We start from the raw sequence: 50,892 nt of genomic DNA, 5'->3' as shown, positions 1-50,892 counted from the left end.
AGCAGGTACGGATACACGATCGTCCTGATCTTCGACCACAGGAACCCATGCGGCGTGCGGCGCAGCGAGCTGCAGACATGCAGGCCGGACAGGAAGAAGAACAACGGCATGTGGAACGTGTAGATCATGTAGTCGTTCCAGGCGAATGCCGTGTCGGCCGCGCCCGCCGGCACGAGGTCGGCGGAGACGGCACCGCGCAGCACGTGCCCGTATACGACAAGAATGATTCCCGCGCCGCGGGCGACATCGAGGCTGGTTTCGCGAGCAGTCATGATGAAGGGGCGGCCGGCCCGTCAGGTTCCGCACCGCCGAGATATCGGACAGTCGTTCACTGTATGGCGGGCCGATGCGCAGGACAGTGCGCTGGGCGACAGTGGGTCGTCGTGCCGCCCGACGGACGTCCTACAGCCGCTCGAATATCGCGTTCATCATCTCGGCGCTTCGGCTCCAGCGATACTTCTCCGCATGCAGGCTTCCCTTGCGTTTGAGCTCGGCCCTGAGTGCGTCGGAATCGAGGAGGCTCCGCAATTTCCGCGCGATGTCGTCCTGCGAATACGGATCGCAGTACAGCGCTGCATCGGCACAGACTTCCGGCAGGGCGGCCGATTTGCCGACCACCGCGGGGCAGCCGTAGCGCATCGCCTCGAGAGGCGGTATGCCGAAGCCTTCGTAGATCGACGGATAAAGGAAGCATGCGGCGTTCTGATACAGCGCCTTCAATTGTTCGTCGCTGATATAACCGACGTACTTGATGTTCGGTTCCGCTGCCGCCGTGGGGTCCTGCTTGCCGAACACGGTGGTGTTCCGCATCCCGACGATGACGAGATCGACCGACGGATCGTCGATCTGCCTGAACGCCGCGATCAGCCGGCCGAAGTTCTTGGTGGGATTCATGCTGCTGACCGCGAGCACGAACCGGTTCGGTGTCAGCGCATGCTTGTCGAGCACGCTGGCGTCCGGTTCGAGGGTGTCGAGATGATCCGCACCGAGCGGCACGACGCTGATCTTCTCCGCGGCAATTCCGCAGTGATGTGCGAGGCGATCCCGCGAGAAATAGGAGTTGGTCAGCACGCAGACGGAGGTGCGCGCCAGGATCCAGAACATGATCCGGTACCACATGCGAAACGGGCGCGAGAAATGCGCGGGCGTGTCGAACACCGCGGCATCGTGCATGTAGATGATCTGGTTGCCGATGAAAATGGATGCCGAATTGCTGAGATTGACGATGCGGCCGCGGCGCGCGAACAACGGGAGGACCAGTTGCTCCCAGACCACGCCCTTGTAAAAGCCGACTTTGACCGTCTTCGTTCCGCTTACCTCGATGCCGGGCTGCGGAGGCACCAGCACGGTGACCGGATCCTGCGGCTGAAACTTGACCAGTGCGGCGATCAGCTCACGTGCGACGCGTTGCACGCCGGTTGTCTTCTGCGTGGTGAATCGGCCGTTGTAGACGAGTGGCTTCGATTTCTTGAACGAGATCATGTCCATAAGGGGATATCGAAATCAGGCTTTGACGTGATCCGCTGCAACCGGCTTGAAGTCGCGCGTGTCGACGCGCGGCTCGTCGGTGCCGAGTCCGTAAAGCGCATGCCATTGCCGGAAGATCGCGCTCATCGAAAACCGCTGAATGGCGCGATTTCGTGCGGCCTCGCCCATCTGCTCGCGAAGCTGCCGATCGTCGCGGAGCGTGGTCACGTACTCGACCATCTCGTCGGCGGTCGACGCGACATAGCCCGTCACACCGTGAATCACCACGTCGCGATTGCCGACGACGTTCGTCACCACGGCCGGGATTCCGGCAACCTGCGCTTCGATCAGCGCGACCGGCATGCCTTCCCAGCGCGAGGTCTGGACATAGATGTCGAGTTCCGACGTCAGCGCCAGCGCTCGCTCGCGGGTCACCCAGCCGCTGCATGCGACGGCCTCGCGCGCGGCGGAATCCGGGATCTCGGCCGCGTTGCCGCCGATCCACAGAAACTCGACGCCGGCGCCGTGCAACGTGTCGGCGAGTCGCACGAATGCGTCATGATTCTTCTGGAACGACGCGCGACCGCTCATCCCGATCACGACCTTGTGGTCGTCGCGCGTACGGCGGGCCGGAATTTCCGCGACGTTCACGCCGTTTTCCACCAGGACCGCCGACCTCGGCCTGACTTTCCCGTTGATCTCGCCGAGCTCGCTGCCCGAGCACGCGACAATGGTGCCGCCGATGCGCGCCGCGATGCGCTCGAAGCTCAGATACGCGAACTGCTTGATGGGCGACACGTCACAGCGCAGGAATGACAGGCCGTGCGGCGAGTAGAGGACCGTTGCATTCGGGGCGGCGATCCGGGCGGCGATGCGGCCCAGCACGCCGGCCTTCGACGAGTGCAGATGAATCGCGGTCGGCTTGCAGTCGCGCAGGTTACGGACGAGCGCGTGCACGCTGCGCAGATCCTGCCGGACGTTGACCTCGCGCACCATGTCGACATGGACCAGCGTCACGTCGGGCCGGAACAGCGTCGGGAAATTGGCCGGCGTTTCGGGCCGGATCGAGTGCAGCACCGTCACGTCCACGCCGGCCGCGGCGGCATGATTGGCGAGATAGGTGAGCATCGACAGCACGCCGCCGCCGAATGCTTCGGCAATATGAACGATCTTTTCTCGGGTCATTTCTCGGTCTGTCGATTCGGTCGCGCTGTTCGTTGCCCTGTGCGACGATGGGGCGGCGTATCGTCAAGTCGTCAGCGAGTCACGCACACCGAACGTCAAATCCATTACGCATTCCTGATTGATTGATGCGGGATCGCCGCCGCCATTGCTTCCGGTTTGTCGTGCTTGGTCGAACGAACACGCGACGCGGCCGCGAATGTCTACTGTCACGCATGCATCAACTGGTCCGGACCATTGTGGATCGCATGCCGCGCGCACTCGGTGCGATGGCTAACCGAACGAGCGAATCGGCTGCCGCAATCGCGCCCGGAAGGTATTCATCGCGCGTCGGCGCGCTGGGCGGGTGGCTTGCGTACGCGAGCGAGCGGATTGGACAGATAGCGGATCGCGCGATTGCTCAGCGTCGACGACGGCAGCAAACACGCGAGCGACAACACGGTGACCGCCGCCTTCTTGGCCGGACGCCAGAACGGGTTGCGCAGCACGGTGTGCCAGTAACGTCCCGATTCGCACAGGAACCAGCGCCAGCGACGCGCCAACGGCGCGCGATACAGCGTGCTCGCGAAGCGTGCCTTCTCGATGGCGAAGTCGCGTGGGGCAACCGGCAGCGCTTCACGCAACCGCATGCCGGCGAGCGTGCGCAGGATCGACCAGCGACGTTCGGCCTTCAGTGCACCCGTTGCCGCGTCTTCCGAATTGGCGAGCGCGAGGGCCGGGCCGTCGGCCGCGCCTGCGTTCGACTGCTGGTGCATGCGGTAGCCGCCGAGTGTCGCATCGATCATGTGGACGGCACCGAGCAGCGCGATGCCGTAGATCGCGTAGAAATCGGCGCCATGCAAATTGTCGGCAGTGACCGGCACCGGAAAAATGCGTTTCAGCGCAGCGACCTGATACGCATTGCCCGATGCAGGCGGCGACGGGTACAGCCAGCCCGCGCGCAACAGGCGGCCGCAATCCGTATCGACCACCGACTGCGGCACGCTCGCGCCGGTTCGTACGCCATCGTGCGCGATCACGTCGAGACGGAAATGGACCTTCACGAAATCGCCGGATGCGAATGCGGCGAGCACGCGTGCCGCGGCGTCGGCATAGAGCAGGTCGTCCGCGTCGAGCAGGATGACGTAGCGCGACGTGACATGCTCCAGCGCGCGGTTGTACGCGGCAACCTGACCGCGATTCTCCTGGAACACCGCGGCAATGCGCTCGCCGTACGAGCGAATGATGTCGCGCGAATCGTCGGTCGACCCGTCGTCCACGATCAGAACGCGCACGCCGCGCGCGGTCTGCGCGAGCGCCGAGTCGATCGCGTCGCGCAGATACTTGCCGTGGTTGTAGTTGCAGATTGCGATGGTCAGGTCGGTCATGTGCGGAAGTCGGACGGGCGGCGCGCGGACGATCGGGGTCATGATACGGATCGCGCGCCTGCGCACAGTTCGCGAGCCTACCGTTCGGGCATTCGCGCACACGTGGAATATTGCGTCGTCGACGCGGTGCCCGAGCGCTTGGTCTGATGACGCACCGAAGCCGTTCGGAACCGCTGATCTAATCAAGGTTGGAGCGTCGCCGCTTTCGTCGGCTTCGCGCGCAGGCCACGCAGTCGGCCGTCGACACGTGCGGTTCGACGCGCACGAAGACTTGCCAGGGAAACGTACGATATGCATGAATTGCAACGCCTGTCGCGCATTGTGGTCGCCGGCATGTGCATGGCGGCCGCGCTATCGTGGCCGGAGCTCGCCGTGCCCGGGGCCTCCGCGACCAAACCGGCCGCGCTCGATGCGGCGGTACCGGACGCTTACGTGCGTCCGGACCCCGCGGCGGCCGATCAGGGCGACGCGCTGCAACGCGCGCTCGACGCGCTGCGGCCGGGGCAGCGGCTCGTATTCGCACCGGGGCGCTATGTCGTCAGCCGGTCGCTCGTCGTGCGGCAGGCGCGTGTGGTGCTGTCGGGATTCGGCGCGACGTTGATCGCGACAACGCCGAACGATCAGACGATCGAGCTGCGCGGCGACGGTACGACGCTCGTCGGGTTCCGGCTCACGGGAACCGGCGCGACGCGTCTCACGACGCCTGGGTCGACGAAGATCGAGGTAACGGGGCGCGACGTGCAGGTGCTCGACAACATCGTCGACGGCGGCGCAGGGGCGGGCATTTTCGTGTTCGGCGGCGCGGATGTCGCGATCGTCGGCAACGAGGTGCTGTCGACGCTGGCGGACGGCATTCACATGACGCACGGCTCGCACAACGTGCTGGTGCAGGGCAATGTCGTGCGCGGAACCGGCGACGACATGATCGCCGTGGTGAGCTACCAGGCGGAAGGCGTGCTGACCCGCAACGTGATGATTACCGGCAACTCGCTGGAGGGCAACCCGTGGGGCCGTGGCATCACCGTGGTCGGCGGCGCGGACGTTACGATTTCGGACAACATCGTGCGCAACGTGCAGGTCAGCGCCGGGATTCTCGTCGCGCAGGAAGACAGCAACCACACTGTCGGCTCGTCCGACGTCCGGATCGAGCGCAACGTGATTGCCGATATCCAGACTGCGACGGGCCGGACCGATGCGCGTCCGCTCACGCAGCAAGCGGCGATCGAGGTCAGCACGTGGTCCGGTTCGGTGTCGCGCGTGACCGTGATCGGCAATCGCGTTTCGAATGCGCGATTCGATGGCATTCGGTTGTGGGGCAACGTATCGGACATACGGCTGGCGGACAACCGGCTGTCGGGAATCGGCGGCATGCCGGTGCGGGTCGGACCTGAACCGGATTGCGCAACCGGCGCGCCCGCGGGCGCGTCTGCGAACAATCGGGCAAGAGGCGCTCCGTGCACGAGCGCGCGCCTGTCGCGGCCGGGTGCGCCTGATGCCGTCGGCGCCGATACGTCACTGCTGCCGCGCGTGCGCGAATCCGTCAGACGGGCGCGCTGGTCCCAACGCGTCGATTGATCGTGCGGTGCGCGGCCCACGCGCCGGCGCGATTCGCATGCAGCGGTCGAACGGCGTCGCGTTCCTCCGCCTTCTCGTCAGCCCGGTTCTCCGGCCGAGAGCGGTACGACCGGCGTGGGCTGCGCGGAAGTCGTCCTTGACGATGGTTGAGCCGTCCCGACGACTGTCCGCCCATACTGATCGTCGAACCGCACGATATCGTCCTCGCCGAGATAATTTCCCGATTGCACCTCGATGATTTCGAGCGGAATCCGGCCGGGATTCTCGAGTCGATGCACTTCACCGACGGCGATATACGTCGATTCGTTCTCGCACAGCAGGAACGTCTCGGCGCCGCGCGTCACCTTCGCGGTGCCGCGCACGACGATCCAGTGCTCCGCACGGTGATAATGCATCTGCAGCGACAGCTGCCTGCCGGGTTCGACGACGATCCGCTTCACCTGGAAGCGCTCGCCGAAATCGATCGAATCGTAATGGCCCCACGGCCGCTGCACCTTGCGGTGCTCGCTCGCCTGCGGGCGGCGGTCGGTCTTCAGGCGCTCGACGATGTTCTTCACGCGCTGCACGTCGTGCTTGTTCGCCACCAGCACCGCATCGGCCGTCTCGATCACGACGACGTCCTTCATCCCGACGCACGCGATGAGGCGGCCTTCCGAGCGCACGAGGCTGTCCTGCGTATCCTCGAACACGATCGGGCCGCGCGCGACGTTGCCGTGATCGTCCTTCGGCATGATTTCCCAGATCGCGTCCCACGTGCCGACGTCCGACCAGCCCGCCGCGAGCGGCACCACGATGCCTTCGATGCCGAGCTCGCCGTGTTCCGCGAGGCGCTCCATCACCGCATAGTCGATCGAATCCGACGGGCACGCGTCGAAGGCCGCCGCATCGATCCGGAAGAACGGATCGTCGGCGACACCCGCGCGCCACGCGTTTTCGCAAGCGGCGTGGATGTCCGGCGCGAGCGCGCCGATCGCCTTCAGCCAGACCGATGCGCGCGTGACGAAGATCCCGCTGTTCCACCAGTAATCGCCCGATTGCAGATAGCGTTCGGCGAGCGTCGCATCGGGTTTTTCGACGAAACGCCCGATCGCGTAGCCGCCCTGGCTGCCGTGGCGGCCCGAGCGCGGCTCGCCGACCTGGATGTAGCCGTAGCCCGTCTCCGCGCGGCGCGGCAGCACGCCGAGCGTGACGATCGCGCCCTCCTGCGCATAGCGCGCCGCGCGTGCGATCGCGTCCTGGAACGCGCCGACATCGACGATCACGTGATCGGCCGGCATCACGGCCAGCACGGGATCGTCGGCGAGCGCGCTCGCGTCGAGCGCCGCCAGCGTCAGCGCGGGTGCGGTGTTGCGCGCGGCCGGCTCCAGCAGGATGCGGGCGGGCGCCGAGCGGCCTTGCACTTGCTCGGCGCTCATGAAGCGATGCTGTTCGCCGCAGACGAGCAGCAGCGTGTCGCCGAGCGACGCGTTCGCGATGCCGTTCAGGCGGCGCGCCGTCGCCGACAGCGGCGACTCGTTCGAGACCAGCTCGATCAACTGCTTCGGATACTGCTCGCGCGACAGCGGCCATAGCCGCGTGCCGGAGCCGCCGGCGAGAATCACCGGCAGGATGCTCGGCAGATCGGGTTCGGGAACGGGGCGAAGGGTACGGGTCATCGGTTCGCTCCGGTATCGGCGGGCAGCCGGGTGCGCGCGCGGCCGTCGGCGCGCGTGTCGTCGTTGCGCGAGACTGAAACGGCCCGCGACAGCAGGTGACGCAGCGCGCCGGCCGCACGGTCGGCCGACCGTACCAGGCCGACGAACGGCGCACCCTGTTCGAGATACGGACCGTAGGCCTTGCGGAATCCGAACTGTTTGTAGAACGCCTGACGCGGCGCCGGGACGTGCGTGCGCACCGCGGTGTCCGGCCATGCGGCCTGCGCGGCGGTGAGCGCGCGCCCGATCAGGCGTTCGAGCGTATCGTCGTCGCGGCAGCTTTCGCTCGTCAGCACCTTGTCGATCACGACGTCCGGATCGATGTCGTCGCCGGGCAGGATGCGCGCGTACGCGGCGACTTCCGTGGTGTCGCCGTTGCGCACGCTCGCATAGACGTGCAGCGCGCCCGCGTCCTTGCCGTCGATGTCGAGATGCGTGTGCGCATCCTCGACCACCAGCACGGCGTTGCGCGCGCGCAGAATTGCATAGAGATCGACGGCGCTCAGATGTTCGAATTCACAACAATGCCATTCCATGATGCTGTCCTCGCGTGATGCCTTCGGCACGCCGCGCCGCACGGACGCGATCGTTCCGTGCGGCGCGGCGATCTTCATCATCCGGATGCGTGGCGTGGCGGTCTGTTCGAAAGCGTACTCACGCTCCGGATTCGCATGCACGGCGCGGGATACGAGGCGACGTGGGCGTCGCGGAGCGTCGCAATGTGCGGTAGCACACACCGTCGGGGCCGGTGCCTTTTCATAATGGATTGATCGTCGCGGCCTGCAATGAAGCGCGCCGGCCGACATCGGACGCAAACCAGCCGCCGGGACGCGGGACCGAGGATTGCGGTGTTTTCCGATGGGCCGGTCGCGCGGTTGCACCGCCATGGTGATCGGCCGGTGCGTCGGCTTCCGGTCGAGACCTGCGGGGCGGCCGATCGCCAGGAGGGCCGTCGCGCTGCACCGCGCGGCGCTGGTTCCGGGCGCCCGACGCCTGGAACCCACGGTTGTCGGCGAGAATTCGCCGAAAAGTGGCGGCGCGGCGCGATGCCGGTGATTACGACGTGTAACGGCTGGGCAGCCCGCGCGCCGGCGCCATGCGATGCCGCGACCCGGCTGCGCTCGCGATTATGCGGTCCGGGCGGACGGTCCCACGCACTTTTGGGAGATTTCGGTGAAAATCGCAGGTAATCGACAGTGTCAATCTTGCGGAAAAGTAGTATTTGCCACTGATTGACGGGAATGGTCGGAGATAATCAAATCTCAGTGGCCAAAAGTGCGCAGCGCCGGGTCACGGGCAGCGTAACCGACTGATTCAGGATTATCTTTTGGTAACAAGGTCATCTCGAAACGGGGTGTAAATTGAGGTGCGGATGAAATGGGGCGGCCAATCCGGGCGCGGTTTGGCGGCCTTCCGGTTCCGTATCGGGCGCGACCGTCGTCTACGACGCGACGCACATGCGGACGGATTGTCCGTTTGCCGGCGTGCCCCGCCTGACGGCGGGTCGCTTCAAAGCCGGAATGTCATGGCTCCCGCAGCCGCGCATTCCGTTCGAGTTCGATGACAACGAGGCCGGATGACATCCGGCTCGACCTCCGGGGGTTTTCGCCGTGTGCAGTTTCGATCTTCGCCAAAGCTACGGAAACGCAGCGCGGAAAGGCGGCCATGCGCCGCCGGCCGTAGCGCACGCGAACGGTTCGCGGAGTGCAGAGAGTGACGGTTCGTTATGAATATGCCAATAACGCGCGATAAGAGCGCCGGCGCGGGGAGCAGTAACGGGCAGCGTCCGCTGATTTACTGGACGCAGTCGCCGTCCGTGATGCTGCGAAAGGAATTGTCGCGCCGCGACTGGAAAGTGACGGTCGTCGCGCATGCGAACGAGCTGCGCGACACGTCGGGCGAAATTACCTGCGGCATTCTCGACTTGAGCGGCGGCCATGCCGATGCGATCGGCAGCATCGCGTCGACCTGCGCGTCGATGCGCGACGTCGTCTGGGTGGCGCTCGTGGACGTCGGCCAGACGGCCTCGCCGAACGTGCGCGCGCTGTTGCGCGACTACTGCTTCGACTACGTCACGCTGCCGGCGTCGCACCAGCGAATCGCCGATACGGTCGGCCATGCGTACGGCATGGAGTGCCTGTTCGCGCGCGATCGCGAACAGCTCGAATCGGAGGAAAAGGGCATCGTCGGCACCTGCAGCGCGATGCTGCGGCTGTTCGATACGGTGCGGCGTTTCGCGCGCACCGACGCACCGGTGTTCGTGTTCGGCGAGACGGGAACCGGCAAGGAACTCACGGCCGTCGCGATCCACCGTCATTCTGAGCGGCGCAACGGCCCGTTCGTCGCGGTCAATTGCGGCGCGATTCCACCGCATCTGCTGCAATCCGAACTGTTCGGCTACGAGCGCGGTGCGTTTACCGGCGCGAACGCGCGCAAGATCGGCTACGTCGAGGCCGCGAACGGCGGCACGCTGCTGCTCGACGAGATCGGCGACCTGCCGCATGAAAGCCAGGCGAGCCTGCTGCGGTTTCTGCAGGAGCGTTCGATTCACCGTCTTGGCGGTAGCGATCCGGTGCCGGTCGATGTCAGGATCGTGTCGGCGACGCACGTCGACCTGCGCGATGCGATGGAGGAAGGGCGTTTCCGCGCCGACCTGTTCCACCGGCTGTGCGTGATGCGCATCGACCAGCCGCCGCTGCGCGCGCGCGGCAAGGACATCGAACTGCTCGCGCACCACATGCTCGAACGTTTTCGCGGCGATGCGCGCCATCGCGTGCGCGGGTTCTCGACGGATGCGATCACGGCGCTCTACAAGCACGACTGGCCCGGCAATGTCCGCGAACTGATCAACCGGGTGCGCCGTGCGGTCGTGATGACGGAGGGGCGTCTGATCACCGCGCAGGATCTCGAGCTCGAATATTGTCTGGATGCGGCGTCGCCGTCGGTCGCCGACATCCGCAAGTCGATCGAGCGCGAGGCGATCGAAACCGCGTTGCTGCGGACGCGCGGGCGCGTCGCCGCTTCGGCGCGCGAACTCGGCGTGTCGCGCGCGACGCTGTATCGCTGGATGGAGGCGTACGGCATCGAGCGACCGCGCGGGACGGGCTCGTCCGATTGATGCGCGGCGGCACGATGCGCGCGGCTGCCGCGCGCGTCGTGTCAGCCGGCCTGCGTCGCGCGCACCGCGCGCGCGGCGTTCACGGCGCGGACGTCCACCGTGGGCGCGACGTTGTCGTTCGCTCCCGCCGGCTTCCCGTCAAGCCGTATCGGCACGAGCGCGATGCGCGCCGGCGTGCCGGGCGCGAGATGGAACCAGTCGTCGCTCGGCATGAAGCCCGGCGCGTCGATCTGCACGTGGCGGGCGACGTGCCGCGTGTCGATGTCGACGTGCCAGGTTGCGCCGGTGCGGGACACGCATGCTTCGATCCCGGGTTCGCGACGCGCCAGCACGGCCGGATGCGTGCGGGACGGGAAATGGAACGCCTGCGACAGCAGCGTGCCGTCGTCGGCGCGCAGCGTCGCGACGACCGTATCGTGTTCGCACGGGCCGAAGCGGTACGCGTAGGTCCAGTCGAAGAAGCGGCCGAGCAGCTCGGCCGAGCCGAGCCGTACCGTGTCGTGCGCGGCGATCCGCACCGGGCAGCCGGCCCGCGCGACCGGCGTGCGGCCGTCGCGTAGCGCGACCAGCTCGATCGAGGCCGACAGCGGCGCCGGGCGTTCGTTGACCACATGCACGTCGAGCCCGTTCAGGCCTTCGTCGACGAGCAGCACCTGGATCGGTTGCAGCACCTGGCGCAGCGCATACCACGCCGATTTCGGCCGGTGCGCGGCGTCGATCATGCCCCATCCGGCGCCCGGCATCACGTCCTGGAACTGCCACACGAGCGCGCCCGCGCAACGCGAACCGGTGCGCCGCCATTCGGAAAACGTCTCGCGCATCACGTCCGCGACCACCGCACGCGACAGCTCGACATAGCGGGCCGGGTCCTCGCGCCGCAGCCGGTCGGGCGCGACGTCGTACAGCGTCTGCAGATAATGGTCGCGGATATCGTCGAAATCCCACGACGTGCCGGGGTCGCGCGGCACGGCCGCCTTCCAGCGCGGTTCGTGCACGCCCGGCCAGCCGAGTTCCGCGAGCGTCGCATCGCACGGCACGTTCGCGAACGCGAGGCATTCGCTGGCAAAGCGCACGTCCGCGCGGCGCGCGTCGTCGAGCGGGCGCAGGTATGCGCCGACGCCGTAGTAGTGCGACACGCGTTCGCGCGGCGTAAACGGCAGCACGCCGCCGTCCGGCGAATCGGGCACGTAGGGGACATCGGGGCGGTGCGCGGCCGCGTGGCCGGCCAGCCTGTCGGCCGTCAGCTCGAGGAAACGCTGCTTCGGCCCGAGCCCCGACATCGCGGCCTGCTGCGCGATCTCGCTGCCGCCGCACAGCACCGCGAGCGACGGCGAAGCGCCGTGACGCGACAGGAACTGGATCGCTTCGCGATCGACGTTGGCCGCGAACGCGGGATCGTCGAGCGCGTAGTCGAAGTTCGCGAAACCGAAGTCCTGCCAGACCAGCAGCCCGAGCCGGTCGCACCATGCGTGGAACGCGTCGGCCTCGTAGGCCATCGTGCCGCCGACGCGGATCATGTTGAAGCCGGCGTCGCGCGCGAGCCCGAGCAGGCGGCCGTAGGTCGCATCGTCAGTGTGCAGCGCGAGCGGCGCGGCGCTGCTCCAGCATGCGCCGCGCGCGAATACGGGCACGCCGTTGATGCGTAGCCCGAAGCCTTTGCCGTCGTCGCCGGAGTCGACGTCGATCGTGCGAAAACCCGTCGAGCCCAGCGACCGGCGCGCATCGCCGATATGCAGCGCGATCTCGTAGAGCGCCGGTTCGCCGTGCGTATGCGGCCACCAGCGGCGCACGTTCGGTATCGCGACGCTCGTGCGCAGCCGGTCGGCGCCGGCCCGTTCGAGCGTCGCGTGATGTTCGCCGCACGACAGCCGCGCCGCGAACATGTCGGGCAGCGGCGCGGCGAACGTCAGTTCCGCCTCGAGCCAGCCCGTGTCGCCTTCGACGCGTGCATGCAGTGTGCAATCGGCGAGAACGGGCCCGTCGGCCGGATCGAGCACGTCGATGGGCCGCCACGGGCCGGTGGGCACATACGGCGGAAACCAGCCCGGCATATGCCCGAACAGCGACGTGCGGATCGTGCGCAGCGCGGCCGGTTCGGCGAGCCGCGTGCGCCAGCGCGCCCGCCGCGGCGCCCGCGCGTCGCGCCGGTGCGGCGCGAGCGCGCGGAAACAGACGGTCAGCCGGTGCGTGCCGTCGAGCGCCACGGGCACGTCGTGCGCAACGAACATGCTGTCCGAGCTGTGGATCGGCGTGTCGTCGAGCCAGGCCTGCGCGAGCGTCGCGAGGCCGTGAAAACGGAGGATGCGCGGCCCGCGCCCGCGCAGCTCGAGTCGATACCAATGGTCGCGCTCGTCGAGCGATGCGGCTTCGTCGAGCCGGCCGGCCAGCGCGAGCGCCTGCGCGACCGTGCCGGGCACCGGCGCCGCGATCCAGCCGTCATGGTTGGCGGGGAGGTCGCGCGGCGTTTGCACGGCGCCCGCGGCCGTCGCCCGCATCGACCACGCGGGCAGGGGGCGCGCGCGCGTCACCGCATGGCCGGCACGGGCACCGCGTCGGCGCGCACGGGCGTCACGTGCCGCAGCGGCGCGCCGATCTGCCGCGCGCACGCGATGAGGTCGACGTACGCGGCCTCGATCGCTTCGAGCGTCGAATCGCCGCGCTCTTCCTTGCCGCGCGCGCACGCGCGCGCGAGCCGGAATTCGAGCACCATCGCTTCGGACGCGATCCGATCGCACGCGGCGCGGATCTCGGCGAACGGCCCGGTGCAGCCGCTCGCCTGCAGCCAGCGCGCATAGTGGCCGAACAGTTCGAAATTCGCGCCGAGCTGCCGCACCGAATTGAACGAGTACGCATGGAAGCGTTCGAGCGGCGCTTCCGCGAGGATCTGCGCATCGGTCTGCAACTGCCGGCGGAACGCCGCGATCGGATCGACGACCGGCAGGCGCCGCAGGTGGCGCTGCAACGCGGCGAGCGAGGCTTCGCACAGCGCGCGTTCGTCGAGCGGCGCAAAGCGTCGCTTCGCGCATTCGACGTACGGCGGCAGCGCCATCGGCGAACTGCCGCCGATGAGCCCGTCGTAGTCGAAATCCTCGGCGACGTAATAGCCGCTGTTGTGGAAGTAGCCGATCTGGCGCTTCTCGCGGTCGATCGCGTCGATGCCGATCGTCGTCTTCGTGTGCTGTGCGCGGTAGCTGGCGCCGCGCGTATCGGGCAGGAACCACGCGTCGACCTCGACGATCATCAGGCGGCCGCGCGCCACCTGCGTCTCGATGTGCTGGTCGAGCGGCTCGTAGATCGAATGCTCCTGCACGACGATCCCGTAGAGTCGCTCCAGCTCGTCGTGCGGAAACTTGAAGAACGTGAACTGGTCGCCCTCGAAATCGAGCGCGATCGTAAACGGCAGCGCCGCATACGGATTGAGGCCCCACCACCGCAGCACCTCGAGCCACATGTCGACGTAGCAGTTGGTCTGCTTCCAGACCATCTCCTGACTGTGCAGCGGGTGCGGCCGGTAGTGGCGTGCGCGGTGGCGCACGTCCTCGAACGACGCGTCTTCGCCGTCGCGGGAAACGAACCTCATCGCGCGCCCCACAGCACGTCGCGCACCTCGCTCGGCCATGCGTCGATGTCGAAGCCGTGGTGGCGGAACAGCGCGAGCGTGAGCCGCTCGAGACCGAAGCCGACGCAGCCCGTGTGCGCGACGTCGCCCGTCGCGGTGCGGATGTCCCACAGCAGACCGAAGTGGTCCATGTGGTAGTTGAAGCTCAGGCACGCGGTCTGCCGGTCGTCGTGCTCGATCGGAATCAGCAGCTCGAACTTCAGGTTCTGCTCGCGCTGACTATCCGCGACGATCTTGCCGCCGCGCCCGAAGAACGGGTCGTTCGCGAGATCGATCGCATTCGGCAGGCGCAGCGCGTCGATCATCCGCGTGCCGCGTTCGATCCATGTCTCGCGGAACGAGACGATCTGCTCGGGCGTGCCGATCCGCACGTACTCGCGCATCCGGAACAACTGCATGCGGGTCGGGTCGAGCGACGGTTCGTGGCGGAAGCAGTACGAGAACACGTCGACGATCCGGCCGTCGGCGGGCAGCGCGCCCGCGCGCGCGACGACGGGATACACGGGATAGCACGCGGCAGGCGTCATCACGACGTAGGTCGGCTTCTGGTTTTCGGTCCAGTCGTCGCCGCGATCGAGGCATTGCAGCACGCGCTGATGCTGGCGTTCGTCGCCGCAGAACGCATGCACGCTGCCCGCCAGTTGCGGGAAGCTCTTCATGTATTCGCTGCGCTCGAACTCGGTGCGGCTCATCGCCGGCGGAAAGCGCAGCACTTCGGCCTGCTGGTCGGCGCCGAGGCGCGTGACGAACGCGTCGAGCGCTTCGACCACGCGCTCGAATCGCTCGCTGCGGCCGAACAGGCCCTGGATGCCGGTCGAAACCAGCAGGCCCGCGTCGATCAGCGCGTCGCGCAGCGGATTGACGCCCGCACGGTCGAGCGGTGCGTCGGCGGGAATGGAGGGGGCAGTGGGCACGGCGAGGCGATCGTTCACGTGTGTTTCTCCAGCGTCGCGGGACGCAGCGCGAGCAACAGGCTCGCAGTGTTGGCGGCAATGCGGTCGTTGCTGATCATCAGCGGCGCCGCGTGCAGGTCGCGAATGTGGCGGCCGATGCTGAACGGCGTGCCTTGCTTGTAGCCGGCCATCCCGCAGATCATCATCGCCTGGTGCGCGACCTCGAGCGCGGTCGCCGACACATAGGTCTTCAGCGTATTGATCTCGGCGGCCCACGCCATGCCGGCCGACCACGAGCGCGCCGACGCGTTCGCGTGGAGGCGCAGCACGTTGTCGACGCGCGCCTGCATCGCCTGCATCAGCGCGAGCGATTCGGCGATGCGCCGCGCGGCGGGCGACGGCGCGCCGTCGGTCTGGCGTGCCTGCGCACGGAAGAACTGATGCGCGCGATGAAACGCGTCGCCGGCCACGCCGATCCACACCGCGGCCCACAGGATGTGCGAGACCGGCACCATCGTTTCCTCGGCGATCTTCGCGAACGGCACCGGCAGGCATTGCACGGCCGCGCCCTGCGCGTCGAGCACGAAGCCGTTGCTGCACGTGCCGCGCATGCCGAGCGTGTCCCATTCGCCGCGGCGTGTGAGCGTGTAGCCGTCGCGCAGCAGCGTGACGAGCACCTGTTCGGAAGCCGGCGCGTCCGCATCGCGTCGCGCGGTGGCGAGAATGCCGTCCGCGTAGTCGCCGTACGAGATCGTCGGCGCGGATTTGTGCAGCCGGAACCCGCCGCCGTCGATCTCGAGCGCGCACTGGCTCGCGCGCAGGTTGCCGCCGACGCCGTCTTCCGACGTGGCCGACGCGAGCAGCCACTGGTGACGCACGATCTGCTGCAGGAACAGCTTGTGCCAGCCCTGGTCGGCGGCATGGTCGACGATGCAGGCCACCTGGATCTGGTGCATCGCGAACACCATCGCCGACGAGGCGCACGCCTGGCCGAGGATCGAGCAGGCCGACGCGACGTCTTCCAGCGACGCGCCGGCACCGCCGAGATGGGCCGGCACCATCGCGCCGAGCAGCCGGCGCGCGCGCATCGCCTCGATCGCCTCGACGGGGCAGCGCGCGTCGCGGTCGACCGCATCGGCGTGCTGGGCGGCGATCTGCGCGACGGCATGCGCGGCTTCGTCGAGCCGATGCGAATCGCTGTCGGACGCGAGTTCGGGTAGCAGCGCGCTCATGCCGAGTGCTCGGTGCGTTGCAGCGTGACGATCGTGTCCGCGAGCGCGTCGATGCTGCGGAACAGGTTGCGGTTCAGCATCTCGTCGGGAATCTCGATGTTGAACTGCTTTTCGATCGCGAGCATCAGCTGGATCGTATCGAGCGAGGAGAGGCCCGCTTCGTAGAGGTCGTCCCCGTCGCCGATCGAGTCGATCGCGGCTTCGAGGTGGGCGACGTGCTTCAGGATGGTTCTGATTTCGTTTTTCACGTGCTGCTCCGGCGTGCGTGGTGTCGTCCGCTCGGGCAGACGCGCGACAAGCGCTGACATCCCCCGGCAGTCCGGCATCAGTAGACCATCGGCAGACGCGGCGTTCTGTTCGCCACCCTACAAACAGCTGACCTGGCACGCGGGCGGCGTCGAAGCGCCGCCCCGGCCCGGCGCGCCGATCACGCGCGCGACGCGGCCGGCACGCCGGAGTCGGCCGACAGGATGCGCTTCATCTCGTCGCGCACGATCGCGCGGCAGCCGCACGACATTTTCTCGAGGCCGTCGAGGTCCGCGAGCTCGATCGAGCTGCGGTATTGCCGGATCAGGCCGAGCTTCTGGATTTCGCCCGCGGCGTCCGTGACCGTTTCGCGCCGCACGCCGAGCATTTGCGCGAGCATGCTGTGCGTCACCTGGATCTCGATGCTGCGCGTGCGGTCGAACGCGAGCAGAAACCATCTGCATAACTGATGTTTGAGCACGTGATGACGGCTGCAGAACGTGATCTGCGCGACTTGCGCCATCAGCAGCCGCACGCACACGAACACGAGATGGCGGATCACCGGCGACGCCTCGAACGCGGCCGCGAAGACGCGCCGGTCGAGCCGGTAGACGAAGCCGTCGCGGCACGCGACCGCGCGGCAGGGCATCCGGCCGCTGCCGCCGATCACGTCGTCGCAGACCACGCTTTCGCTGCCGATCTCCGCGACTTCCAGCGTCATGCCGCCGGACGACACGTACTGCAGCGAAATCGCGGTCGTGACCGGCAGGTAGACCGCGGCGAGCATTTCGCCGGGTTCGCACAGCACCTGCCCGGATTTCAGGTGAACGAGTTGCAGGTGGGGCCTCAGCGTGGCGAGTTCGTCGCGGTCGATGGCCGCGAGAAACCGGTTGGCGTCGAAGCTGTGGGAAAGCTCGATCATGCCGTTCGCATAGGCGACGGCTTCGGCGGCCTGATGAGTCACGGCGCATCCTCGCAGGTGGGGGTCGCGCGTCGCTTCGGCGAAGTCCGGAATGGAAATCGCACGATCGTGCGGACTTTGTTGATCAAAAAAAGCGGAATGACGATACTCGCAAAAAAGGCTAGCACGCAATTGAATTCAGCCAATTCCACATTTGGCCATTTCACAAAGTTTGACGATTTAGACTGGGCGCAAACGTTATATCGATTTAAGGATTCCTTTCTCTGGAATTAATCATCCGGAAATGGAATCGTGAGCTTGCTCGTCATTCTATGTCGACTGGAATCAATCGGACAACGTGACGAATCGTACAGCTAAAGTGGCAAGAAGACATTGAACATTATTTGACAAATAAATGGGGATCGCCTGATTTTTCATTTATATCAATGGCTTGCGAGTGATGTGTGCGGTAGTGGACAGAGCCAGGAATTAGTGTGCCGATTCAAATTTGAGACAGTTTGAAACGAGCGTGTGCGCCGCGGCGACGCCGGCAAATGCTGCGCCGCACATCACGGAAACAATTGAAAATCGGCCGTAAGTATTTGAACGATAAGCATCGCGGCCGCCACGCCACCATCCTGATCCGGCGCGCGGGAATTGATCAGTCGAATGCGTGCTGTGTCCGCCGCATGGGGGAGTGTCCGGAAATGAGACGTTTTTTCGGCTTTGGGGTCGGTTATTCGGGGGCTCTAAATCGGACGTGATTCATATATTAAGGACGGGCGGCTATTGGCACGTAAATCGCTTATTCGGGATGGCGTGTCGAAACGGGGCGGTCGACTTAATTCGGCGTTGACAAGCCGATGATCAGTCGGATTCAGGGTTGTGGGCCGCAACCGCTGTCAATGTCCGGGCGCGCATCGCGATAACGAGTTCCGTGCCTACTGCTGGTGGCGCGGACGATAAAAGGGATACAGACATGCTTCATCTTCACTCGAGCTATTCGGCGAACGCCATTCTTGCTGCCCTCCCGGAGGACAGCATCCGCGCCATCGCCCCGCATCTCGAACTGGTCAGGATCAAGGCCGGGATGCTCGACCGGGTCGGCGAGCCGATGCGTCATCTGCATTTTCCGACGACGGCGATGATGTCGGTGCAGCACCTGATGGAGGACGGTGCGATGGTCGAGGTGGCGGTGGTCGGCCGCGAGGGCGTGGTCGGGCTGGGGACGCTGGTCGGCGGCATCGCCGCGTCGAGCCGGGTCGAGGTGCGCATCGGCGGAATGGCCTTTCGCGTGCCGAGCTGCGTGATGCGCGCCGAATTCGAGCGGTCGGCGCAGACCTACCGGTTGTTGCTCAACATCTGTCAGGCGACGATGGCGCAGATTTCGCGCAGCGCGCTGTGCAACCGGCATCACTCGGTCAGCGAGCAGCTCAGCCGCTGGTTGCTGCTCGCGCACGACCGGATCGACGGCGACGAGCTGGCCGTCACCCAGCAGACGATCGCGAACATGCTCGGCGTGCGGCGCGAGGGCGTGACGGAAGCGGCCGGAAACCTGCAGGAAGCCGGGTTGATCCGGCAACGCCGTGGCCGCATCACGGTGCTCGACCGCGACGGCCTCGAACATCACGCGTGCGAATGCTACAACCTGATTCGCGCCGACTATCGGCGGTTGCTCGGCACGCGCGAGCATGCGAGGCCGACGACGGTTCGCCCGCGCATGCCGGACGCGCACCGCGGATTCCCCGTACACGGTGCGTGACGATGCAGTCGATGTCCGGTGGAACGAATGCGATCCGGCGTGCCGCGATCGCGGCGGCCGACGTCGTGCTCGTGCTGGCCGGGGCGCTCGCCGCGCAGGCGGCGTCGGGGCTCGGCTGGCATGCGCTGTCCGACGCGCAGCGCGGCGCGATCGCGCTGCTGTGCGTGCTGACGGTGGCGCTGCTGCCGCGCTACCTGCGCACCGTGCGCGGCGGCGTGGCGGTGCAGGGCGGCGCGCACGTGCTGACGCACACGCTGGTGGCGGTGGTATGCGCGAGTGTGCTGACGGTGGCCGGCACGATGTGGATCATGAATCGCGGCGGCACGGTGACGACCCGCTGGATCGCGCGCACGGTGCTGGCCGGCGACGCGGCGCTGCTGCTCGGCCGCGCGGCGCTGCTGGCGCTCGCATTGACGCGCGCCGACTCGCGTGCGCGCCAGCGCCGCGTTGCCGTCGTCGGCGCAACGGCTTACGGGCGCGTGGCGATCGAGCGGATGCAACTCGCGCCGAACGGCCCCTTCGCGGCCGCGTGCGTATTCGACGACGATGCGCCGGCCGCCGCGGGCGGCATCGGCGGCGTACCGGTGATCGCCGACTGGAACGCGTTGCGCGACCGGATTCGCGGCGGCGACATCGACGAGGTGTGGCTCACGCTGCCGATGTCGCACGAGTGGCGGATCCAGCGCATCGTGCGCGAGTTGCGCGACGAGTTCGTCGAGTTGCGGCTGCTGCCCGACGTGCGGCAGATGGCGGTGGTCGATCGTTCCGCGACCGACGTGCTCGGCATGCCGGCGATCAATCTCGCGACCACGCCGCGCTCCGCGCCGGAGCTGTGGGCCAAGTTCGCGTTCGACCGGCTGTTCGCGTTCGGCGTGCTGATTCCGTTGCTGCCCCTGCTGACGATGCTCGCGATCGCGGTGAAGTTGTCGTCGCCGGGGCCCGTGCTGTTCAGGCAACGTCGCAAGGGCGTCGACGGCCGCGAGTTCGACATCCTGAAGTTCCGGACGATGCGTGTGCATCGTGCGCAGCCGGGCGTCGTGCGGCAGGCGTCGCGCAACGATTCGCGCATCACGCGCGTCGGCGCGTTCCTGCGGCGCACGTCGCTCGACGAGCTGCCGCAGTTCTTCAACGTGCTGTTCGGGCAGATGTCGGTGGTCGGCCCGCGTCCGCACGCGATCGAGCACGACGACCTGTATCGGCAACTGATCGACTGCTACATGTACCGCTACCGCGTGCGGCCCGGCATCACAGGATGGGCGCAAGTGAACGGCTATCGCGGTGAAACGCGCAAGGTCGAGGCGATGGCGGCGCGCGTGAAGTTCGATCTGTTCTACATGCAGAACTGGAGCTTCTGGTTCGACATCAAGATCATCCTGATGACGGTGGTGCGCGGCTTCATCGGGCGCAACGCGTTCTGAGGATCCCGAATGATTGCAGCGGCGTGGCGCGCGAGCGATCGTATCGACCGCGCGATGGCGGTTCGAGGGCGCGGAAAGAACCGAGGCGACCGCGCGGAAATTGCTGCGCTGCGGTTACGCCGACGCGCTTCGCCGCGCGCGCCGTCGGGCGGGATTGCGCGTCCGTCCCCAGTTTTCGCACCGCTGCCGCTGCGTGAACGGCACGCTGATTCCGGTCAACACACGCGTGTTCAATGGGTTTATCCTGCGTCGCATGCGTCCGGCGTTTCGCGCGTCCGGCCGCCCATCCGGATGCGACCGCGCAGGTCAGGCCTGCGCCGTCGCGCACCGGTGCGATACCGCGCGCCGCTCTTGTCTCGCGCGGAACCCGGAACAGGAGAGTCGGCCATGTCGCTCGACCCACAACAACGGCAGACGCTGAAGCAGCGGCTGAACGAGAGCGAGCAGACGTTGCGCGCGGAGATCCGTGCGAGCGAAGACCAGCGCGCGTCGGAATCCTACGCGGAGCTTGCCGGCGCGGCGCCGGACGAGGGCGACGAGGCGAACGCGGATCTATTCGTCGACGTCGACCATGCGTTGATCGGCATGAAGCTGACCGAGCTGCGCGCGATCGGCCGCGCGCAGCAGCGCATGCGCGACGGCAGTTACGGCGAATGCATCGACTGCGACGGCTCGGTCGGCTACCAGCGCTTGCTGGCGCGCCCGACCGCCGAACGCTGCACGCATTGCCAGTCGCTCTACGAACGGCGCTACGCGACGACACCGCGCGCATCGCTGTGACGTCGTGCGTGCGTCCGATCGCCGACTATGGCCGCGACATCCCGATGATGATCGCGAACGGCGACAATCCCGGGGGTTTCCGTCGATCGGGCGCGGTTGGCTGACGCCGCATTACTGACCACGCGCACGCTCGCGCAACGGCGGCCGCTGCCGGCGCGCACGATGGGCGGTGCGGGCAGCGCGGGCGGCAGCGGCGCGACGCGGAGCCGCTCGAACGACGCGTGAACGCAACGCGGCCGCACGCGACGCGTTCGACGCATGTCGGCAAGGTCATCCGAGTACGCCGGTCGCCGGGACGTAGGGCAGGCCGAGCGCCAGCGCGACCGCTTCGTACGTGATGTGGCCGTCGCACACGTTCAGGCCCGCGCGCAAATGCGGATCGTCGAGCATCGCCTGTTTCCAGCCCTTGTCGGCGAGCGCGAGCGCATGGCCGAGCGTTGCATTGTTCAGCGCAAAGGTCGACGTGCGCGCGACCGCGCCGGGCATGTTCGCGACACAGTAGTGGACCACCCCGTCGACGACGAAGGTCGGCGCCGCGTGCGTGGTCGCATGCGAGGTCTCGAAGCATCCGCCCTGGTCGATCGCGACGTCAACGACGACCGCGCCCTTGCGCATCGTCGCGATCATGTCGCGCGTGACGAGCCGCGGCGCCGATGCGCCCGGCACGAGCACGGCGCCGATCACGACGTCGGCATCGCGCACGGCTTCGTCGACCGTATGCGCGTTCGAGCACACGGTCGCGATCCGGTTGGCGAACACGAGATCGAGCTGGCGCAACCGGTTCACGTTGGTGTCGAGCACGGTGACGCGCGCGCCCAAGCCCACCGCCATCTGCAGCGCGCCGGTGCCGACCACACCGGCGCCGAGCACGACGACGTGCGCGGCCGGCACGCCGGGCACGCCGGCCATCAGCACGCCGCGGCCGCCGCGCGGGCTTTCGAGGTGGGTCGCCGCGACCTGGATCGACATGCGGCCCGCGACTTCGCTCATCGGCGCGAGCAACGGCAGGCCGCCGCCGGGGCCCGTCACGGTTTCGTATGCGATGCAGACCGCGCCGGATTTCACGAGCGCGGCGGCCTGGTCGGGATCGGGCGCGAGATGCAGGTACGTATAGAGGATCTGGCCGCGCCGCAGCATCGCGCATTCGGCCGGCTGCGGCTCCTTCACCTTGATGATCATGTCGGCGCGCGCGAAGATTTCGTCCGCGCCGTCGCCGAGCGACGCGCCCGCGGCCGTGTAGTCGTCGTCGAGCAGGCCGATCGCCGTGCCCGCGCCGCGCTGCACGAGCACGCGATGGCCGTGCCGCGTGAGTTCGCGCGCGCCGGCCGGCGTGAGGCCGACACGGTATTCGTGGTTCTTGATCTCCTTCGGCACACCGATCAGCATGAGTCGCCTCCATGGCCTTCGTTGTCGTCGTCGTGCGGGCAGCCGCTTGCCAGCGGCGGGCCGACCGCAGTACTGGAATAACAGCGTAGTAGTGCCTCGAGGGAAGTCAAGCGGCCGGCCTGCGCGACGGCTCATGCGCACTGCAGCGCAGCATGCGCGGCGACCGGTTGCGACCGGAAGTCGCAATGCGCGCGCGGCCGGGTTTCGGTATCGTCTTGCGTGCCGCGGGGCGAGGCCGTGTGCCGACATCCTTTCCGCAAACGACGAGACGAGGACATTGATCGACATGACCGCTGCGTATTTCAGCGTGCCGACGCTTTGCGCCATCGCGTTCGTGCACGTCTACTGGGCGTTCGGCGGGCGGCGGGGCAAGCGTGCGGCCATTCCGGAGCAGGACGGCGTGCCGCTGTTGCGGCCGACTGCCGTCGGCACGCTTGCGCTCGCGATGGCACTGCTGGGCGGCGCAGGCGTGGTCGCCGCGCGTGCCGGCTGGCTCGGCCGCAATGCATATCCCTGCACGATCGCGTTCGCGGTCGTTGCGCTCGCATTGATCTTCGCGGTGCGGGCCGTCGGCGATTTCCGCTATGTCGGCTTCTTCAAACGGATACGCGGGTCGCGTTTCGCGCGGATGGACACGCTGTATTACTCGCCGCTGTGCGCGGCGCTGGCGTTGTCGATCGCGTCGATGTTCTGGCCGGGGTGAGTGGCGACTGGCGCGCGGCTCATGCCGTGCGCGTATCGATCGACTCGAGGTATTCGGCCGGCACGGCATCGGTCAGCCAGACGCCGTTTTCGGCGACGAAGAACGTATGGCCCTGCCGGTGCATGCGCCGCGCATCGACTTCGACGATCGTGGGTACGCCGTAGCGCGCGCCGACGGCCAGCGCCGTGTGGATGTCCGCCGACAGATGCACGTGATGACGGGCGCCGGGTTTCAGCCCCTGCGCGCCAATCGAATCGAGGAAGCGCGTCGCCGTGCCGTGATAGAGGCGCTCGGGCGGTTGCGCGGCCTGATACCGGCGCTGCACGACGGGCGTCGAATGACCCTGCACGGCGCGGATGCGCCGGCCGTCGTCCGACAGCGCGAAGCGCTGCTTGTCGTTGGTGGCGCACACGCTTTCGATCGTCGCGCGATCGAGCCGGCGCCCGTGTCGGGCGGCGCCCGCGATCAGTTCATCGATATCGGCCCAGCCTTCGGCGTCCAGTTGCAGGCCGATGGCCTGCGGCTCGTGGCGCAACAGGTAGCTCAGGAATTGGCTGATGCCGGTCGCATCCGGCGCCGGTGATTTGTTTTTCTGGGTATTCATGAGATGCGGAGGCTACCAGAGCGCGCTGCCACTCGATGCCGTCATCTGATCGGGCGTCGCCGGAAATCGACACGCGCGTGCCGCCACCCGATCCTTCGCCCGACGTGCCGCCACCCGATCCTTCGCCCGACCGGCGATGCTGTCCGCCATCTCGCCGTCCTTGCACATTCCGGCGTCCGGATTCCCCATTGTTGCCGATTTCGATGCAGTGAATTGCATTGAACCCTCTAGTAATGGAACCGGTTCCATTTATAATTCGCGGCACGCGTCGCCGGGCTCGAAAAAAGGTCGTGCGCGTTGCGCTTGCCGTGGGCCGATGTGACGTCTAAGTTGAACAAGGGTCATGGGCGATGACGGGCAGATGCGAGCCGATGCTTGTATTTGTCCGACGATAGGCCCGCGAAGAGGTCGATCCGCGTGCACGCTGCCGGCATCCGGGCGCGCCGCGCGGCTGCAATGGCGGCGTCTTGCGCATCGCGGCCGGACGCCTGCATCGACGTTGCGCGCAACACACGAAAGAACAGGGCGACCGGCCGCTTGCGGCACGGCTGCCTGCCGGGCACGCGGCGTGCGGAATGCGCGCGTCCGAACCCCGATCCCCAACGATCAACATCCGACCATGTCCACGCCACCTGACAAACCCAATTCGCGTCGTCGTTTCCTGCGCACATCGGTCGCGCTCGTGCCGATCGCGTCGGTCGCCGGCTGCGACCTGCGCTCGTCGTCGCCGTCCGCGACGACGGCCGGCAACGCGTCCACTGCCGCGGCCAGCGCCGACCGCGCGCCGTACAAGCCGACTTTTTTCGATGCGAAGGAATGGGCGTTCGTCCAGGCCGCCGTCGACCGGCTGATTCCGGCCGACGCCGAAGGCCCCGGCGCGCTCGAGGCCGGCGTGCCCGAATTCATCGATCGCCAGATGGAGACGCCGTATGCGCACGGCGCGACGTGGTACATGCAGGGGCCGTTCCAGCAGGGCGTGCCCGAGCTCGGCTACCAGTTGAAGCTGGTGCCGCGCGACATCTACCGGCTCGGCATCGCAGCGGTCAACCGTTATTGCGAGAAGGCGCACGGCAACGCGTTCGCGGATCTCGACGCGCCGACGCGCGACGCCGTGCTCGGCGCGCTGGAGAAGGGCGGCGCGCAGATCGACGACGTCCCGCCCGGCGTGTTTCTCGGCCAGTTGCTGCAGAACACGCGCGAAGGCTACTTCTGCGATCCGGTGCATGGCGGCAATCGCGACATGGCCGCATGGAAGATGATCGGTTTCCCGGGCGCGCGCGCGGACTTCATGGATTTCGTCAACCAGAGCGGCAAGCCCTATCCGTACGGCCCCGTCTCGATCAACGGGGAGCGCAGCTGATGGCCGCAGACAAGAAGCCGCACGTCGATGCGGTGATCGTCGGCTTCGGCTGGACCGGCGCGATTCTCGCGAAGGAACTGACCGAAGCGGGCCTGAACGTCGTCGCGCTCGAGCGCGGCGAATATCGCGACACCTATCCGGACGGCGCGTATCCGAACACGATCGACGAGCTGACCTACAACATCCGCAAGAAGCTGTTCCTCGACCTGTCGAAGACGACCGTGTCGATCCGCCACGGCCTGCAGGACACCGCGCTGCCGTACCGGCAGCTCGCGGCGTTCCTGCCGGGCGAAGGCGTCGGCGGCGCGGGGCTGCACTGGTCGGGCGTGCATTTCCGGATCACGCCGGAAGAGCTGCGCCTGCGCAGCCACTATGAAGAGCGCTACGGCAAGAAGTTCATCCCCGAAGGGATGACGATCCAGGACACGGGCGTCACTTACGACGAGCTCGAGCCGCATTTCGATTTCGCCGAGAAGGTGTTCGGCACGTCGGGGCAGGCATACAAGGTCGGCGGCAAGGTAGTTGGCGACGGCAACGTGTTCGAGGCGAACCGCAGCGACAACTTCCCGCTGCCCGCGCAGCTCAATACGTATTCGGCGCAGCGCTTCTTCGATGCGGCGCACTCGCTCGGCCTGCATCCGTACCGGCTGCCATCGGCGAACACGTCGGGGCCGTACACGAACCCGTACGGCGTGCAGATGGGCCCGTGCAACTTCTGCGGCTATTGCAGCGGCTACGCGTGCTACATGTATTCGAAGGCGTCGCCGAACCTGAACATCCTGCCCGCGCTGAAGCAGGCGCCGAACTTCGAGCTGCGCTCGAAGTGCCACGTGTTGCGCGTGGACCTCGACGATACGAAGAAGCGCGCGACCGGCGTGAACTACGTCGATCCGGCCGGGCGCGAAGTGCACCAGCCGGCCGATCTCGTGATCGTGGCCGCGTTCCAGTATCACAACGTGCACCTGCTGCTGCTGTCGGGCATCGGCAAGCCGTACGACCCGATCTCGGGCGAAGGCGTGGTCGGCCGCAATTTCGCGTACCAGAACCTGTCGACGATCAAGGCGTTCTTCGACAAGGATACCTACACGAATCCGTTCATCGGCGCGGGCGGCAACGGCGTCGCGGTGGACGACTTCAACGCGGACAACTTCGACCACGGCCCGCTCGGTTTCGTCGGCGGTTCGCCGCTGTGGGTGAACCAGGCCGGCGTGAAGCCGATCAGCGGCATCGCGACGCTGCCCGGCACGCCGCAGTGGGGCTCGGCGTGGAAGAAGGCCGTCAAGGACAACTACGCGCACACGATCTCGATGGACGCGCACGGCACCAACATGTCGTACCGCGACGTGTATCTCGACCTCGATCCGACCTATCGCGATTCGTACGGCCAGCCGCTGTTGCGGATGACGTTCGACTGGAAGGACAACGACATCAAGATGGCGCAGTACGTGACCGGGCAGATGAAGAAGATCGCGGAGGCGATGGGGCCGAAGGCGATCGGCGTGTCGACGCGCGAGTTCGGCAAGCACTTCGACTCGCGCCAGTACCAGACGACTCACCTCGTCGGCGGCGCGATCATGGGCACCGACCCGAAGACGAGCGTGCTGAACCGCTACCTGCAGTGCTGGGACGTGCACAACGTGTTCGTGATGGGTGCATCGGCGCTGCCGCAGGGCATCGGCTACAACCCGACCGGGATCATCGCGGCGCTGGCCTACTGGTCGGCACGTGCGATCCGCGAGCAATACCTGAAGAATCCCGCCCCGCTGGTGACCGTATGAAGAGGACGATGAACGACCACAACGCGGCGCGCCCGGTTTCCCCGCTGCGGCGCGCGCTGGCGATCGGCACGGCATGGGCGGCATTCGGTTTCGCGGGCGGCGCCGCGTCCGCGCAGCCGGCGTCCTCGCCGGCCGCGGCTTCGGGCCCGGCGGCCGCACCTGTCGCCCAGTCCGCCGACGCGGCCCTCGTCAAGCGCGGCGAATATCTGGCGCGCGCAGGCGACTGCATCGCCTGCCACACCGCGAGCGGCGGCAAGCCCTTTGCGGGCGGGCTGAAGTTCGACACGCCGATCGGCGCGATCTACTCGACGAACATCACGCCGGACGCGAAGACGGGCCTCGGCGGCTGGACCTACGAGGACTTCACTCGCGCGGTGCGCGAAGGCGTGCGCAAGAACGGCGACACGATGTATCCGGCGATGCCGTTCCCGTCGTACGCGCGGCTGACCGACGACGACATGAAGGCGCTCTATGCGTACTTCATGCACGGCGTCGCGCCGGTCGAGCACGAGAACCGCAAGGTCGACATCGTGTGGCCGCTGTCGATGCGCTGGCCGCTCGGCATCTGGCGCAAGCTGTTCGCGCCGTCGCCGAAGCCGTTCGACGCGGCGTCGTACACCGACCCGGTGGTCGCGCGCGGCGCGTATCTGGTGCAGGGGCTCGGCCACTGCGGCGCATGCCACACGCCGCGCGCGCCGACGATGCAGGAGCGCGGGCTGACCGACGCCGATGGCCTCGACTTCCTGGCCGGCGGCGCCGCGATCGATGGCTGGGTGCCGACGAGCCTGCGCGGCGAGCCGCGCACGGGCCTCGGCGCGTGGAACGAGACCGAGATCGTGCAGTTCCTGAAGACCGGCCGTACGCTGCGCACGGCCGCGTTCGGCGGGATGACGGACGTGGTCGGTCACAGCATGCAGCACATGACCGACGACGACCTGAACGCGATCGCGCGCTACCTGAAGACGTTGCCGCCGCGCGTGCAGGGCGAGCAGCCGCACGTGTACGACGCGGCCGCGGCGAAGGCGTTGCAGACCGGCGACGCGAGCAAGCCGGGCGCCGCCGTCTACCGCGACAACTGCATGGCCTGCCATCGCAGCGACGGCCACGGCTACACGCGCGTGTTCCCGGCGCTCGCCGGCAACCCGGTCGTGCAGGGCGACGATCCGACGTCGCTGATCCACGTCGTGCTGGAAGGCAGCGCGCTGCAGGGCACGCACACCGCGCCGTCGACCTTCACGATGCCGCCGTTCGGCTGGCGGCTGTCGGACCAGGAAGTCGCGGACGTGTCGAACTTCGTGCGCACGAGCTGGGGCAACACGGGCGCGCCGGTGACGCCCGCGCAGGTCGCGAAGGTGCGCAAGAGCGTACCGTCGACACGGCCCGAGCCGCCGCCGGGCGCGCGGTTCCCGCAAGCGTCGCGCTGACGGGAGCGGCGGGGCGCGAGCCCCGCCTGCTGGCCGCCCCACGTCGACGTGCGGCCGGACCCGCGACGCCTTTCCCTTCGGCGGGGTTGTACCCCGCACCGCGCGCAGCGGCGTGAAATTTTCGCGGCTGCGCGCCATTCTTTCGCCTCATCCCTTATCCTTTCACTCTTGAACCTTACTAAATAGTTACAAGAGCTTGGGAGGGGGGATGCCTCATGACGTCAGCCTGATTGCGTTGCTCGCGGCCGGTTTCGGTCTCGCGATGATCTTCGGTTACCTCGCATCGCTGCTGAAAATGCCGCCGCTCGTCGGCTATCTGCTCGCCGGAATCGTGATCGGCCCCGGCACGCCCGGTTTCGTCGGCGATCTGTCGCTCGCGCAGCAACTCGCCGAAGTCGGCGTGATGCTGCTGATGTTCGGCGTCGGCCTGCATTTCTCGCTCGGCGATCTCCTCGCGGTGCGCAAGATCGCGCTGCCGGGCGCGATCGTCCAGATTACCGTGGCGACGGTGCTCGGCGGCGCGCTCGCGCTCACCTGGGGCTGGAGCCTCGGTGCGGCGCTCGTGTTCGGGCTCGCGCTGTCGGTCGCGAGTACGGTGGTGCTGCTGCGCGCGCTCGAAGGGCGCGGGCTCGTCGAGACGGTCAACGGGCGCATCGCGGTGGGCTGGCTGGTCGTCGAGGATCTCGTGATGGTGCTCGTGCTGGTGCTGCTGCCGCCGGTGGCGGGGCTGCTCGGCGGCACGCCGCCCGGCGACGCGCACGCGGCCGGCGGCAGCGTGTGGGGCACGCTCGGCGTGACGATGCTGAAGGTCGCCGCGTTCATCGCGCTGATGCTGGTGGTCGGCAAGCGTGTGTTCCCGCGCATTCTGTGGCTCGTCGCGCGCACGGGTTCGCGCGAATTGTTCACGCTTTGCATGATTGCCGCGGCGGTCGGCATCGCGTTCGGCGCGGCGAAGCTGTTCGACGTGTCGTTCGCGCTCGGCGCGTTCTTCGCGGGGATGATGATGCGCGAGTCGGAGTTCAGCCGGCGCGCGGCCGACGAGACGCTGCCGTTGCGCGACGCGTTCTCGGTGCTGTTCTTCATCTCGGTCGGCATGCTGTTCGACCCGAAGGTCCTGATCGAGGAGCCGCTGCACGTGATCGAGGTCGCGGCGATCGTGCTGATCGGCAAGACGCTCGCGGCGGTCGCGCTCGTGATCGCGTTCCGCTATCCGCTGAACACCGCGCTGACGGTCGGCGCGGGCCTCGCGCAGATCGGCGAATTCTCGTTCATCCTCGCGGGGCTCGGCCGTGCGCTCGGGCTGCTGTCGGCCGAAGGGCAGAGCCTGATTCTCGCGGTCGCGCTGATTTCGATCGCGATGAACACGCTGCTGTTCGCGATGATCGATCCGGCGCTCGCGTGGATCCGCAAGCATTCGGCGTTCGCGCGCAAGCTCGAGGCGCGCGACGATCCGCTCGCCGCGCTGCCGATGTCGACGCCGCAGACGCATCTGACCGGGCAGGTCGTGATCGTCGGCTACGGCAAGGTCGGCGCGCGAATCGCGCATGCGCTGGACGAGCGGGGCATCGCCTATGTCGTCGTCGAGCAGAATCGCGAACTCGTCGAGAAGCTGCGCGCGGACGGCGCCGCGGCCGTGTCGGGCGACGCGATCGAGCCGATCGTGCTCGTGCAGGCGCATATCGCCCGCGCCGGGATGTTGGTCGTCACGCTGCCCGACGTGTTCGACGTGCGGCAGATCGTCGAGATCTCGCGCACGCTCAACCCGGCGCTCGAGGTCGTCCTGTGCACGAACAGCGGCGACGAGGCCGCGCTGCTGTCGAGCGAGGGCATCGGCACCGTGTTCATGGGCGAGACCGAACTCGCACGCGGGATGACCGAGCACGTGCTCGGCCGGATGGCGAAGCCGGTCGCGGGCGCGCATTGACGGCGCGCGGCATCGCGCCTGGCATCGTCAGCCGGCGGTAGCTGCCTTCGCGGGCGCGCCGGATTGCGCGGCCGTCTTCAACGATGCCGACGGTTTCTGCGTGACGGTCGTCGTTGCCGGCGCCGCCGCTTTCGGCGCCGCGACCGTTTTCTGCGCCGCGGCGGCCTGCGCCGGCGCGTTCTTCTCCGGTTCGACCGGCGCATCGGGCGGCACGCCGAGCAACTGCAGCGAGCCGCTCGTGACCGACGCGAACACCGGGCCGGCCACCGTGCCACCGTAGTAGCCTTTGCCGCGCGGCTCGTCGATCATCACCGCGACGATCAGGCGCGGGTCGCTCATCGGCGCCATCCCCGCGAACAGCGCGCGGTACTTGCCCTTCGCATAGCTCGCGCCGACCTGCTTGCGTGCGGTGCCCGTCTTGCCGCCGATCCGGTAGCCGTAGACGCGCGCGCGGCGCCCCGTGCCGCCTTCGCCGACCGCCATCTCGAGCATCGAGCGGATCGCGGCGGCCGTTTGCGGCGACGTCACGCGATGGCCGCGGTGCGCGTCGATCGTCTGCTGGTCGGTGCCGTTCTTCAGCAGCGACACCGGGTGCAGCGTGCCGTCGCCCGCATAGGCGGTGTAGGTCTGCGCGATCTGCAGCAGCGACATCGACAGCCCGTAGCCGTACGCCATCGTCGCCTGCTCGATCGGCCGCCAACGCTTGTAGCCGCGCAGCCGGCCCGACGCGACGCCCGGGAAGGTCAGTTCCGGCGCGCGGCCGATCCCGTACTCCTGGTATTTGTTCCAGATCGTTTCGGCGGGCAGGTTCAGCGCCAGTTTCGCGAGCGCGACGTTGCTCGACTTCTGCAGCGCTTGCGACACCGTCAGCGACCCGTGGTTCGACGTGTCGTGGATCACCGCCGGGCCGATCTTGTAGGTGCCCGGCGACGTGTTGATGATCGTGTTCGGCGTGACCTTGCGCTCGTCGATCGACAGCGCGACGACGAGCGGCTTGATCGTCGAGCCCGGTTCGAACGTGTCGATCACCGCGCGATTGCGCAATTGCTGGCCGGTGAGGCGGGCGCGGTCGTTGGGGTCGAAGGTCGGATAGTTCGCGAGCGCGAGGATCTCGCCGTTCTGCGCGTCGAGCACGACGACGCTGCCGGCCAGCGCGTTGTTCTCGATCACGGCCGCCTTGAGCTGGCTGAAGGCGAGTTGCTGGATGCGGCGGTCGATCGTCAGTTCGATCGTCGCGCCGTGCTGCGCGGGGACGAGCGGGCGGGTGTCCGACACGATGCGGCCGAGCCGGTCGCGGATCACCTCGCGCTGGCCCGACGTGCCCTGCAGGCGCGCATTCGCCGCGAGCTCGACACCTTCCTGGCCCTTGTCCTCGACGTTCGTGAAGCCGACCACGTGCGCGGCCGATTCGCCTTCCGGGTAGAAGCGTTTCGAATCGGCGATCTGCGTGATGCCGTCGATCGCGAGCTTGTCGAGCCGGCTGGCGGTGTCCGCGTCGACCTGACGCTTGAGCAGCACGAACGTCTTGTCGTTGCCGAGACGCCGCTTCACCTCGGCGAGCGGCAGGTCGAGCAGCTTCGCGATCTGCGGGTAATCGGTGTCGGCGACCTGTTTCGGGTTCGCCCAGATTTCATAGGTCGACAGGCTGACCGCGAGCATCGCGCCGTTGCGGTCGACGATGCGCCCGCGCATCGCGTCGAGCTCGATCGTGCGTTGATAGCGCTTCTGGCCCTGGCCGACGTAAAAATCCTGGTTCGCGACCTGCACCCAGAAAGCGCGCGCGATCAGCGCGGCGAACGCGAGGAACACGACGACCACGATCAGCCGCGAGCGCCACATCGGCAGGCGCGCGGCGAGCATCGGATTCTTGGTCGCCGCTGCGTACGGATCGGCAGGGTGGGTCTTCTTTTTCACGCTCATGCAATGGCCGGGTCGGGCCGCCGGACGGCGGCTGGTCAGTCTGAATAATGGGATTGTAATAAATGAGTAAACACCGTGTGGGAAAAGTATGTTCAGGCCCCGCAAAAAGGCGCAGAGCAGGCCAGCGGAAACACGGAGGAAAGGGAGAAGAGCCGGCCGACGCTGGACTCCGCAGTGAGTGCGGAGGATGAAACACGGACGATCCATCGCATGCCGACCCGGGTACGCGCTCTCCGGCATTGCTCGGTCGCGATCATCCCGGGCGGACGATCAATTGCCCGCGTGGCGATTATTTCTCTAATCTCGAAAATAAAAAGCGCCTCGAACGGAGGCGCCATTGACGCTGAATATCGAAATGAAAATCACTGCCACCGGAATAAACCCGAAAACCGCAGACGATAGATGTCAATAATACCTATCGGGCGACGGAAATAAATTCCCGGTATTCCGGCTCGGTCGTGCAGGTATCCACGGCCTGCAGCCGCCACGCGCCGTCGGGGTGCTCGCCCGCGAGGACCGCGGGGCCCTGTTCGCGCCGCATCGCATCGAACGACAGCCCCTTCAGCTGGCAGACGGCGTTGCCGCTGTCGGCTGCGCAGAGCGCCATCGCGCCCTCGACGTCGCGGACCTTGCCCCAAGTCGGAAGGTCGATGCCCTGATGTGCCTCGCGCGACCACAGACCTTCGTCGGTATCGACCCACAAGACCGCGAAGGAATGCCGGGTTGCCGATTCGCTGCCGTTAATCCGAATGGTGAGGCGCATTGCATCGTCTCCTGAAAAAAGACACATTCGACCGTTTTGACTTGAACAGTCTAGATAGACTGGTGTGAAACGCAAGTGATAATCCGCAATAAATCCGTATTGCGTCCATTCCGGTTTCAGATGAAAGGACGTCTGACGATTCATGGTCATTCCCGACGCGTCAGCCCAGGCGGGCGATTCCGGCGCCAGCGGTGGCCGGCCGGGCGCGCCCGGCCGGCCGGACATGGGATGACGGGGCCGGCCGCCGCGGCGATCTGTCGCGCACGGCCGCCGTCGAAGCCGGGGCGATCGGCGGCTTTCGGCACGCGTCGAATGCAGCCGGAGCGAACGTTTCGTCGATCTGACGCGGCCGGCAAGACACACTCCGACAATCGCGTACAAATCGGCACACTTTCACGAAACTTTCGGGACAGACTTGCGTGCGGTCGGGCGCCACACTGGGAGCTTCCCGATCCTGTGCCGCGGACGCCCGTCCGCGCCGGCTGCCGCCGCCTCTTGCCAGAGCGCGATCGCATGCCCGATCGGGAGCCGCCGGGGCGCGCGTCAGCCCCGGCCCGGCCGGCGAGCCGGGCGCCGCTCGCAACCGCGGGCGCCGCGCCGCCCGGCCGGTTCTTCGAAGGAGACTATCGTGCTGATCTGGAAAACCGCGTTGTCGCTCAACTGGCGGACGAGCCTCGTATCGCCGGCCAGCGCACCGGTCGCGGCGGCGAACGTCGGCCGGCTGGTGCTGACCGGTGCCACCGGCTTCATCGGCAGCACCGTGCTGACGGCGCTCGTCAATGCAGGGCTGCTCGAACGCATCGTCTGCGTCGTGCGCGCGCAGGACCGCGGCCATGCGGTCGCGCGGCTGCGTGAAGCCGCGTTGCGCGCGGGGCTCGCGCCGTACTGGGCGTCGCGCCTGACCGATGCGAACGTGATCGTCGGCGCGCTCGGCGACGTGTGGCATGGCGCCGATGCGCCGCGCCTGGCCGGCGCGACGCACGTGATTCACTGCGCGGGCCATGCGTCGCCGGCCGACGGCGCGCATCTGCAGGCCGATATCGCCGATGCGGTGCGCTTCGCCGAACGCTTTGCGCGTGTGCCGCGCCTGCAACGCTTCGTGTACGTCGGTACGGCTTACGCGCATGCGGGCCGCGGCGGGATCGTGCAGGAAGAGGCCGAGCGCGCGGGGAACGACGTCGCGCCGCCGTCCCACGACGGCCTGCCGGGCGCGGTGCTCGCGGCCGGCTACCTGCACGCGAAGGCGGAGACGGAGCAGCGCCTGCGCGCGCTCGGGCTGCCGCTCGTCGTCGTGCGGCCGTCGCACGTGGTCGGCCACACGGTGCTCGGTACGCGGCCCGCGCCGAATTCGTTCTGGATGTTCCGGCTCGCGCATGCGGCGCGCCGCTTCACCGCGCGGCCGATGACGCGCATCGACATCGTGTCGGTGGACGACGTGGCGCGCGCGACGATGCTGCTGGCCGTCAAGCCGACGCTCGCGCACGACGTCTATCACGTATCGGCCGGCGACGAGGCGCCGCAGGTCGCGCAGATCGTGCGCGCGATGGACGAGGCGGCGGGGATGACGGGGGCGCCGCGCTACGCGGCATGCGCGCCGGCCGAGCTGCCGCTCGTCGTGCGCGACGTGCTCGGGCGCCCCGATCCGGCGCTCGAGCGCGTGATCGGCCGGGCGCTGCAGCGCTGCGGCGAATTCGCGACGGTCGACCGCGTGTTCGACAATCGCCGCGTGCGCGACGAAATCGATTTCGAGCCGTTGCCGTTCATCGATTATGTCGAGGAGTGCATGCGCACGTCGCGCGGCGTGGCGGTGACCGAGCTGATGCGCGGCGCGGTCCACTGACCGCCCGCGTCGTGCCGGCGCCCATTCCCGCACGTGGCGGGCGCCGTCTTTACGCTGGGTTGCCGAGCTCGATGAGCCGGTCGAGCGCGCGGTAGATGTCCTCGAGGCCGTCCTGGCCGAATCGCGCTTCGAGCTGACGATATTGCTCGTCGATGCGCGGACCGATTTCCGTCACCAGTTTCCTGCTTTGCGGCGTCAGGCTGACCAGCAGCCGGCGCTGATCTTCCTGCGCGCGCGTGCGAGTGATCAGGCCGTCGCGTTCCATCCGTTCCAGCACGCCGGTCAGGCTCGGGCTCAGGATGCAGCACCGTTTCGCGATCTGCCCGGCTTCGAGCGCCTGCGCCGGTTCGCCATCGAGCACGCGGATGATCCGCCATTGCTGTTCGGTCAGCGAGAATTCCTTGAGAATCGGGCGAAACAGGCCCATCAGCGTTTCGCGGGCCTCGAGCAGCAGCATGGCCAGGTTGCGATGGTCGAGCGTACGGTTCATCAGGGTGAGCAGAGGACGGGGGACGCATCAATCTTAACAGCCGAAGCCGACGAATTTCGCGTATCAGGGTAATCGAGGTTGCCAGCACCCGATTGTTTACTTAAGATATTAAGTATTGACGATGCGCCGCGACGCGCGGCAGGGGAACGACGCATGGAGCTGTCTTGCACGATCGCCGCGGCGCCGCCGTCGCCGGTCGCCATCGGTACGGTCTACGGCGCGCTGCTCAACGAGCGCGCGGCGCTCGCCGCGCTCGGCGATGCGATGAACGCACCGCCTTACGGCCGGCCGCCGCAGGCGCCGGTCCTGTACATCAAATCCGCCAACACGTATGCGGCCGACGGCGCCGCCGTCGTCGTGCCGGCCGGCGTCGACGCGCTGGAGATCGGCGCGTCGGTGGCCGTCGTGTTCGCGCGGCGCGCGACGCGCGTGGCGGCCGCGCAGGCGCTCGACTACGTGCACGGCTTCACGCTCGCGAGCGACGTGTCGGTGCCGCATCCCGATTACTACCGTCCGGCCGTGCGCTTCAAGTGCCGTGACGGCTTCTGCCCGCTCGGCCCGGCGATCGTGCCGGCTGCCGCGCTCGCCAATGTCGACGCGATCGGGCTGACGGTGCGGATCGACGGCGCGGTGGCCGCGTCCGCGTCGAGCGCGACGCTGATTCGCCCGGTGCGCGAGCTGATCGCCGACGTGACGGCCTTCATGTCGTTCGACGCGGGCGACGTGCTGCTGCTCGGCGTCGCGGGCGGTGCACCGCATGCCCGCGCGGGCAGCACGATCGAGATCGCCGCGGCCGGCATCGGCACGTTGCGGCATACGCTGATGGCGGAGGAGGCACGATGAAGACGGCGCGCGTGATCTACAACGGCGCACTGCATGCGGCCGAACCGGCCGGCGACGGCGCGATCCGCATCGACACGGGGCGCGTGGTGGCCGAGGACGCCGTGGCGTGGCTGCCGCCCGTCGCGCCGCGCACGACCTTCGCGCTCGGCCTGAACTACGCCGACCATGCGAAGGAACTCGCGTTCAACGCGCCGAGCGAGCCGCTGATCTTCCTGAAGGGACCGAACACGTTCGTCGGCCACCGGTCGCTGACCGTGCGCCCGGCGGACGCCGCGCACATGCACTACGAGTGCGAACTGGCCGTCGTGATCGGCCGGCCCGCGCGCCACGTGAGCCGCGCGCAGGCGATCGACTACGTGGCCGGCTACACGGTCGCGAACGACTACGCGATCCGCGACTATCTCGAGAACTACTACCGCCCGAACCTGCGCGTGAAGAACCGCGACACCTGCACGCCGCTCGGGCCGTGGTTCGTCAGCCGCGACGAGATCGGCGACGCGGGCGACCTGACGCTGCGCACGACGGTGAACGGCCGGGAGACGCAGCGTGGCAGCACGCGCGACATGGTGTTCGACGTGCCGGCGCTGATCGAGCACATCAGCAGCTTCATGACGCTCTCGCCGGGCGACCTGATCCTGACCGGCACGCCCGAAGGGCTGGCGGACACGCAGCCGGGCGACGAGGTCGTGACTGAAATCGAAGGGGTCGGCCGGCTCGTGAACACGATCGTCGGCGAAGCAGACTACTATCGCGCCGGCTGAGGCCGCCGCCAAGGAAGGAGAGCACATGACCATCAAGCACTGGATCGGCGGCCGCGAAGTGGAGAGCCGCGATACCTTCACGACGCTGAACCCGGCGACGGGCGACGTCATCACCGACGTCGCGTCGGGCGGCGAGGCCGAGATCGACGCGGCCGTGCGCGCGGCGAAGGAAGCGTTCCCGAAATGGGCGAACACGCCGGCGAAGGCGCGCGCGAAGCTGATGCGCAAGCTGGGCGAACTGATCGAGAAGAACGTGCCGATGCTCGCGGCGCTGGAGACGCAGGATACCGGCCTGCCGATCGCGCAGACGAGCAAGCAACTGATTCCGCGCGCGTCCGAGAACTTCAATTTCTTCGCGGAAGTGTGCGTGCAGATGAACGGCCGCACCTATCCGGTCGACGATCAGATGCTGAACTACACGCTGTACCAGCCGGTCGGCGTGTGTGCGCTGGTGTCGCCGTGGAACGTGCCGTTCATGACCGCGACGTGGAAGACGGCGCCGTGCCTCGCGCTCGGCAATACGGCCGTGCTGAAAATGTCGGAGCTGTCGCCGCTGACGGCCGACCAGTTGGGCCGGCTCGCGCTCGAAGCCGGCATCCCGCCGGGCGTGCTGAACGTCGTGCAGGGTTACGGTGCGACGGCCGGCGACGCGCTCGTGCGGCATCCGGACGTGCGCGCGGTGTCGTTTACCGGCGGCACGGTCACCGGCAAGCGGATCATGGAGCGCGCCGGCCTCAAGAAGTATTCGATGGAGCTCGGCGGCAAGTCGCCGGTGCTGATCTTCGACGACGCCGATTTCGACCGCGCGCTCGACGCGTCGCTGTTCACGATCTTCTCGATCAACGGCGAACGCTGCACCGCGGGCTCGCGGATCTTCGTGCAGCGCACGATCTACGACCGCTTCGTGCAGGAATTCGCGCGCCGCGCGAACAACCTGGTGGTCGGCGATCCGACCGATCCGGGCACGAATCTCGGCGCGATGATCACGCGCCAGCACTGGGAGAAGGTGACGGGCTATATCCGCATCGGCGAGCAGGAAGGCGCGCGCGTGGTCGCGGGCGGCGCGGACAAGCCGGCCGGGCTGCCCGATCATCTGCGCCACGGCAACTTCGTGCGGCCGACCGTGTTCGCCGACGTCGACAACCGGATGCGCATCGCGCAGGAAGAGATCTTCGGACCGGTCGCGTGCATCATCCCGTTCGACGACGAAGACGACGGGCTGCGGCTCGCGAACGACACGGCGTACGGACTCGCGTCGTACATCTGGACGCAGGACGTCGGCAAGGTGCATCGGCTCGCGCGCGGCATCGAGGCCGGGATGGTGTTCGTGAACAGCCAGAACGTGCGCGACCTGCGCCAGCCGTTCGGCGGCGTGAAGGAATCGGGCACCGGGCGCGAGGGCGGCGAGTACAGTTTCGAGGTGTTCGCGGAAATCAAGAACGTGTGCATCTCGATGGGTTCGCATCACGTCCCGCGCTGGGGCGTGTGACGGGCGCGGAGCGATTCGCCGCAAAGAATCATACGGAGACTTGAACGATGGGCAAACTGTCCCTCGCCGCGAAGATCACGCACGTGCCGTCGATGTATCTGTCGGAATTGCCCGGCAAGCATCACGGCTGCCGTGAAGCGGCGATCCGCGGCCACCAGGTGATCGGCGAACGCTGCCGCGCGCTCGGCGTCGACACGATCGTCGTGTCGGACGTGCACTGGCTCGTCAACGCGGGCTATCACGTGAACTGCAATGCGCGGTTCGCCGGCACCTATACGAGCAACGAGCTGCCGCATTTCATCCGCGACATGCAGTACGCGTATCCGGGCAACCCGGCGCTCGGCAGGCTGATCGCGGAAACGGCCACCGAGCGCGGCGTCGCGACGCGTGCGCACGAGATCGACAGCCTCGAACTCGAATACGGCACGCTCGTGCCGATGCGCTACATGAACGGCGACCAGCACTTCAAGGTCGTGTCGATCGCGGGCTGGTGCATGTGGCACACGCTCGACGAAAGCCGGCGCTTCGGCGAGGCGCTGCTCGAGGCGATCGAGAAGAGCGATTCGAACGTCGCGTTCCTCGCGAGCGGCTCGCTGTCGCACCGCTTCAACGACAACGGCAGCCCCGAGGAATCGATCCACCAGATCAGCCGCGAATTCTTCCGGCAGGTCGACCTGCGCGTGGTCCAGCTGTGGAGGCAGGGCGATTTCAAGACCTTCTGCGCGATGCTGCCCGAGTACAACGTGCATTGCCACGGCGAAGGCGGCATGCACGACACGGCGATGCTGCTCGGGCTGCTCGGCTGGGATCGTTACGACCAGCCCGTCGAGATCGTCACCGACTATTTCGCGAGCTCGGGCACCGGGCAGATCAACGTGATCTTTCCGCTGCCCTGAGCGTTGCCATCCGCCACGCCTTCGAATCCGACCGGAGCATTGCCATGCCACACATCATCGTCGAATACACCGCGAACATCCGCGACGACGCGCGCATTCCCGCGCTGCTGCGCACCATCAACGCGACGCTGATCGCGCAGGGCGGCGTGTTCCCGACCGGCGGCATCCGTTCGCGCGCGATCGAGCTGCACGACTACTGCGTCGCCGACGGCACGGAGGACGACGCGTTCGTCCACGTGACGCTGAAGATCGGCGCGGGCCGCAGCGACGAAACGAAGCAAGCCGCGTGCGACGCGCTGTTCGACGCGCTCAAGGCCCATTTCGCCGAGTTGTACGCGAAACGCTATCTCGCGCTGTCGATGGAACTGACCGAGTTCAGCGAAAGCGGCTCGTACAAGCACAACAACATTCACGCCCGCTACAAGCGGGCCGGCTGAACCCCATTCCCGATCCGACCATGCTCGAACCCGCCATCATCGACCAGCTCGCGCACCGTCTGCACGATGCCGAGCGCGCGCGCACGCAGATCCGCCAGATCTCGCTCGACCATCCCGACATCACGATCGACGACGCGTATGCGATCCAGCGCGCGTGGGTGACCCTCAAGCTCGCGGAGGGCCGCACGCTGAAGGGCCACAAGATCGGCCTCACGTCGAAGGCGATGCAGAACACGTCGCAGATCGACGAACCCGACTACGGCGCGCTGCTCGACGACATGTTCTTCGAAGACGGCGGCACGATCCCGACAGGCCGCTTCATCGTGCCGCGTGTGGAAGTCGAGCTCGCGTTCGTGCTCGGCAAGCGGCTCACCGGCCCGAACTGCACGATCTTCGACGTGTACGACGCGGTCGATTACGTCGTGCCGGCGCTCGAGATCATCGACGCGCGCAGCCAGTCGATCGACCCCGATACGAAACGGCCGCGCAAGGTGTTCGACACGATCGCCGACAACGCGGCGAACGCGGGCGTCGTGATCGGCGGCCGGCCGGTGCGCCCGCAGGACGTCGATTTGCGCTGGGTCGCGGCGATCATGTCGCGCAACGGCGTGGTCGAGGAAACCGGTGTCGCGGCTGGCGTGCTGAATCATCCGGCGAACGGCGTCGCATGGCTCGCGAACCGGCTGGCGCGTTTCGACGTCGCGCTGGAACCGGGGCAGATCGTGCTCGGCGGGTCGTTTACACGGCCGTGCGCGGCGCGTTCGGGCGATACGTTCAGTGTCGACTACGGCCCGCTCGGGACGATCCAGTGCTACTTCGAGTGAGGTGAGCGAACGATGCAGATTCCGTCGAATGTCTTCAAGGCCGCGCTCGCGCGCGGCGACGCGCAGATCGGCCTGTGGCTCGGCCTCGCGAATCCGTACAGCGCCGAAGTGATCGCGGGCGCCGGGTTCGACTGGCTGCTGATCGACGGCGAGCATGCGCCGAACACGGTGCCGACGATCCTCGCGCAACTGCAGGCGATCGCGCCGTATCCGTCGCATCCGGTCGTGCGCGTGCCGTGGAACGATCCGGTGATCGTCAAGCAGGTGCTCGATCTCGGCGCGCAGACACTGCTCGTGCCGATGGTGCAGAGCGCGGACGAAGCGCGTGCGGCGGTGGCCGCGACGCGTTACCCGCCGCACGGGATTCGCGGCGTCGGCAGCGCGCTCGCGCGTGCGTCGCGGTGGAATCGCGTCGGCGAGTACCTGCATCGCGCGAACGACGAGATGGCCGTGCTCGTGCAGGTCGAGGCGCGCGCGGGGCTCGATGCGATCGACGCGATTGCGCGGGTCGACGGCGTGGACGGCGTGTTCATCGGGCCGGCCGATCTGGCCGCCGATCTCGGGCACCTCGGCCATCCGGGGCATCCCGATGTGCAGGCTGCGATCGACGGTGCGATCCGCGCGATCGAGGCGGCCGGCAAGGCACCGGGCATTCTCAGCGCGGACGAGGCGGCCGCGCGGCGCTATCTGGAAGCGGGCGCGTTGTTCGTCGCGGTCGGCGTCGATACGACGCTGCTGGCACGGAGCGCGGAGCGGCTCGCCGCGCAGTTCAGGGTCAGCCGCGGCGATGTCGTGAAGAAGGGCGACGGCACGTATTGATGCAGCGGCGGGCGGTTTTCGTGTTCCGACCGCCGGCCTTTCGCCGTCCGTGCGGCTTCATACAGGCGCATGGCGGCACCTATCCCTCCGTGTGCCTTGCCGCTTCCATATACTTTCCCGGCGTCGTCCCTAGCGCACGCCGGAACATGTCGATGAACGCGCTCACGTTGTCGTACCCGAGATCGAGCGCGATCGTCGTCACCGGCACGCCGTCGGCGATGCGCTCCAGCGCCCGCAGCAGCCTGGCTTGCTGACGCCATTGCGCGAACGTCAGCCCCGTCTCGGCGACGAAGCGGCGGCTCATCGTCCGTGCGCCGATGCCGGCCCATTCGGCCCATTCTTCCAGCCGCCGGTCGTCCGCGAGATCCGCGGCCAGCGCATCGGTGATCTTCACGAGCCGCGGGTCGCGCGGCCGGACCAGCCCCAGCGCTTCGGCTTCCGAGGCCGCGATTTCATCGAGGATCACGTCGGCGATCCGCGTCTGCGCGGCATTGAGTTCGGAATCGTCCCAGCTTGCGGCGCGCTGCACGGCTTCGCGCAGCAGCGGCGTCGTGCGGATCGCGCGCGGCGTCGTCGGCAGCGCCGCGCAGCGGGCTTCGGCGACGAACGCCGACCAGCCCGAAATCGGCCCGAACGAGCGCAGCGAATGCCGGCAATGCGGCGGAATCCAGATCGCATGGATCGCCGGTACGACCCATTCCTGGTCGTCGAGGCCGATCGTTACCAGCCCGCTCAGCGCGCCGACCAGTTGGCCGCGTGCATGCGAATGCGGCGCGGTGATGCGCGGGTCGCGCTGCGACAGGACGGCGGCGACCACGAACGGGCCGTCGTCGGACGTGACGAAGCGGGCGGGCAGGAGTGGATCGGACATGGCCGGATATCGGTATCGAATGGCTGTTATACCGGAGATCGGCCGGGTTCGCACGCCTAGACTGCGTTTCATCGATGACGACCGGAGTAAGACGCGATGCGAGCCGAACAGATGCTTCCCGACCATGCCAACCAGGTCGATGCCGGCGGAACGACGATCCGCAAAGGAACCGTCGGCGCGTTTCTGGTCAATGCGCGCGTATTGATCGACCCGAACGCCGCGCCGGCGGACCGGGCGCGCGCGGAGGTCGACGCGATCGATGCGTTGCCTGCACTGCGTGCGCTTGGCCTGTTCGACGTGCTGGAAGTACGCGATCCCGAGCTGCGCGCGTGGCTCGAGGCGCGATAAAGGCCCACCCTCCGGAATTGAAGGAACCAGTATGAAAGCAGCAGTCGTTGAAGGCGCTGGACAGCGCCCGGTTTATACGGAGTTCGAACCGCCGTGCACGACGCCGGGCCACAGCCTGATCGACGTGACGGCCTCCGCGCTGAGCCGCATCGCGCAGGGGCGCGCGGCCGGCACGCATTACTCGTCGGATCGACGCTATCCGTTCGTCGCCGGTGTCGACGGCGTGGGGCGTCTCGACGATGGCCGGCGCGTCTACTTCTTCGGTGCGCCGGTGCCGTTCGGTGCGATGGCCGAACGCACGATCGTGCCCGATACGCAGTGCGTGCCGCTGCCGGACACGCTCGACGATGTCACCGCCGCGGCGATCGCGATTCCGGGGATGTCGTCGTGGGCGGCGCTGACCGAACGCGCGCGGTTCGTCGCGGGCGAGACGGTGCTCGTCAATGGTGCGACGGGTACGTCCGGGCGGCTCGCGGTACGGATCGCGAAGCATCTCGGCGCGGCGAAGGTGATCGCGACCGGCCGCAACGCGGCCGCGTTGCAGGCGTTGCTGAAGGCCGGTGCGGACGCCGTCGTGTCGTTGCAGCAGGACGACGCCGATCTGGCTCGGGCGCTCGAACCGCATTTCCGTGCGGGCGTGGATGTCGTGCTCGATTATCTGTGGGGCGCCAGCGCGCAGACGCTGCTGGGCGCCGCCGCGAAGGCGGCCCCCGGCGGGCGGCGGCTGCGTTTCGTGCAGATCGGCTCGATCGGCGGCGCGGACCTGCTGGTGCCCGGCGCCGTGCTGCGGGCGACCGCGATCGAGCTCATGGGAAGCGGGATCGGCAGCGTGTCGTTGCCGCGCTTGCTGGGTGCCATCGGCGGTGTGTTCGATGCGGCTGCGCCGGCAGGCCTCACGATCGACACGCGCACGGTGCCGCTGTCGGCGGTCGGTGAACATTGGGGCGATGCGAGCAGCGTCGTACGGTTGGTGTTCACGATGCGCGGCCAGTGAGCGGCGCATCGGCAGACGGCGGACCGGATGCGAGGTGAAGATCGGGCCGCGCAGCGGCGGCGGCTGGTCGTTTTCTGTCGTGCCGTCGCGCGTGGCGTGAGAGCGGGCAGGCGGGCGGCCGACTGTCCGCCGCCGCCCCGCCACGCCGGGATCAGAACCTCTGCTGAATCCCCGCCGTGACCCCGACCTGCGTGGTGCCGTACCCGTTGAAATCGCGCGACACGCCGACTTTCTGGTCGTGCTTCGCGATCGCGAACGCACCGGCTGCATACAGCACCGTGCGCTTCGACAGCGCGTATTGCGCACGCACCGACACCAGCGTCGGGTCGGCATCCGTGCCGCCCTTGATGTTCTGGTGATAGACGGCCGCGATCAGCGAGAACGTCGGCGTGAACTGGTACGACCCGCCGAGCCAAACCATGTCGCTCAACTGGTTCGCCGCCGCGGTGCGGAACGTGCGCTTGTAATTGCGATAGCCGGCCATCGTCTTCAGGTTGCCGAAGTCGTAGCTCAGGCCCGCATGGATGCCCTGAATATAGTTGACGGCATCGGCCGGCGTGATGCTGTCGGCCGCGCCGTTCTGCCGGTCGAACGTGACGACGGCGGCGAGCGGCCCCGTCTCGTAACCGATCGCGAAATCGTACTTGGAGCTGGTCTTCACGCTGCCCGGCACGTTGCCGAAACCGTACAGCGCACCGAACTTGAAGCCGCTGAATTCGCCGTCGTAGCGCACCGCGTTCGACGAGCGCGTGAACAGGCCGTCCTTGCGGCCGCCGGTCGCCATCGACGAGGTCGCCCACGAGTAGTTCTGCGCGTAACCCATCGGGTCGAACGGCAGCATGTAGTCGTACGTGACGGTGAAGTTGCGGCCAAGCGTCAGCTCGCCCCATTTGCCTTTCAGGCCCACCGTCGCACGGCGTGCGAAGATCGAGTCGGGGCCGTCGTCGGACGCGCCGTTCGCCAGATCGATCCCGCTTTCGAGGCGGAATACCGCCTTCAACCCGCCGCCGAGGTCCTCGACGCCGCGCAGGCCCCAGCGCGACGTGTTCTTGTTGCCCGACTTCAGCTTGAACGAATTGCCGCCATCCGGCGCCGCATGGTTCGCGTATTCGATGCCGGCATCCATGATCCCGTATATCGTGACCGACGACTGCGCGTGCGCGGCCGGCGCGGCGAGACAGGCGGCCGCGGCCGAACCGGTGAGGACTGCTGCTCGAATCGAACGTTCTGCGCGTGACTTCATTTTGACGGTGTCTCCTTGGTTTGTTTTGGGCAGGGTGAAACGGAAAACGGGTACGCAGCGCGCCATCGGCGGACGCGATGAAGCGTCCGCCGATGCAAGTCGCAAAGGGATGCGCGCTCGACTGCCTACGCGGCGGCGCGCGAGGCGCCGCGGTCGGGTCAGCCCGCTTTCGCGAACGCCCAGCAGTCGTTGGTCGGGAATTCGATCCAGTGCTTGCCGGCCGCGCGCGGCACATGGCCGAACGCACGCAGGCGCATGTCGCCGCAATGGAACAGGTATTCCCAGCGGTCGCCGAGATACATCGACGTGACGAGGTCGGCCTGCAGCCGGTTTGCGCCCGGGCCGTCGGCGACCTGCACGCGTTCGAGGCGGATCACGGCCTGGGCGTCCTGGCCGGGCGCGAGCATGTCGCGGGCGACGGCGCGCAACTCCCAGCCGTCGCCGGCGAGCGTCACGCATTCGCCGTCGATCGCGGCGACGCGCGCGTCGATCCGGTTGTTGCTGCCCATGAACTCGGCGGTGTACAGCGAGCGCGGCGCGCCGTACAGCTCGGCCGGCGTGCCTTCCTGCTCGATGCGGCCATTGCGCAGCAGCAGGATGCGGTCGGACATCGCCATCGCTTCGGTCTGGTCGTGCGTCACGCACAGGGCCGACAGCCCGAGCGACACGATCAGTTCGCGCAGCCACGCACGCGCTTCCTCGCGCAGCTTCGCGTCGAGGTTCGACAGCGGCTCGTCGAGCAAAATCACCGGCGGGTTGTAGACGAGCGCGCGGGCGATCGCGACGCGCTGCTGCTGGCCGCCCGACAACTGATGCGGAAAGCGTTCGGCTAGGTGGCCGAGGCCGAGCTGGTCGAGCGCGGTCTGCACGCGGCGCTTCTGTTCGGCAGGCGCCACGCGGCGCAGCTTGAGGCCGTAGCCGACGTTGTCGGCGACGGTGCGGTGCGGCCACAGCGCGTACGACTGGAACACGAGGCCGAGCGAGCGCTGTTCGACGGGCAGGTCGACGCGTTGCGCGCCGTCGAAGAACACGCGCTCGTCGAGCTGGATGCGCCCGTCGGACGGCTGTTCGAGGCCGGCCACCGCGCGCAGCAGCGTGGTCTTGCCGCTGCCCGACGCGCCGAGCAGGCATACGACTTCGCCGGCCTTCAGTTCGAACGACACGCCCTTGAGGATCGGGTTGGCGCCGTAGCTGAGGTGCAGATCGTCGACGATGAGCTTATCCATGAAGTTTCACTCCGAAGCGCAGGGCCACGCCGAGACCGGCGCCGACCATCGCGATGTTGATGACAGAGAGCGCGGCGACCTGGTCGACGGCGCCGGTCGCCCACAGCGACACGAGCAGCGCGCCGATCACCTCGGTGCCGGGCGACAGCAGGTAGACGGCGGTCGAGTATTCGCGCTCGAAGATCATGAAGATCAGCAGCCACGCGGCGAGCAGGCCGAAACGCACGAGCGGCAGCGTCACGTCGAGCGACACGCGGCTGCGCGTCGCGCCGACGCTGCGGCCGGCTTCCTCCAGCTCGGGGCCGACCTGCAGCAGCGCGCTCTGGATCAGCCGCATCCCGTACGCGAGCCACACGACCGTGTACGCGATCCAGATGCTCCACATCGAGTTCTTCAGCTCGCGCAGGCCGGGCACGAACAGGAAGATCCACAGGAACGCGAGACCGGCGAGCAGGCCCGGCACCGCGCGCGGCAGCAGCACGAGGTAGTCGAGCAGCCTGGTCGCCCAGTCGGGGCGGCGGTGGCCGGCGAACGCGACGAGCGAGTAGAAGCCGATCGCGAGCGCGCCGCCGATCACGCCGATGCCGAGCGTGTTGACGATCGCGCGCACCAGGTTGTCCTGCTCGAACAACTCGATGAAGTTCGACAGCGTCAGCACTTCGGCGAGCGCGACGCCTTCGCCCCAGTTGGTCACGAACGCGCGCAGCACGATGCCCGAGATCGGCACGATCACGGTCAGCATCAGCCACAGCGCGACGATCGCGAGCGCGACCCAGCGCCATACGCCGAGCGGCAGCACCGTCGCGCGGCCGGCCTTGCCCTTCACGGTGACGAAGCGGTTCGCGGTCTTCAGCAGGCGGCGCTGCAGCAGCACGAGCGGGAAGGTGATCGCGACGATGCACACGGCGACCGCGGCCATCAGGTGATACGACGGCACGCCGAGCTTGTTGGTCAGCTTGTACAGGTAGGTCGCGAGCACGAGGTGGCCTTCCGGATCGCCGAGCACGAGCGGCAGCCCGAACACCTCGAACCCGAGGAAGAACACCAGCACGCCGGCGAACAGCAGCGCGGGCATCGTCATCGGCAGGCTCACGTCGAGCGCGACGCGGAACGGACGGGCGCCCGTCACGCGCGCGGCTTCCTCGACGTCCGAGCCGAGGTTGCGCAGCGCGGCCGACGAATACAGGTACACGTGCGGCACGTGCGTGAGGCCGACGATCACCGTGATCGCGAAGATCGAATACACGTTCCAGGGCACGCTCTGCACCCCGAACAGTTCCTTGAACCACACCGAGTAGAAGCCGACCGGGCCGGCCGCGACCACGTAGCCGAACGCGAGCACCATCGGCGACACGAACACGGGCGTGAGCAGCAGCGGTTCGAGCCAGCGGCGGCCGGGCAGGTCGGTGCGCACCATCAGGAACGCGAGGATGCCGCCGAGCGGGATCGAGATGAACAGCATCCCGCCGGCGATGATGAACGAGTTCTTCACGGCCGACCAGAAGTCGGGATCGCTGAAGATGAAGCGGAATCCGTCGATGCCGAGCGTCTTGTTCGCGTCGAAGAACGGCGCGGACAGGAAGCTCTGGAACAGGATGAAGCCGAGCGGCAGCGCGACCGCGACGGTCAGGACCGCGACGACGATCCAGCGCAGCATGCCGGCGAGCGGCTGCAGGCTGCTGACCGGCAGCGCGGGAATCGCGTCGCGCGGGCCGGTGGCGGGCGGAACGGCCGGTGCCGTGCCGCGTGTGCTGGTTGAAAGCATGAGTTCGCCCCTGCGGCCATCCGGATGGCCGCCTCAAGGAAGTCGGTGAGGGGAAGGGGCCGCCCGCGCGACGCGCGGCGGGCGGCCTGGGTCAGCGGCTCAGCGGATCAGCGCTTGATCGCCTGCTGCCATTGCTTCAGGAACGCGAGGCGCTTCGACTGGTCGAGATAGACGAGCAGGCCGGTGCCGATCTGGATCGGCTTCAGCGAATCGCCGAGTTCCTTCGTGAGGCTCGCGGCCGACGTCTCGCCGGTCACGTCCGCACGGATCGCATACAGGTTCGCCTGGTTCGCGATCAGCGTCTGGCCGCGCCTGGACAGCAGGTAGTCGACCCACAGCTTCGCGGCGTTCGGGTTCTTCGCCTTCTTCGACACGGTGGCGAGGCGGCTCACCACCTGCGTGTAGTCCTTCGGAAACACGTAGCCGATCGACTTGTCCTTCTTCGCCTTCGCGTACGCATATGAACCGATGATGTTGTAGCCGATCAGGTTCTCGCCCGACGAGATGCGCTCCATCATCGCGCCCGTGCTCGACTGCAGCTTCGGGCCGGTCGCGCCGATCGCCTTCACGAGTTCCCACGTGATCTTCTCGTTCACGTGCGCGTCCTGGGTCAGGTAGTTGAAGCCGACGCCCGATTTCTCGATGTCGTAGGTCGTGACCTTGCCTTTGAACTTGTCGGCCTGCGTGGTGAGCAGCTTGATCAGGTCGGCGCGCGTCGTCGGCACTTCGTTCGCGGGGATCAGCCGCTTGTTGTAGACGATCGCGAGCGGCTCGAACGTCGTGCCGTACGCCTGCTTCTGGTACTGCGCCCATTGCGGCACGTTCGGGCTTTCGGGCGAATCGTAGGACGCCATCAGGCCGTCGTTGACGAGCTTGACCTGCAGGTCCATCGCCGAGCTCCACAGCACGTCGGCGCTGGTGCTGCTCGCCGCGTTCTCGCTGATGTAGCGGTTGTACAGCTCGGTGCTGTTCATGTCGTTGTACTCGACCTTCACGCCGTACAGGCTTTCGAAGTCCTTGATCAGCGGACGCACGAGGCCCGTGTCGGTCGTCGAGTAGACGATCAGCTTGCCTTCCTTCTTCGCGGCGTCGATCACGCCCTGGTAGTTCCCCGGGTAGCCGGCGGGAACCTGCGCGGCGGCGCTGCCGGCGGCAGCGCCCAGAACGGCCGCCAGCGCGGCGGCGAGGTGCTTCGATGCAAACGGCATGTCTTCCTCCAGTGATGCGTCGATGTTGTTCGAGTGACGCGGATGTTAAGGGCGGGGCACTTTCAGCCCGCTTTCATTCCCGTTCGCAAACGTGTCGTTCGCGTCATGGATTTCCCGAGGTCGACGCGGCGGCGGCCGCGGGTTTCACGGCGCGCGGCGCGGCTGCCGAGCGCTGAGCGGCCACCGCCGGCGCTCCGCGCGGCGGGTTCGATGCACCCGCGCAACCCGTGTTTGCGCGAGGCGTGGAGACGGAAAGGATCATGTAATGTAGCGGGCTGTCGCTGACCCTACCGGAATCCCCATGCGTGTGCTGCTCGTCGAAGACAACCCGAACCTGGCCCAGTCGCTGAACGACGCGCTGAGCGCCGCGCGCTTCGCGGTCGATCACATGGCCGACGGCGAGGCTGCGGACCACGTGCTGCGCACGCAGGATTACGCGCTGGTGATCCTCGATCTCGGGCTGCCGAAGCTCGACGGGCTGGAGGTGCTGCGGCGGCTGCGCGCGCGCCGCAACCCGGTGCCGGTGCTGATCCTCACCGCGCACGGGTCGGTCGAGGATCGCGTGAAAGGGCTCGATCTCGGCGCCGACGACTATCTCGCGAAACCGTTCGAACTGACCGAACTGGAAGCGCGCGCCCGCGCGCTGATCCGGCGCAGCCTCGGTCACGAGCATGCGCGCGTCGAATGCGGGCCGCTTTCGTACGACAGTATCGACCGCGCCTTCCATCTCGCGGGCGAGCCGCTGTCGCTCACGCCGCGCGAGCGCTCGGTGCTCGAGGTGCTGATCCTGCGCAACGGCCGCGCGATCAACAAGGAGACGCTGTCGGAGAAGATCTTCGGGCTCGACGAATCGGTCAACGCCGATGCGATCGAGATCTACGTGTACCGGCTGCGCAAGAAGCTGGAGAACTCGGGCGTCGCGATCGTCACGCTGCGCGGGTTGGGCTATCTGCTCGAAGCGAAGGCGCAAGCATGATCCGCGTCCGCGCTCACCGCCGTGCGCCGCCCCCGGAGCGGGCGCATGCGTCGCTTCGGGCGGCCCGGCGAGCCGCACGATGACCCGCCCGAACCTGCGCGCGCAGGTCGCGCTGTGGCTGCTGCTGCCGCTGCTCGGGCTGCTCGCGCTCGACTCGTGGCTCACGTACCAGCGCGCGATGAGCGCCGCGCACGTCGCGTTCGACCGCACGCTGTCGTCGTCGCTGAAGTCGATCCGCGAAGGCGTGCGGCTCAACGACGGCGAGATCGAGGTCGACCTGCCGTATCTCGCGCTCGAAATGCTCGAATCGAGCGACGGCGGCAAGATCTACTACCTGATCCGCGAGGACAACGGCCGCACGGTCACCGGCTATCCCGATCTGCCGCTGCCGCATGGCCGCGACGCCGGCGACGGCGCACTGTTCGTCACGCGCTACTACGACGTCGTGTATCGCGGCGAGCAATTGCGGATGGCCGCGTTGCGTATTCCCGTGCACGACGTGCCGACCGCGCAGTCGCGCATCGTGTGGGTGATGGTCGGCGAGACGATCGAGGCGCGTCAGGCGCTCGCCCGCGAGATCCTGATCGGGTCGCTGCTGCAGGAAGGGCTGCTCGTCGTGCTGGCGCTCGGGATCGTGTGGCTGGGCGTCGGGCGCGGGCTGCGGCCGCTGAACCGGCTGTCGGCGACGGTCGCCGCGCGCAGAGAGGACGACACGACACCGCTCGACACAGGTGCGATGCCGAGCG

The 50,892-nt window shown here is 67.6% G+C and carries 45 protein-coding genes (1 of these 45 running past the window's edge); 23 read left to right on the top strand and 22 right to left on the bottom strand.

Annotation, left to right across the window (positions count from 1 at the left end; translation table 11 throughout):
- From AC3IFE_RS09290 to AC3IFE_RS09275, 4 genes are all read right to left on the bottom strand, one after another.
- The coding region (locus AC3IFE_RS09290; RefSeq protein WP_489190329.1) for an acyltransferase family protein at positions 1–272 on the bottom strand (272 nt) is incomplete at its 3' end.
- A gap of 130 nt (positions 273–402) precedes the next feature.
- Positions 403–1,482, bottom strand: a complete 1,080-nt coding sequence (locus tag AC3IFE_RS09285; RefSeq protein WP_301737961.1) for a glycosyltransferase family 4 protein — start codon at positions 1,480–1,482, stop codon at positions 403–405.
- A 21-nt stretch (positions 1,483–1,503) separates the two neighbouring features.
- Positions 1,504–2,652: a glycosyltransferase gene (locus AC3IFE_RS09280; protein WP_489190328.1), complete on the bottom strand. Its 1,149-nt coding sequence runs from the start codon at positions 2,650–2,652 to the stop codon at positions 1,504–1,506.
- Positions 2,653–2,969: 317 nt separating this feature from the next.
- Positions 2,970–4,016 (bottom strand): glycosyltransferase family 2 protein, encoded by a 1,047-nt coding sequence (locus AC3IFE_RS09275; RefSeq protein WP_489190327.1) that lies wholly within the window; start codon positions 4,014–4,016, stop codon positions 2,970–2,972.
- Positions 4,017–4,307: 291 nt separating this feature from the next.
- Here AC3IFE_RS09275 and AC3IFE_RS09270 point away from each other — a divergent pair, with 291 nt between their 5' ends.
- Complete coding sequence (locus AC3IFE_RS09270; protein WP_489190326.1) at positions 4,308–5,591, top strand: right-handed parallel beta-helix repeat-containing protein; 1,284 nt, start codon at positions 4,308–4,310, stop codon at positions 5,589–5,591.
- A 77-nt stretch (positions 5,592–5,668) separates the two neighbouring features.
- Here the strand turns inward: AC3IFE_RS09270 and AC3IFE_RS09265 are convergent, their stop codons facing one another.
- Both AC3IFE_RS09265 and AC3IFE_RS09260 read right to left on the bottom strand, forming a co-directional pair.
- On the bottom strand, positions 5,669–7,246 hold the full coding sequence (locus AC3IFE_RS09265) for a mannose-1-phosphate guanylyltransferase/mannose-6-phosphate isomerase (protein ID WP_301737918.1): 1,578 nt from the start codon (positions 7,244–7,246) through the stop codon (positions 5,669–5,671).
- A complete protein-coding gene (locus AC3IFE_RS09260) occupies positions 7,243–7,821 on the bottom strand; it encodes a GNAT family protein (RefSeq protein WP_050011082.1) in 579 nt (192 codons plus the stop codon). Before AC3IFE_RS09260 ends, AC3IFE_RS09265 begins: the two co-directional genes overlap by 4 nt.
- A gap of 1,190 nt (positions 7,822–9,011) precedes the next feature.
- Between AC3IFE_RS09260 and AC3IFE_RS09255 the strand changes: the two genes are divergently transcribed.
- A complete protein-coding gene (locus tag AC3IFE_RS09255) occupies positions 9,012–10,403 on the top strand; it encodes a sigma-54 dependent transcriptional regulator (RefSeq protein WP_179233507.1) in 1,392 nt (463 codons plus the stop codon).
- Between the two features lie 41 nt (positions 10,404–10,444).
- Here the strand turns inward: AC3IFE_RS09255 and AC3IFE_RS09250 are convergent, their stop codons facing one another.
- The 6 genes from AC3IFE_RS09250 to AC3IFE_RS09225 all read right to left on the bottom strand — a co-directional run bounded on the left by AC3IFE_RS09250 (position 10,445) and on the right by AC3IFE_RS09225 (position 17,357).
- Positions 10,445–12,898 (bottom strand): glycoside hydrolase family 2 protein, encoded by a 2,454-nt coding sequence (locus AC3IFE_RS09250; protein WP_489190325.1) that lies wholly within the window; start codon positions 12,896–12,898, stop codon positions 10,445–10,447.
- 29 nt (positions 12,899–12,927) lie between these two features.
- On the bottom strand, positions 12,928–13,983 hold the full coding sequence (locus AC3IFE_RS09245; protein ID WP_489190324.1) for a DUF1839 family protein: 1,056 nt from the start codon (positions 13,981–13,983) through the stop codon (positions 12,928–12,930).
- A complete protein-coding gene (locus tag AC3IFE_RS09240) occupies positions 13,980–14,954 on the bottom strand; it encodes an amino acid--[acyl-carrier-protein] ligase (protein WP_489190323.1) in 975 nt (324 codons plus the stop codon). Before AC3IFE_RS09240 ends, AC3IFE_RS09245 begins: the two co-directional genes overlap by 4 nt.
- Positions 14,951–16,147 carry an acyl-CoA dehydrogenase family protein gene (locus AC3IFE_RS09235; protein WP_489190322.1) on the bottom strand — a complete coding sequence of 399 codons (1,197 nt, stop codon included), beginning with the start codon at positions 16,145–16,147 and terminating at the stop codon, positions 14,951–14,953. Before AC3IFE_RS09235 ends, AC3IFE_RS09240 begins: the two co-directional genes overlap by 4 nt.
- Complete coding sequence (locus AC3IFE_RS09230; RefSeq protein ID WP_179233508.1) at positions 16,144–16,395, bottom strand: acyl carrier protein; 252 nt, start codon at positions 16,393–16,395, stop codon at positions 16,144–16,146. Before AC3IFE_RS09230 ends, AC3IFE_RS09235 begins: the two co-directional genes overlap by 4 nt.
- A 179-nt stretch (positions 16,396–16,574) precedes the next feature.
- The gene (locus tag AC3IFE_RS09225) at positions 16,575–17,357 is read right to left on the bottom strand and encodes a Crp/Fnr family transcriptional regulator (RefSeq protein ID WP_179233509.1); all 783 of its coding nucleotides are present in this window, start codon (positions 17,355–17,357) and stop codon (positions 16,575–16,577) included.
- Positions 17,358–18,273: 916 nt separating this feature from the next.
- On the opposite strand from AC3IFE_RS09225, the gene AC3IFE_RS09220 reads away from it, so the two are divergent.
- The 4 genes from AC3IFE_RS09220 to AC3IFE_RS09205 all read left to right on the top strand — a co-directional run bounded on the left by AC3IFE_RS09220 (position 18,274) and on the right by AC3IFE_RS09205 (position 21,479).
- Positions 18,274–19,056, top strand: a complete 783-nt coding sequence (locus AC3IFE_RS09220; protein WP_089469658.1) for a Crp/Fnr family transcriptional regulator — start codon at positions 18,274–18,276, stop codon at positions 19,054–19,056.
- An 11-nt stretch (positions 19,057–19,067) separates the two neighbouring features.
- Positions 19,068–20,474 (top strand): undecaprenyl-phosphate glucose phosphotransferase, encoded by a 1,407-nt coding sequence (locus AC3IFE_RS09215; protein ID WP_489190321.1) that lies wholly within the window; start codon positions 19,068–19,070, stop codon positions 20,472–20,474.
- Positions 20,475–20,861: 387 nt separating this feature from the next.
- Positions 20,862–21,254, top strand: coding sequence for a TraR/DksA family transcriptional regulator (locus AC3IFE_RS09210; protein ID WP_089469659.1), 393 nt, complete (start codon positions 20,862–20,864; stop codon positions 21,252–21,254).
- 96 nt (positions 21,255–21,350) lie between these two features.
- Positions 21,351–21,479 carry a hypothetical protein gene (locus tag AC3IFE_RS09205; RefSeq protein WP_489190319.1) on the top strand — a complete coding sequence of 43 codons (129 nt, stop codon included), beginning with the start codon at positions 21,351–21,353 and terminating at the stop codon, positions 21,477–21,479.
- 45 nt (positions 21,480–21,524) lie between these two features.
- On the opposite strand, the gene ald is transcribed toward AC3IFE_RS09205, so the two are convergent.
- Positions 21,525–22,640 (bottom strand): alanine dehydrogenase, encoded by a 1,116-nt coding sequence (gene ald, locus AC3IFE_RS09200; protein ID WP_489190318.1) that lies wholly within the window; start codon positions 22,638–22,640, stop codon positions 21,525–21,527.
- A gap of 286 nt (positions 22,641–22,926) precedes the next feature.
- On the opposite strand from ald, the gene AC3IFE_RS09195 reads away from it, so the two are divergent.
- Positions 22,927–23,343: a DUF3995 domain-containing protein gene (locus tag AC3IFE_RS09195; RefSeq protein WP_489190317.1), complete on the top strand. Its 417-nt coding sequence runs from the start codon at positions 22,927–22,929 to the stop codon at positions 23,341–23,343.
- 19 nt (positions 23,344–23,362) lie between these two features.
- On the opposite strand, the gene AC3IFE_RS09190 is transcribed toward AC3IFE_RS09195, so the two are convergent.
- Positions 23,363–23,947 (bottom strand): RNA 2'-phosphotransferase, encoded by a 585-nt coding sequence (locus AC3IFE_RS09190; protein WP_489190316.1) that lies wholly within the window; start codon positions 23,945–23,947, stop codon positions 23,363–23,365.
- A 619-nt stretch (positions 23,948–24,566) separates the two neighbouring features.
- Between AC3IFE_RS09190 and AC3IFE_RS09185 the strand changes: the two genes are divergently transcribed.
- The 4 genes from AC3IFE_RS09185 (at position 24,567) to AC3IFE_RS09170 (ending at position 30,433) form a co-directional block, all read left to right on the top strand.
- Positions 24,567–25,307: a gluconate 2-dehydrogenase subunit 3 family protein gene (locus AC3IFE_RS09185; RefSeq protein ID WP_489190315.1), complete on the top strand. Its 741-nt coding sequence runs from the start codon at positions 24,567–24,569 to the stop codon at positions 25,305–25,307.
- Positions 25,307–27,085 (top strand): GMC family oxidoreductase, encoded by a 1,779-nt coding sequence (locus tag AC3IFE_RS09180; RefSeq protein WP_489190313.1) that lies wholly within the window; start codon positions 25,307–25,309, stop codon positions 27,083–27,085. The genes AC3IFE_RS09185 and AC3IFE_RS09180 overlap by 1 nt, the downstream gene beginning before the upstream one ends.
- Positions 27,082–28,509: a cytochrome c gene (locus tag AC3IFE_RS09175; protein ID WP_089469662.1), complete on the top strand. Its 1,428-nt coding sequence runs from the start codon at positions 27,082–27,084 to the stop codon at positions 28,507–28,509. Before AC3IFE_RS09180 ends, AC3IFE_RS09175 begins: the two co-directional genes overlap by 4 nt.
- Positions 28,510–28,717: 208 nt before the next feature.
- Positions 28,718–30,433, top strand: a complete 1,716-nt coding sequence (locus AC3IFE_RS09170) for a cation:proton antiporter domain-containing protein (RefSeq protein ID WP_489190312.1) — start codon at positions 28,718–28,720, stop codon at positions 30,431–30,433.
- Between the two features lie 27 nt (positions 30,434–30,460).
- Here AC3IFE_RS09170 and AC3IFE_RS09165 read toward each other — a convergent pair whose 3' ends face one another.
- Positions 30,461–32,353, bottom strand: a complete 1,893-nt coding sequence (locus AC3IFE_RS09165) for a peptidoglycan D,D-transpeptidase FtsI family protein (protein ID WP_489190310.1) — start codon at positions 32,351–32,353, stop codon at positions 30,461–30,463.
- Positions 32,354–32,768: 415 nt separating this feature from the next.
- Positions 32,769–33,116 carry a DUF3564 family protein gene (locus AC3IFE_RS09160; RefSeq protein ID WP_089469665.1) on the bottom strand — a complete coding sequence of 116 codons (348 nt, stop codon included), beginning with the start codon at positions 33,114–33,116 and terminating at the stop codon, positions 32,769–32,771.
- Positions 33,117–33,744: 628 nt separating this feature from the next.
- Between AC3IFE_RS09160 and AC3IFE_RS09155 the strand changes: the two genes are divergently transcribed.
- Complete coding sequence (locus tag AC3IFE_RS09155; RefSeq protein WP_089469666.1) at positions 33,745–34,956, top strand: SDR family oxidoreductase; 1,212 nt, start codon at positions 33,745–33,747, stop codon at positions 34,954–34,956.
- A gap of 49 nt (positions 34,957–35,005) precedes the next feature.
- Here the strand turns inward: AC3IFE_RS09155 and hpaR are convergent, their stop codons facing one another.
- Complete coding sequence (gene hpaR / locus AC3IFE_RS09150) at positions 35,006–35,446, bottom strand: homoprotocatechuate degradation operon regulator HpaR (RefSeq protein WP_301737911.1); 441 nt, start codon at positions 35,444–35,446, stop codon at positions 35,006–35,008.
- A gap of 153 nt (positions 35,447–35,599) precedes the next feature.
- On the opposite strand from hpaR, the gene AC3IFE_RS09145 reads away from it, so the two are divergent.
- The 7 genes from AC3IFE_RS09145 to hpaI are packed head-to-tail and all read left to right on the top strand — an operon-like array spanning position 35,600 to position 41,515.
- Complete coding sequence (locus tag AC3IFE_RS09145; RefSeq protein WP_489190309.1) at positions 35,600–36,289, top strand: fumarylacetoacetate hydrolase family protein; 690 nt, start codon at positions 35,600–35,602, stop codon at positions 36,287–36,289.
- On the top strand, positions 36,286–37,050 hold the full coding sequence (locus AC3IFE_RS09140; protein ID WP_489190307.1) for a fumarylacetoacetate hydrolase family protein: 765 nt from the start codon (positions 36,286–36,288) through the stop codon (positions 37,048–37,050). The genes AC3IFE_RS09145 and AC3IFE_RS09140 overlap by 4 nt, the downstream gene beginning before the upstream one ends.
- Positions 37,051–37,075: 25 nt before the next feature.
- Positions 37,076–38,539 carry a 5-carboxymethyl-2-hydroxymuconate semialdehyde dehydrogenase gene (gene hpaE, locus AC3IFE_RS09135; protein WP_489190306.1) on the top strand — a complete coding sequence of 488 codons (1,464 nt, stop codon included), beginning with the start codon at positions 37,076–37,078 and terminating at the stop codon, positions 38,537–38,539.
- Between the two features lie 47 nt (positions 38,540–38,586).
- Entirely contained in the window at positions 38,587–39,435 is an 849-nt protein-coding gene (hpaD, locus tag AC3IFE_RS09130; protein WP_489190305.1) for a 3,4-dihydroxyphenylacetate 2,3-dioxygenase, read from the top strand.
- Between the two features lie 44 nt (positions 39,436–39,479).
- On the top strand, positions 39,480–39,872 hold the full coding sequence (locus AC3IFE_RS09125; protein ID WP_489190304.1) for a 5-carboxymethyl-2-hydroxymuconate Delta-isomerase: 393 nt from the start codon (positions 39,480–39,482) through the stop codon (positions 39,870–39,872).
- 20 nt (positions 39,873–39,892) lie between these two features.
- Entirely contained in the window at positions 39,893–40,696 is an 804-nt protein-coding gene (gene hpaH, locus AC3IFE_RS09120) for a 2-oxo-hept-4-ene-1,7-dioate hydratase (RefSeq protein ID WP_174428989.1), read from the top strand.
- Positions 40,697–40,708: 12 nt separating this feature from the next.
- Positions 40,709–41,515: a 4-hydroxy-2-oxoheptanedioate aldolase gene (hpaI, locus tag AC3IFE_RS09115; protein WP_489190303.1), complete on the top strand. Its 807-nt coding sequence runs from the start codon at positions 40,709–40,711 to the stop codon at positions 41,513–41,515.
- A 79-nt stretch (positions 41,516–41,594) separates the two neighbouring features.
- On the opposite strand, the gene AC3IFE_RS09110 is transcribed toward hpaI, so the two are convergent.
- The gene (locus AC3IFE_RS09110) at positions 41,595–42,386 is read right to left on the bottom strand and encodes an AraC family transcriptional regulator (protein WP_489190302.1); all 792 of its coding nucleotides are present in this window, start codon (positions 42,384–42,386) and stop codon (positions 41,595–41,597) included.
- Positions 42,387–42,482: 96 nt separating this feature from the next.
- Here AC3IFE_RS09110 and AC3IFE_RS09105 point away from each other — a divergent pair, with 96 nt between their 5' ends.
- Both AC3IFE_RS09105 and AC3IFE_RS09100 read left to right on the top strand, forming a co-directional pair.
- Positions 42,483–42,734 (top strand): hypothetical protein, encoded by a 252-nt coding sequence (locus AC3IFE_RS09105; RefSeq protein WP_089469676.1) that lies wholly within the window; start codon positions 42,483–42,485, stop codon positions 42,732–42,734.
- Between the two features lie 31 nt (positions 42,735–42,765).
- Positions 42,766–43,728 (top strand): quinone oxidoreductase family protein, encoded by a 963-nt coding sequence (locus AC3IFE_RS09100; protein WP_489190301.1) that lies wholly within the window; start codon positions 42,766–42,768, stop codon positions 43,726–43,728.
- A 151-nt stretch (positions 43,729–43,879) separates the two neighbouring features.
- On the opposite strand, the gene AC3IFE_RS09095 is transcribed toward AC3IFE_RS09100, so the two are convergent.
- The 4 genes from AC3IFE_RS09095 to AC3IFE_RS09080 all read right to left on the bottom strand — a co-directional run bounded on the left by AC3IFE_RS09095 (position 43,880) and on the right by AC3IFE_RS09080 (position 49,170).
- A complete protein-coding gene (locus tag AC3IFE_RS09095; RefSeq protein ID WP_089469678.1) occupies positions 43,880–44,971 on the bottom strand; it encodes a porin in 1,092 nt (363 codons plus the stop codon).
- 158 nt (positions 44,972–45,129) lie between these two features.
- Positions 45,130–46,197, bottom strand: a complete 1,068-nt coding sequence (locus AC3IFE_RS09090; RefSeq protein WP_489190300.1) for an ABC transporter ATP-binding protein — start codon at positions 46,195–46,197, stop codon at positions 45,130–45,132.
- The gene (locus AC3IFE_RS09085; RefSeq protein WP_489190299.1) at positions 46,190–47,962 is read right to left on the bottom strand and encodes an ABC transporter permease; all 1,773 of its coding nucleotides are present in this window, start codon (positions 47,960–47,962) and stop codon (positions 46,190–46,192) included. The genes AC3IFE_RS09090 and AC3IFE_RS09085 overlap by 8 nt, the downstream gene beginning before the upstream one ends.
- 107 nt (positions 47,963–48,069) lie before the next feature.
- Complete coding sequence (locus tag AC3IFE_RS09080) at positions 48,070–49,170, bottom strand: ABC transporter substrate-binding protein (RefSeq protein WP_489190298.1); 1,101 nt, start codon at positions 49,168–49,170, stop codon at positions 48,070–48,072.
- Between the two features lie 301 nt (positions 49,171–49,471).
- Between AC3IFE_RS09080 and AC3IFE_RS09075 the strand changes: the two genes are divergently transcribed.
- Complete coding sequence (locus AC3IFE_RS09075) at positions 49,472–50,146, top strand: response regulator (RefSeq protein WP_489190297.1); 675 nt, start codon at positions 49,472–49,474, stop codon at positions 50,144–50,146.
- 79 nt (positions 50,147–50,225) lie between these two features.
- A protein-coding gene (locus AC3IFE_RS09070) for a sensor histidine kinase (RefSeq protein ID WP_489190296.1) crosses the window boundary here: on the top strand, positions 50,226–50,892 show its beginning. It continues 734 nt past the right edge of the window; the window shows 667 of its 1,401 coding nt (coding positions 1–667); its start codon is at positions 50,226–50,228; the stop codon falls past the right edge of the window.

It is taken from the genome of Burkholderia sp. APQ4-4ca (assembly GCF_057837105.1).
This window is presented reverse-complemented; position numbering and strand designations above follow the sequence as displayed.

Bases quoted from the DNA above. Each gene is read 5' to 3' on its own strand.
- AC3IFE_RS09080 (WP_489190298.1), bottom strand. From the start codon at position 49,170: ATGCCGTTTGCATCGAAGCACCTCGCCGCCGCGCTGGCGGCCGTTCTG.
- AC3IFE_RS09265 (WP_301737918.1), bottom strand. From the start codon at position 7,246: ATGACCCGTACCCTTCGCCCCGTTCCCGAACCCGATCTGCCGAGCATC.
- AC3IFE_RS09235 (WP_489190322.1), bottom strand. From the start codon at position 16,147: ATGAGCGCGCTGCTACCCGAACTCGCGTCCGACAGCGATTCGCATCGG.
- AC3IFE_RS09180 (WP_489190313.1), top strand. From the start codon at position 25,307: ATGGCCGCAGACAAGAAGCCGCACGTCGATGCGGTGATCGTCGGCTTC.
- AC3IFE_RS09195 (WP_489190317.1), top strand. From the start codon at position 22,927: ATGACCGCTGCGTATTTCAGCGTGCCGACGCTTTGCGCCATCGCGTTC.
- AC3IFE_RS09095 (WP_089469678.1), bottom strand. From the start codon at position 44,971: ATGAAGTCACGCGCAGAACGTTCGATTCGAGCAGCAGTCCTCACCGGT.
- hpaR (WP_301737911.1), bottom strand. From the start codon at position 35,446: ATGAACCGTACGCTCGACCATCGCAACCTGGCCATGCTGCTGCTCGAG.
- AC3IFE_RS09245 (WP_489190324.1), bottom strand. From the start codon at position 13,983: ATGAGGTTCGTTTCCCGCGACGGCGAAGACGCGTCGTTCGAGGACGTG.
- hpaH (WP_174428989.1), top strand. From the start codon at position 39,893: ATGCTCGAACCCGCCATCATCGACCAGCTCGCGCACCGTCTGCACGAT.
- hpaE (WP_489190306.1), top strand. From the start codon at position 37,076: ATGACCATCAAGCACTGGATCGGCGGCCGCGAAGTGGAGAGCCGCGAT.
- AC3IFE_RS09140 (WP_489190307.1), top strand. From the start codon at position 36,286: ATGAAGACGGCGCGCGTGATCTACAACGGCGCACTGCATGCGGCCGAA.
- AC3IFE_RS09090 (WP_489190300.1), bottom strand. From the start codon at position 46,197: ATGGATAAGCTCATCGTCGACGATCTGCACCTCAGCTACGGCGCCAAC.
- AC3IFE_RS09275 (WP_489190327.1), bottom strand. From the start codon at position 4,016: ATGACCGACCTGACCATCGCAATCTGCAACTACAACCACGGCAAGTAT.
- AC3IFE_RS09110 (WP_489190302.1), bottom strand. From the start codon at position 42,386: ATGTCCGATCCACTCCTGCCCGCCCGCTTCGTCACGTCCGACGACGGC.
- AC3IFE_RS09190 (WP_489190316.1), bottom strand. From the start codon at position 23,947: ATGAATACCCAGAAAAACAAATCACCGGCGCCGGATGCGACCGGCATC.
- AC3IFE_RS09210 (WP_089469659.1), top strand. From the start codon at position 20,862: ATGTCGCTCGACCCACAACAACGGCAGACGCTGAAGCAGCGGCTGAAC.
- AC3IFE_RS09145 (WP_489190309.1), top strand. From the start codon at position 35,600: ATGGAGCTGTCTTGCACGATCGCCGCGGCGCCGCCGTCGCCGGTCGCC.
- AC3IFE_RS09215 (WP_489190321.1), top strand. From the start codon at position 19,068: ATGTCCGGTGGAACGAATGCGATCCGGCGTGCCGCGATCGCGGCGGCC.
- AC3IFE_RS09170 (WP_489190312.1), top strand. From the start codon at position 28,718: ATGCCTCATGACGTCAGCCTGATTGCGTTGCTCGCGGCCGGTTTCGGT.
- AC3IFE_RS09100 (WP_489190301.1), top strand. From the start codon at position 42,766: ATGAAAGCAGCAGTCGTTGAAGGCGCTGGACAGCGCCCGGTTTATACG.
- AC3IFE_RS09285 (WP_301737961.1), bottom strand. From the start codon at position 1,482: ATGATCTCGTTCAAGAAATCGAAGCCACTCGTCTACAACGGCCGATTC.
- AC3IFE_RS09105 (WP_089469676.1), top strand. From the start codon at position 42,483: ATGCGAGCCGAACAGATGCTTCCCGACCATGCCAACCAGGTCGATGCC.
- AC3IFE_RS09280 (WP_489190328.1), bottom strand. From the start codon at position 2,652: ATGACCCGAGAAAAGATCGTTCATATTGCCGAAGCATTCGGCGGCGGC.
- hpaD (WP_489190305.1), top strand. From the start codon at position 38,587: ATGGGCAAACTGTCCCTCGCCGCGAAGATCACGCACGTGCCGTCGATG.
- AC3IFE_RS09165 (WP_489190310.1), bottom strand. From the start codon at position 32,353: ATGAGCGTGAAAAAGAAGACCCACCCTGCCGATCCGTACGCAGCGGCG.
- AC3IFE_RS09270 (WP_489190326.1), top strand. From the start codon at position 4,308: ATGCATGAATTGCAACGCCTGTCGCGCATTGTGGTCGCCGGCATGTGC.
- hpaI (WP_489190303.1), top strand. From the start codon at position 40,709: ATGCAGATTCCGTCGAATGTCTTCAAGGCCGCGCTCGCGCGCGGCGAC.
- AC3IFE_RS09125 (WP_489190304.1), top strand. From the start codon at position 39,480: ATGCCACACATCATCGTCGAATACACCGCGAACATCCGCGACGACGCG.
- ald (WP_489190318.1), bottom strand. From the start codon at position 22,640: ATGCTGATCGGTGTGCCGAAGGAGATCAAGAACCACGAATACCGTGTC.
- AC3IFE_RS09255 (WP_179233507.1), top strand. From the start codon at position 9,012: ATGAATATGCCAATAACGCGCGATAAGAGCGCCGGCGCGGGGAGCAGT.
- AC3IFE_RS09175 (WP_089469662.1), top strand. From the start codon at position 27,082: ATGAAGAGGACGATGAACGACCACAACGCGGCGCGCCCGGTTTCCCCG.
- AC3IFE_RS09075 (WP_489190297.1), top strand. From the start codon at position 49,472: ATGCGTGTGCTGCTCGTCGAAGACAACCCGAACCTGGCCCAGTCGCTG.
- AC3IFE_RS09250 (WP_489190325.1), bottom strand. From the start codon at position 12,898: ATGCGGGCGACGGCCGCGGGCGCCGTGCAAACGCCGCGCGACCTCCCC.
- AC3IFE_RS09085 (WP_489190299.1), bottom strand. From the start codon at position 47,962: ATGCTTTCAACCAGCACACGCGGCACGGCACCGGCCGTTCCGCCCGCC.
- AC3IFE_RS09220 (WP_089469658.1), top strand. From the start codon at position 18,274: ATGCTTCATCTTCACTCGAGCTATTCGGCGAACGCCATTCTTGCTGCC.
- AC3IFE_RS09260 (WP_050011082.1), bottom strand. From the start codon at position 7,821: ATGGAATGGCATTGTTGTGAATTCGAACATCTGAGCGCCGTCGATCTC.
- AC3IFE_RS09185 (WP_489190315.1), top strand. From the start codon at position 24,567: ATGTCCACGCCACCTGACAAACCCAATTCGCGTCGTCGTTTCCTGCGC.
- AC3IFE_RS09160 (WP_089469665.1), bottom strand. From the start codon at position 33,116: ATGCGCCTCACCATTCGGATTAACGGCAGCGAATCGGCAACCCGGCAT.